Source organism: Martinezella tropici (assembly GCF_003287875.1).
GTDB lineage: Bacteria > Pseudomonadota > Alphaproteobacteria > Rhizobiales > Rhizobiaceae > Rhizobium > Rhizobium tropici_C.
The window spans coordinates 229733-287403 of the sequence record NZ_QMKK01000042.1; the positions used below are offsets into that span (position 1 = coordinate 229733).

General features: G+C 59.9%; 52 protein-coding genes and 2 pseudogenes (1 of these 54 cut by a window edge). 15 read left to right on the forward strand and 39 right to left on the reverse strand.

The genetic code is table 11. The features are described from left to right. Positions 1-145: 145 nt before the first annotated feature. The gene (locus tag DQ393_RS17470) at positions 146-922 is read right to left on the reverse strand and encodes an SDR family oxidoreductase (RefSeq protein WP_112343005.1); all 777 of its coding nucleotides are present in this window, start codon (positions 920-922) and stop codon (positions 146-148) included. A 125-nt stretch (positions 923-1047) separates the two neighbouring features. On the opposite strand from DQ393_RS17470, the gene DQ393_RS17475 reads away from it, so the two are divergent. Continuing rightward, positions 1048-1374, forward strand: coding sequence for a hypothetical protein (locus DQ393_RS17475; RefSeq protein ID WP_112343006.1), 327 nt, complete (start codon positions 1048-1050; stop codon positions 1372-1374). 56 nt (positions 1375-1430) lie between these two features. Here DQ393_RS17475 and DQ393_RS17480 read toward each other — a convergent pair whose 3' ends face one another. Both DQ393_RS17480 and DQ393_RS17485 read right to left on the reverse strand, forming a co-directional pair. Then, complete coding sequence (locus DQ393_RS17480) at positions 1431-2387, reverse strand: HD-GYP domain-containing protein (RefSeq protein WP_112343007.1); 957 nt, start codon at positions 2385-2387, stop codon at positions 1431-1433. A 68-nt stretch (positions 2388-2455) separates the two neighbouring features. Then, on the reverse strand, positions 2456-4288 hold the full coding sequence (locus DQ393_RS17485; protein ID WP_112343008.1) for a bifunctional diguanylate cyclase/phosphodiesterase: 1833 nt from the start codon (positions 4286-4288) through the stop codon (positions 2456-2458). 273 nt (positions 4289-4561) lie between these two features. Here DQ393_RS17485 and nhaA point away from each other — a divergent pair. The 4 genes and pseudogenes from nhaA to DQ393_RS17505 all read left to right on the forward strand — a co-directional run bounded on the left by nhaA (position 4562) and on the right by DQ393_RS17505 (position 8909). Then, positions 4562-5743: pseudogene (gene nhaA / locus DQ393_RS17490) on the forward strand (Na+/H+ antiporter NhaA). A 47-nt stretch (positions 5744-5790) separates the two neighbouring features. Beyond that, positions 5791-5892: a hypothetical protein gene (locus tag DQ393_RS34320; RefSeq protein ID WP_112343009.1), complete on the forward strand. Its 102-nt coding sequence runs from the start codon at positions 5791-5793 to the stop codon at positions 5890-5892. A gap of 90 nt (positions 5893-5982) precedes the next feature. After that, complete coding sequence (locus tag DQ393_RS17500) at positions 5983-8391, forward strand: membrane-bound PQQ-dependent dehydrogenase, glucose/quinate/shikimate family (RefSeq protein ID WP_112343010.1); 2409 nt, start codon at positions 5983-5985, stop codon at positions 8389-8391. Between the two features lie 332 nt (positions 8392-8723). Beyond that, complete coding sequence (locus DQ393_RS17505; RefSeq protein WP_112343011.1) at positions 8724-8909, forward strand: hypothetical protein; 186 nt, start codon at positions 8724-8726, stop codon at positions 8907-8909. A gap of 67 nt (positions 8910-8976) precedes the next feature. Here DQ393_RS17505 and DQ393_RS17510 read toward each other — a convergent pair whose 3' ends face one another. The 3 genes and pseudogenes from DQ393_RS17510 to DQ393_RS17530 all read right to left on the reverse strand — a co-directional run. After that, on the reverse strand, positions 8977-9816 hold the full coding sequence (locus DQ393_RS17510) for an SDR family NAD(P)-dependent oxidoreductase (protein ID WP_112343012.1): 840 nt from the start codon (positions 9814-9816) through the stop codon (positions 8977-8979). A gap of 629 nt (positions 9817-10445) precedes the next feature. Next, positions 10446-10898, reverse strand: coding sequence for a rubrerythrin family protein (locus DQ393_RS17525; protein ID WP_112343013.1), 453 nt, complete (start codon positions 10896-10898; stop codon positions 10446-10448). Positions 10899-11076: 178 nt separating this feature from the next. After that, positions 11077-11202: pseudogene (locus tag DQ393_RS17530) on the reverse strand (GFA family protein); the annotation flags it as partial. A gap of 178 nt (positions 11203-11380) precedes the next feature. Here DQ393_RS17530 and DQ393_RS17535 point away from each other — a divergent pair. Next, positions 11381-12544, forward strand: coding sequence for a GGDEF domain-containing protein (locus DQ393_RS17535; protein WP_181592379.1), 1164 nt, complete (start codon positions 11381-11383; stop codon positions 12542-12544). Positions 12545-12726: 182 nt separating this feature from the next. Here DQ393_RS17535 and DQ393_RS17540 read toward each other — a convergent pair whose 3' ends face one another. Next, positions 12727-12954: a tautomerase family protein gene (locus DQ393_RS17540; protein ID WP_112343015.1), complete on the reverse strand. Its 228-nt coding sequence runs from the start codon at positions 12952-12954 to the stop codon at positions 12727-12729. Between the two features lie 130 nt (positions 12955-13084). On the opposite strand from DQ393_RS17540, the gene DQ393_RS17545 reads away from it, so the two are divergent. Continuing rightward, positions 13085-13765: a winged helix-turn-helix transcriptional regulator gene (locus DQ393_RS17545; RefSeq protein ID WP_112343016.1), complete on the forward strand. Its 681-nt coding sequence runs from the start codon at positions 13085-13087 to the stop codon at positions 13763-13765. 111 nt (positions 13766-13876) lie between these two features. Here the strand turns inward: DQ393_RS17545 and DQ393_RS17550 are convergent, their stop codons facing one another. Further along, positions 13877-14764 carry a LysR family transcriptional regulator gene (locus DQ393_RS17550; protein WP_112343017.1) on the reverse strand — a complete coding sequence of 296 codons (888 nt, stop codon included), beginning with the start codon at positions 14762-14764 and terminating at the stop codon, positions 13877-13879. Positions 14765-14872: 108 nt separating this feature from the next. On the opposite strand from DQ393_RS17550, the gene DQ393_RS17555 reads away from it, so the two are divergent. The 4 genes from DQ393_RS17555 (at position 14873) to DQ393_RS17570 (ending at position 17854) form a co-directional block, all read left to right on the forward strand. Beyond that, positions 14873-15505, forward strand: a complete 633-nt coding sequence (locus DQ393_RS17555; protein WP_112343018.1) for a glutathione S-transferase family protein — start codon at positions 14873-14875, stop codon at positions 15503-15505. A 44-nt stretch (positions 15506-15549) separates the two neighbouring features. After that, a complete protein-coding gene (locus tag DQ393_RS17560; protein WP_112343019.1) occupies positions 15550-16320 on the forward strand; it encodes an enoyl-CoA hydratase/isomerase family protein in 771 nt (256 codons plus the stop codon). Between the two features lie 88 nt (positions 16321-16408). Next, a complete protein-coding gene (locus DQ393_RS17565) occupies positions 16409-17086 on the forward strand; it encodes a peroxiredoxin-like family protein (RefSeq protein WP_112343020.1) in 678 nt (225 codons plus the stop codon). Positions 17087-17140: 54 nt separating this feature from the next. Next, positions 17141-17854, forward strand: a complete 714-nt coding sequence (locus DQ393_RS17570; RefSeq protein WP_112343021.1) for an SDR family oxidoreductase — start codon at positions 17141-17143, stop codon at positions 17852-17854. A gap of 35 nt (positions 17855-17889) precedes the next feature. On the opposite strand, the gene DQ393_RS17575 is transcribed toward DQ393_RS17570, so the two are convergent. Further along, the gene (locus DQ393_RS17575; protein ID WP_112343022.1) at positions 17890-18579 is read right to left on the reverse strand and encodes an SDR family NAD(P)-dependent oxidoreductase; all 690 of its coding nucleotides are present in this window, start codon (positions 18577-18579) and stop codon (positions 17890-17892) included. A 98-nt stretch (positions 18580-18677) separates the two neighbouring features. On the opposite strand from DQ393_RS17575, the gene DQ393_RS17580 reads away from it, so the two are divergent. After that, positions 18678-19697 carry a LysR family transcriptional regulator gene (locus DQ393_RS17580; protein WP_112343023.1) on the forward strand — a complete coding sequence of 340 codons (1020 nt, stop codon included), beginning with the start codon at positions 18678-18680 and terminating at the stop codon, positions 19695-19697. 98 nt (positions 19698-19795) lie between these two features. On the opposite strand, the gene DQ393_RS17585 is transcribed toward DQ393_RS17580, so the two are convergent. The 7 genes from DQ393_RS17585 to DQ393_RS17615 all read right to left on the reverse strand — a co-directional run bounded on the left by DQ393_RS17585 (position 19796) and on the right by DQ393_RS17615 (position 28531). Continuing rightward, positions 19796-20926, reverse strand: a complete 1131-nt coding sequence (locus DQ393_RS17585; protein WP_112343024.1) for a M24 family metallopeptidase — start codon at positions 20924-20926, stop codon at positions 19796-19798. A 2-nt stretch (positions 20927-20928) separates the two neighbouring features. Further along, complete coding sequence (locus DQ393_RS17590) at positions 20929-22149, reverse strand: M20 family metallopeptidase (protein ID WP_112343025.1); 1221 nt, start codon at positions 22147-22149, stop codon at positions 20929-20931. A gap of 22 nt (positions 22150-22171) precedes the next feature. Then, a complete protein-coding gene (locus tag DQ393_RS17595; protein ID WP_112343026.1) occupies positions 22172-23806 on the reverse strand; it encodes a dipeptide ABC transporter ATP-binding protein in 1635 nt (544 codons plus the stop codon). 10 nt (positions 23807-23816) lie between these two features. Next, positions 23817-24641: an ABC transporter permease gene (locus DQ393_RS17600; protein WP_112343027.1), complete on the reverse strand. Its 825-nt coding sequence runs from the start codon at positions 24639-24641 to the stop codon at positions 23817-23819. Next, on the reverse strand, positions 24634-25581 hold the full coding sequence (locus DQ393_RS17605) for an ABC transporter permease (RefSeq protein ID WP_112343028.1): 948 nt from the start codon (positions 25579-25581) through the stop codon (positions 24634-24636). The genes DQ393_RS17600 and DQ393_RS17605 overlap by 8 nt, the downstream gene beginning before the upstream one ends. Before the next feature lie 62 nt (positions 25582-25643). Further along, entirely contained in the window at positions 25644-27197 is a 1554-nt protein-coding gene (locus DQ393_RS17610; protein ID WP_112343029.1) for an ABC transporter substrate-binding protein, read from the reverse strand. A 17-nt stretch (positions 27198-27214) separates the two neighbouring features. After that, on the reverse strand, positions 27215-28531 hold the full coding sequence (locus DQ393_RS17615; protein WP_112343030.1) for a M20 family metallopeptidase: 1317 nt from the start codon (positions 28529-28531) through the stop codon (positions 27215-27217). 104 nt (positions 28532-28635) lie between these two features. Between DQ393_RS17615 and DQ393_RS17620 the strand changes: the two genes are divergently transcribed. Next, positions 28636-29397 (forward strand): GntR family transcriptional regulator, encoded by a 762-nt coding sequence (locus tag DQ393_RS17620; RefSeq protein WP_245430392.1) that lies wholly within the window; start codon positions 28636-28638, stop codon positions 29395-29397. 49 nt (positions 29398-29446) lie between these two features. Here DQ393_RS17620 and DQ393_RS17625 read toward each other — a convergent pair whose 3' ends face one another. The 17 genes from DQ393_RS17625 to DQ393_RS17710 all read right to left on the reverse strand — a co-directional run bounded on the left by DQ393_RS17625 (position 29447) and on the right by DQ393_RS17710 (position 47782). Next, positions 29447-30388 carry an ABC transporter permease gene (locus tag DQ393_RS17625; protein ID WP_112343032.1) on the reverse strand — a complete coding sequence of 314 codons (942 nt, stop codon included), beginning with the start codon at positions 30386-30388 and terminating at the stop codon, positions 29447-29449. Between the two features lie 23 nt (positions 30389-30411). Further along, the gene (locus DQ393_RS17630) at positions 30412-31923 is read right to left on the reverse strand and encodes a sugar ABC transporter ATP-binding protein (protein WP_112343033.1); all 1512 of its coding nucleotides are present in this window, start codon (positions 31921-31923) and stop codon (positions 30412-30414) included. 89 nt (positions 31924-32012) lie between these two features. Then, positions 32013-33320, reverse strand: a complete 1308-nt coding sequence (locus DQ393_RS17635) for a sugar ABC transporter substrate-binding protein (RefSeq protein ID WP_181592380.1) — start codon at positions 33318-33320, stop codon at positions 32013-32015. A gap of 333 nt (positions 33321-33653) precedes the next feature. Further along, complete coding sequence (locus tag DQ393_RS17640) at positions 33654-34166, reverse strand: VOC family protein (RefSeq protein WP_112343035.1); 513 nt, start codon at positions 34164-34166, stop codon at positions 33654-33656. A gap of 94 nt (positions 34167-34260) precedes the next feature. Beyond that, the gene (locus DQ393_RS17645; protein ID WP_112343036.1) at positions 34261-36777 is read right to left on the reverse strand and encodes an ATP-binding cassette domain-containing protein; all 2517 of its coding nucleotides are present in this window, start codon (positions 36775-36777) and stop codon (positions 34261-34263) included. Between the two features lie 68 nt (positions 36778-36845). Next, on the reverse strand, positions 36846-37913 hold the full coding sequence (locus DQ393_RS17650; RefSeq protein WP_112343037.1) for a substrate-binding domain-containing protein: 1068 nt from the start codon (positions 37911-37913) through the stop codon (positions 36846-36848). Continuing rightward, positions 37910-38935, reverse strand: coding sequence for an ABC transporter permease (locus tag DQ393_RS17655; protein ID WP_210209427.1), 1026 nt, complete (start codon positions 38933-38935; stop codon positions 37910-37912). The genes DQ393_RS17650 and DQ393_RS17655 overlap by 4 nt, the downstream gene beginning before the upstream one ends. A gap of 342 nt (positions 38936-39277) precedes the next feature. Further along, the gene (locus tag DQ393_RS17665) at positions 39278-39562 is read right to left on the reverse strand and encodes a YciI family protein (protein WP_069613520.1); all 285 of its coding nucleotides are present in this window, start codon (positions 39560-39562) and stop codon (positions 39278-39280) included. A 158-nt stretch (positions 39563-39720) separates the two neighbouring features. After that, on the reverse strand, positions 39721-40806 hold the full coding sequence (locus DQ393_RS17670; RefSeq protein ID WP_112343039.1) for a maleylacetate reductase: 1086 nt from the start codon (positions 40804-40806) through the stop codon (positions 39721-39723). Between the two features lie 9 nt (positions 40807-40815). Continuing rightward, positions 40816-41697 (reverse strand): intradiol ring-cleavage dioxygenase, encoded by an 882-nt coding sequence (locus tag DQ393_RS17675; RefSeq protein WP_112343040.1) that lies wholly within the window; start codon positions 41695-41697, stop codon positions 40816-40818. 14 nt (positions 41698-41711) lie between these two features. Beyond that, positions 41712-42770 carry an SDR family oxidoreductase gene (locus DQ393_RS17680; RefSeq protein ID WP_112343041.1) on the reverse strand — a complete coding sequence of 353 codons (1059 nt, stop codon included), beginning with the start codon at positions 42768-42770 and terminating at the stop codon, positions 41712-41714. Between the two features lie 3 nt (positions 42771-42773). Continuing rightward, complete coding sequence (locus tag DQ393_RS17685; RefSeq protein ID WP_112343042.1) at positions 42774-43757, reverse strand: zinc-dependent alcohol dehydrogenase; 984 nt, start codon at positions 43755-43757, stop codon at positions 42774-42776. A gap of 9 nt (positions 43758-43766) precedes the next feature. Next, on the reverse strand, positions 43767-44780 hold the full coding sequence (locus DQ393_RS17690; RefSeq protein WP_112343043.1) for a Gfo/Idh/MocA family protein: 1014 nt from the start codon (positions 44778-44780) through the stop codon (positions 43767-43769). Then, positions 44777-45061, reverse strand: a complete 285-nt coding sequence (locus DQ393_RS17695) for a YciI family protein (protein ID WP_112343044.1) — start codon at positions 45059-45061, stop codon at positions 44777-44779. The genes DQ393_RS17690 and DQ393_RS17695 overlap by 4 nt, the downstream gene beginning before the upstream one ends. Positions 45062-45079: 18 nt before the next feature. After that, positions 45080-45847, reverse strand: a complete 768-nt coding sequence (locus tag DQ393_RS17700; protein ID WP_112343045.1) for an SDR family NAD(P)-dependent oxidoreductase — start codon at positions 45845-45847, stop codon at positions 45080-45082. Positions 45848-45849: 2 nt separating this feature from the next. Continuing rightward, the gene (locus DQ393_RS17705) at positions 45850-46923 is read right to left on the reverse strand and encodes a 2,3-butanediol dehydrogenase (RefSeq protein WP_112343046.1); all 1074 of its coding nucleotides are present in this window, start codon (positions 46921-46923) and stop codon (positions 45850-45852) included. A 58-nt stretch (positions 46924-46981) separates the two neighbouring features. Next, positions 46982-47782: a glucose 1-dehydrogenase gene (locus DQ393_RS17710; RefSeq protein ID WP_112343047.1), complete on the reverse strand. Its 801-nt coding sequence runs from the start codon at positions 47780-47782 to the stop codon at positions 46982-46984. A gap of 348 nt (positions 47783-48130) precedes the next feature. Between DQ393_RS17710 and DQ393_RS17715 the strand changes: the two genes are divergently transcribed. Then, positions 48131-49057, forward strand: a complete 927-nt coding sequence (locus DQ393_RS17715; protein WP_112343048.1) for an NAD(P)-dependent oxidoreductase — start codon at positions 48131-48133, stop codon at positions 49055-49057. A 69-nt stretch (positions 49058-49126) separates the two neighbouring features. Continuing rightward, entirely contained in the window at positions 49127-50848 is a 1722-nt protein-coding gene (locus DQ393_RS17720) for an extracellular solute-binding protein (protein WP_141720059.1), read from the forward strand. A 65-nt stretch (positions 50849-50913) separates the two neighbouring features. Here DQ393_RS17720 and DQ393_RS17725 read toward each other — a convergent pair whose 3' ends face one another. The 6 genes in view from DQ393_RS17725 to DQ393_RS17750 are tightly spaced (at most 57 nt apart) and all read right to left on the reverse strand, a layout consistent with a single transcriptional unit that may run on beyond the window. Further along, a complete protein-coding gene (locus tag DQ393_RS17725; RefSeq protein ID WP_146758987.1) occupies positions 50914-51894 on the reverse strand; it encodes an ABC transporter permease in 981 nt (326 codons plus the stop codon). Positions 51895-51944: 50 nt separating this feature from the next. Next, positions 51945-53462, reverse strand: coding sequence for a sugar ABC transporter ATP-binding protein (locus DQ393_RS17730; RefSeq protein ID WP_112343050.1), 1518 nt, complete (start codon positions 53460-53462; stop codon positions 51945-51947). Next, positions 53459-54484: an ABC transporter permease gene (locus DQ393_RS17735; RefSeq protein WP_112343051.1), complete on the reverse strand. Its 1026-nt coding sequence runs from the start codon at positions 54482-54484 to the stop codon at positions 53459-53461. The genes DQ393_RS17730 and DQ393_RS17735 overlap by 4 nt, the downstream gene beginning before the upstream one ends. A 15-nt stretch (positions 54485-54499) precedes the next feature. Then, the gene (locus DQ393_RS17740; RefSeq protein WP_112343052.1) at positions 54500-55606 is read right to left on the reverse strand and encodes a sugar ABC transporter substrate-binding protein; all 1107 of its coding nucleotides are present in this window, start codon (positions 55604-55606) and stop codon (positions 54500-54502) included. Between the two features lie 55 nt (positions 55607-55661). Next, positions 55662-56723 (reverse strand): ketopantoate reductase family protein, encoded by a 1062-nt coding sequence (locus DQ393_RS17745; protein ID WP_069613505.1) that lies wholly within the window; start codon positions 56721-56723, stop codon positions 55662-55664. A 57-nt stretch (positions 56724-56780) separates the two neighbouring features. Next, on the reverse strand, positions 56781-57671 hold the 3' portion of the coding sequence (locus DQ393_RS17750; protein ID WP_210209428.1) for a ketopantoate reductase family protein. Its footprint extends 198 nt past the window's final position; 891 of the gene's 1089 nt are visible here — the last part of the coding sequence; its start codon lies off the right edge, out of view — the gene reads right to left on this strand; the stop codon is at positions 56781-56783.

A 57671-nucleotide genomic window follows, 5' to 3' on the forward strand; every position in this document is an offset into this window, starting at 1 on the left:
CCGACAGCACGCCCTACCGCTGGGAATTCGGCCGCGGTTGTCATCCTGGAAAACGGGTGAGCGGTGTGCGCCGGCTTCGGAACACCCAGAGCGGAGATCTCGTCTCGGTTCGCAGGGCCTGAACCGACGCGGCGGATATCTGATACTATCGGAGTAGACCTTGGCCGCCATCGACCCAGATCGGCGAGCCAGTGATATGCCGAGACTTATCGGATGCGAGGAAGACTATGAGGTCGGCGACGTCTTCACTGCGGCCCGGGCGCCCTCCGGTAATGGGTACCTGCCCCTCGGGCCAGACGACAGGTATCGACGTTTCGTCTTCCCTTCGGAGTTTGGTGTTAGCTTCGATGTTCGTCTCGATTTCACCTGGACACACGGCGTTGACACGAATGTGAAGACGGGCAAGTTCGAGAGCGAGCTGCTGCACCATCGCGACCTGCCCTGCTTTCGTGGCCGTATAGGCTGTCGCGCCCGGTGTGGTGAACGTTCTCGTCCCGTTGATGGACGATACAACGATGATGGATCCTCCGCCCGATCGCTTCAGCTCGGGCACGGTCGCGCGGATCGTCAGGAAGGTGCCAGTCAGGTTGACCGAAATCGTGTCGTTCCATTCCGAAAGCTTCAGATCGTCGATGGGCGCCCATACGCCATTAATGCCGGCATTGGCGACTACAACATCGAGGCGGCCATACTGCTTAACGAGCTGATCCACAGCTGCATCCATCTGCCCCTCATCCGATATGTCCGCCAGCAGGGAGATAGCTTGTCCTCCGTTCGCCAAGATTTCCTCCACCGTGGTGGAGATCTCTCCGGGCGTACGCCCGAGCACTCCGATTTTGTATCCCTCTCTGGCCAGACCTAACGCAGCCGCTTTTCCAATTCCGGATCCCGCTCCAGTGACAAGGGCGACGGCTGGCTTCATGGCGAACTCCGAGCTGTTGAGTAGCAGTAGAACTTGTGGATCGGCTTGAAGTTCCGCCGAACGGAGCTTCTGTAGGGTGCGGGACGTTGTTTAGAACCATGTTGACTGAGCGCCGGCGACGTAGAATGTTCACAGGGCACACGCGGGAAGATCTCAATCGCCGCACATTGCTCGGTACGCCGCCATTGCTGACCTTCGATGAACCCCTGAAAGGCCTGGATCCACTCGCCGCTTGGGAGATGAAGTCGCTGTTGGTGGAGCTCGCCGCAAGCGGAAGACATGCGATCCTCATCTCCACGCACGACGTGGAAACCATACCTCGCCTTTGCAATCGAGCCGTGTTCCTTGCCGAGGGCAAAGTTGTACGATTATGGGAGGGTGATGATGTTACCAAACTGCGGGTGACACGCGGCGCTTTCGAGGAGTGCCCGATCAGCACGCTTAAGGCTTAACTGGAGGCGTGAAACGGGGAGTGGCCCGGCGCGCCTTTCCGTGCCAGATAACAAAGCTAGTGCAGCGTGCCGCTGATGATCATCTTCGAGACGAACGCTGACAGGAGCTTCTGATCGAAATGCCCGGGAGAATTCATCATCATATCGATGGCTTCAGGCTGTGAGAATGCCGGCTTGTAGGGGCGGATGGTTGTCAGCACCTCGTAGACGTCGCAAATGGCGGCAACGCGCGCGACATATGGGATCTTCCTGCCCGATAAGCGATCGGGATAACCTCCGCCATCGTAGCGCTCATGATGGAAACGGCAGATATCAAGGACCTCGGCCGGCGCCGACCCTGCTTTCCTCACCATCTCGTAGCCCTTTTGCGGATGGGCGCGAACAAGATCCATCTCCTCGGCGGTCAGTTTGCCTGGCTTGTTCAGAATGTCATCGGGAATGGCCATCTTTCCGAGATCGTGGACGAGGCCGCCTAGACCGAGAACACGGACATCTTCTTGCCTGTGGCCGAGACCCCGCCCGAATGCGATCATTAAAGCGCTGACGGCGAGCGAGTGAAGAAACGTGATCTCGTCCTTCTCCTTGAGCTTGGCGACAGCAATCAGCGCGCCGGTGTTGTCGAGCGTCTCCAACATGATGCGCTCCACGGCAGTGCTGGCAGCCTCGTCTGCGAAACTACCCTTCACGCGAGCATCCTCCAGCATATGGCGAAGATGCGGTGCGACATCATGGATCGACTGTCTTGCGCGGCTGATCTCGCTCTTTGAGAATGCGTTCAGCAGCTGCGCCTCGAAGCTCTCCGGTCCGTTGCGTTGCGGCATGCCTGCGACATCTGCGCCCTTCGTGATATCGATAACGACGCTTCTGACATGTTCATTGGCAAGCCTTCTCACCTCATCGCGTCTTGAGACCAGAAAAGGCTTGAAGCGCGCAGCACCGACCTCGGTCGCGAATTCCATGTCGTTGATGAACATGCCGACCCGGAGCTGGTTCAATGGGATGCGTTTGAGCATTTATGATCTTCCTGAAACTCTTGCATTATCGATTGATGAAAACCACGCGTATGAAAGTGATGAAGGAGCTATCTTAGCTGGAGCACCTTGAGTGGCTCCGAGAAGGAGCCGCTGGGCACGAGCCGTTGGCCGTGCGCGCTCAAGAACTGTCCCGCTTTCATGGCGTCCATCGCTCTGGCGAAAAGGTAGCCTTGACCAAGCTTGCAACCGAAGGCTTCTAGACGGCAGGCTTGTTCTTCGTCCTCGATACCTTCCGCCACCACGCGGATACCAAGCTTACCTGCGATCGAAAGCACGCCCTCGACGATCACCATCCCGGCGTCACCAAGCCTCGTTTGTTCGATGAAGGATTTGTCTATTTTGATGATGTCGACCGGCACCGTCAGAAGATGGGTCAAGGACGCATAGCCGGTCCCGAAGTCATCGAGCGCGACTTTCAGGCCCTCTAAGCGCAGCGCTTTGATCTCATCCGCCACAACGTGGTCTCGCTGTCCGAGGTAAACGGACTCCGTCACTTCGAGGATTAGGTGCTCAAGGGGGACGTCAGCATCTTCGAACACTCGGCAGATTTTGTCACGCAGTCCACCCTTGCGGAAGTCGGCAGCCGACAGGTTGACACCGACATGCCGCAAAGGAAGCCCACCGTCGAGCCATGTCCGCATGTCCTTAGCAACTTTGCTCAACATTCGTTCCGTCAGCGTTGAAGCAACGTGAGCGTCTTTGGTCGCCTCATGAAAATGAGCTGCTGCGACGACGTCGCCGGAATGGGTCTTCATCCGGCATAACGCCTCAAGGCCGACAGCCTCGCGTGTATCAAGTCGCACGATCGGCTGGTAGTAGGCCTCGATGCGGTTGTCGGATAGTGCAAGGCTGACGTCTCTTATCGCCCTGAAGCGGCGCGTCAACGCTGTCCCGAGACCCGAATGGTACTCGACGAATTGTCCACGGGCATGTTCCTTGGCGTGGTAGAGCGCAATGTCTGCATTTTGCCGGACTTGCTCGGGATTGATGTCGTCGGTCGCCAAGGCGCCGCCGAGTGTCGCCGCAGAAAAGATGACGTGGCCCGCGCAATCTGTTGGAAGCTCGATTTTCCTCAGGATCTGAGCCGCCTCGCTCTGCAGATCGAGCTCGCCTTCGCCGACAACGATGACTGCAAATTCATCACCACCGAGCCGATAGCTCCTTTCCCTGCCCGCGGCTGCCGCGATGCGCTCCGCAACAACGCGGATCAGGGCATCGCCAGCCGCGTGACCAAACGTATCGTTTACCATCTTCAGGTTGTCGACATCGGCGATGATAATGCCCCAACCCTGATTTACAAGCGGCGCCAGGGTTCGAAGAGCGAGATCGAAAGCAGCCCGATTCCGAAGCCCAGTGAGGCCGTCCGTGTATGTCAGACGCTGACGCTCCGCCACGCGTTCTTCACGCTCGATTGCGATCGAGCAGAGATGCACACACGCATCCACGATCGTCTGCTCAAGCTCACTTGGTCCGCGGCTCTCGCGGTAGTAGAACGCGAACGTGCCGACCACCCGGTCGCCGCTCTTGATAGGACTTGACCAGCAAGCCTTCAGGCCAAGCGGGAGAGCGAGTGCCGCGTAATCGGTCCACCTAAAGTCGGTTTCTATGTCGGTGACGACAACGGGCCATCCATGGAAGGCGGCGCTCCCGCAAGAACCCGAGTGAGGCCCCACTTTAAGATCGTCCACAGCGGCTGAATATGACGCTGGAAGTGACGGCGCCGCCAGCGTCGATAGACGGACGCCATCAGACTTTACGACGGAGGCCGCAATACCGGGAACCGCTGCTTCAACCTTTGAGCATAGTGCTGAAAGCGTGGTCGCCAGCGGTTCGCCTTTGGCAATCATTTCAAGAATGGCATTCTGCAATTCTAGGATCATGAGAGGGCGTCTCGAAAGGGAAGCCCTCTTTAACAGCCACAATTTCAGATCAAGTTACCGTATCGATTAAATATTGATCAAAGCGTTCGACCCGGCCTTTGACGATTGCGAGCCTGCTTGTTTTACGCGCCGCCAGAAGGTTTATTCTGCAAGGGGCAATCCTTCACTGGAAGTTTGGACAGAATACGGTAGTTCGCTGTCAAAAGCGTGTGCTGCGTGCTTCCCGAAATCTACGGAGACTGTGATCGACCTCTCACAAGGGAGCGCGAACCTATGTCTTCGACATTCTCAAAGGGCCGTATTCAATCCACTCTGCGCCACTTCCTCGACAACGAGGCGTCCGGCGCTCTCGTTCTCATGGCTGTTGCCCTGCTGGCGATTATCACTGCGAACTCCTCGTTGGCCGACAGCTATTTCCATGCCCTGCATGTCTACGTCGGTCCTCTCAGCCTACGGCACTGGATCAACGATGCCCGATGGCGATCTTCTTTCTGCTCGTCGGGCTGGAGATCAAGCGCGAGATGCTGGATGGCCAGCTGTCGACCTGGAGCCGGCGGATCCTGCCGAGTGCCGCCGCAGCAGGCGGCATGGCGGTCTCCGCCCTGATCTACGTGTTCCTGAATTGGTCCGATCCAGTCGCCATTCGTGGATGGGCGATCCCGACCGCCACTGATATCGCCTTTGCACCCGGGGTCATCTCCCTGCTCGGCAGCCGTGTACCCAGCTCGCTGAAGATCTTTCTGGCAGCCTTGGCAATCATCGATGATCTCGGTGCTGTCATCGTCATTGCCGTTTTCTATACTGCGGAGTTGAACTTTCTTGCTCTGGCCGGAGCGGGTATCGTGTTGGGAAACCTAATGATTTTCAAGAGGATGGTATGGCCTTGCGTTGCGCTTGAGGCCGTCCTGTGGGTCCTGGTGTTTGCGTCCGGTATTCACGCGACCCTGGCCGGCGTCATGCTGGCGCTGACCATCCCACTGCAGGCAACCCTGGCAAGCCGGAGGCTGCGCATGAGGAATCGCCGCTCCATAAACTGGAGCACGGCCTTCATAAGCCGGTAGCCTTCCTGATCGTTCCGAGCTTCGGGTTTGCCAATGCCGGTGTTTCCTTCAGCGGGATCTCGCCGGTGATCTTCGCTGAGCCACTGACCATGGGCGTGGCAGCAGGGCTTGTGCTCGGCAAGCTGATCGGCGTCCTCGGCACGGTGGCGATCCTTGTCAAGCTGGACCACGCAGACTTGCCGACCCAGGCAAGCTGGGGGTAGATGGCCGGAACCGCGCTTTTGTGTGGCATCGGGTTCACGATGTCGCTGTTCATCGGCCTTTTGGCTTTCGATGATCCGGAGGTGCAGGGCACATCAAGATCGGAATCCTAATGGGTTCAGTCGTGGCAGGCGTTCTTGGAGCGGTACTGCTGATGATCTTTGGCCGACGGCTCCCGTCGACTGTGTCGTGACAATATGCTCGGCGTCACCTCGACGATGATCTCCTCTCCGATCGTTTTTGAGCCAGGAAAGAAACGATCCGCCCGACATCGACGTCGACTTGAAGCACGACACGCGCGGACAATATTTTCCAGAGCAGAAGAAGGCACAAGTTGCGTGATGGACACTGTGTCGCATGACGACCGATGGGCGGAACAAGACAGACCGCTAGATCCTTTTGAATAAGGGTCACAAATGTCGGACTGCGAACATGAGACTGAACACGCCCCTTTCCATCCTCCTTACATCTGTTTTGGTCGTCATCATTGGCTTGGCTCTAGCAGGCATGGGCGGGTGGCTCGTCGCCCTCGGCGGTAGCCCTTATTATGTTGTAGCTGGCCTCGGCCTATTGCTTTCTGGTGTGTTGATGGGACGGCAGAAACGAGTTGGCGCCTGGGTTTACACGACCGTGCTAGCAGGCACATTAATTTGGGCGATCTGGGAAGTCGGGGCAGACGGCTGGTCGCTCATTCCCCGGCTAATCGCACCAGCCGTTCTCGGTCTCTGGATCTGGTCGCCCTGGATTGCCGGCCGCCTCGGTCCTGGCCAAGGTCGCCGCGGATGGCGTTGGGCAAACGCCGGCTTTTCCACGATCATCGTCGTCCTCGTTTTTGCGGCCGGCTATCGAATTACCGAATCCCGGTACCTTTCCTTCGCTCCGCCATCCGGCTGGGACAGCAAGGCAGTGCAAACCGAGCCGGCAGTGCCTGACGACGCCTGGAGCTATTACGGTCGCACACCGGCGGCCGACCGCTACTCCCCGCTTTCCCAGATCACGGCGGCCAATGTCTCAGAACTGAAGCAAGCCTGGTCGTTTTCCACCGGCGACCTTCCCCGTCCGGGCGAGAACAAGGGCGGCCACGAGTTCAGTTTCGAAGCGACGCCGATCAAGGTCGGTGACGCCATATACTTCTGCACGCCGCATCGCGACGTAATCGCGCTCGATGCGACCTCCGGCAAACAAAAATGGCGCTATTCTCCCGGCGGCGACATGTCCCACAATGTCTACCAGGCGTGCCGTGGTGTTTCCTACTTCGAGGCATCGGCTGAGTCTCCGTGCCCACATCGCATCGTCGCGACCGCGTCGGACCTGCCTCGGTTGTTCGAGATCGATGCCGACACCGGCAAACTCTGCGACAGCTTTGGCGACCACGGTATGGTTGATCTTCGCGAGCATATGGGAATCGTGCCTGCGGGCTTCCATTTCATCTCGTCTCCGCCAACGGTCATCAACGGGCGCGCGATCCTCGGCGGATGGGTCTACGACAATCAGGCCGTCGGCGAACCATCCGGCGTTATCCGTGCCTTCGACGCTACCAGCGGCGCGCTCTCATGGTCGTGGGACATGGGCAGGACCCCAGCCAACGCGCCACTTGGAAGAAATGATATCTACACGAGAGGCACACCCAATGGCTGGGGTGTCTATTCCGCCGATCCCAAGCTGAACCTGGTGTTCGTTCCACTTGGTAATGCCACGCCCGATTATTACGGTGCGGAACGTCGATCGTTCGATGACGCCTATTCCAGTTCACTGGTCGCACTTGACATTACGACCGGCCAGGAGCGGTGGCATTTCCAGACGGTGCATCATGATCTGTGGGACTTCGATGTGCCGGTCGGGCCGTCCCTCGTTGATTTGCCCGGCCAGGATGGAGGGGGACCAGTACCTGCTCTGGTGCAAACTACCAAGCAAGGCGAGATCTATCTGCTCGACCGGCGCGACGGCAGGCCGATCGCGCCCGTTGAAGAACGCGCCGTTCCACAGGGAGATATTCCTAACGAGCGGTACTCGAAGACGCAGCCGTTTTCGGTGGGCATGCCGGCCCTGAGAGCACCGAAGTTCCAGGAAGTCGACGCCTGGGGCGCGACACCGATCGATCAACTGATTTGCCGACTCCAGTATCGGCAGATGCGCGATGATGGGCTCTACACGCCGCCGGGATTAAAGCCGACACTCGGCTGGCCCGCCTTCGACGGTACTTCGGACTGGTACGGTTCCACGATCGATCCGGTGCGCAAGCTTATGTATATCAACACGACCTTCATGCCATTCCGTCTGCAGATGATCCCTTACGAAAAGGGCATCCAAAAGGGTCTGTACAAACCTTGGGGTGGCTGGGGACAACCTTATCCGCAATCGGAGTTCAGTAACAACCCGCAGCACGGAACGCCTTTCGCGATCACCGTCGACGCCTGGCTCAACATCTTGAACCTGCCTTGCAGTCGTCCCCCGTGGGGGCAGATGCAGGCGATCGACCTTGTAACTCACAAGGTCGTTTGGCAGCGTCCTCTCGGCACAACACGGAACATGGGACCATTTGGCGTTCGTATCCCGTTCGGCCTGCCGACCGGCATATTCAGCATGGGTGGCAGTGTGACTACAGCAAGCGGACTTGTCTTTATTGGTGCGACGACAGATCAAGATATTCGGGCTCTCGACGGTCGCACCGGAAAAACCCTATGGCAGGCTGATCTGCCGGCTGGCGGCAATGCCACCCCGCTCACGTATCTCGGAAAGGACGGCAGGCAGTACGTGGTCATCGCAGCCGGTGGACACGGTGGGCTGCAGTCGCGTAACGGAGACAAGATTGTCGCCTTTGCCCTCCCAAACATGCCCTAACCGTCGCGCAGCGCCACAACAACATATCATCGATGCGTCCGTCTGCGGCAGGCTTCGCGGAAGTGGGGCCGATTGTTGCTTGCGCAGCGATCAGGATGGGAGGCGGCATCGCCGGTGCACATATCTCTTTCTCTCGGCGGATGCCCGGTGTCATGATAATTGCCGGTGCCGGGAGGTGGATTTCGGCGGTGGCGGCATTTGTTTATTGGTGGCAATGGCGCCTGCGTCGGCGATGACGGGGGATTTCACATCTGGTTTCGGATCGTGACAAGCATTCAGGGAACCCGCCCCGATTTGTGCTCGTTTTGCTCTCGAAAGGAGCGGAGACGCAAATGTCAGACACAGTAGATAAAGAATATACGCCCTCTACCCTCCATGACCGCTACCAGATAGGCCTTGGCGAGGCCAAAAGGCTGATCAACAGTTTCGGCAGCGATCGTCTCGAGCTAGACCGGCTTCTTGGCTCGCGGGACAGGCCACTGCCTCAGGCCGGCGAACAGAATTTGACCGCGGCTTGAGGCGGATCGGTGCCTTGGAAGATCGATATCATCGGCCCGCATCGTGGAAGGCGAATCTCCAACCGCTTTATAGCTTGGCTTGTTCGACCGCGCTGAAACGCAGTGCTCTGCCATCTGCCGCGACTATGGCATCCATCTCCTCTGCGAGCGCATCGCGATCATCGACACCACGCAAGAGACGGCCGGCCAGAGGATCGAAACGACCGGTGGCGATGTCCGCAATCAGGAGTGCAGCCCGTGACGGGTCGATGTTGACACCATCCTCAAAAAGCTTCTGGATCCCTGGCAGGTACGTTTTCCCTGCCTCCGACGATAGCTGCAACTCGGTCATCGCAGTCCGAACAAGACCAGGATCGACGGCAAAGGCGCGCGCCCCGTGGCCGATGGTTGTGTCGTTGAGACACTCCGTGAGACGCATGATGGCGGCTTTGCTGGACGCGTAGCCAGAGCCATGAGGAAAGCTGTTGCCCGTTCCGCCACCGACGAGATTTACGATCCGGCCGCTGCCCCGCGCCAACATCATAGGGGACACCGTACGGCAAGTGTTGAATGTACCACGTAGGTTGATCTCAACATCCCGCCACCACACAAGGGGATCACACTCCCAAATAGGACCGAAGCCCTGGAACGAGCCATGGTTGTTGATGAGAATGTCGACCGGACCCAATTCGGTCGCAACGCGCGCAAAGGCGCTCTCAACGGCGGTAAGGTCAATCAGGTCCGTCGAAACAGCGATCGCTTCCCCGCCCTCTCCCTTGATGAGAGAGACTGTTTCCTCAATCTCGGTCGCCGTTCGTGCCAACACGGCGACCTTCGCCCCTTCCCTAGCCTGCTGTAGAGCGATCTCTCGACCTATTCCTCTGCCGCCGCCAGTGACGACGGCGACTGTGTTCAAAAGGCGGGCCATTGCTAACTCCTAGGGCATTGCAGACTGGTCTGGATAACAAACTATGTGTGCCGCCCCGGCGCATGGCAATGACCCGTCGCAATTTTCTGGATCTCGTGGCAAACATTTGACCGTCCCCACCGGTACTCGGAGTGGTCGCTCTCGACTATCGATTTGTAGGCAATTTTCCCTCAGGTCGCCTGGGAGCGCGAAAGCACGAAGCTTTCCCAAGTTCGTCGACGGCAGCCTCTATGAACGACTATGTCGCTCTTGAACCAATTCGAGATGACGTCCTCTGGTGCCCGCATTGGCAACGATGGCCCCTGGGAGACGCCGACGAACGCAACCCGGTCTCGAGCACCATCGAAGCCTTCGCGCCGCACGACGCCGCCGCGAAGCGTGCTGCGGCTAGCCGTGACCGCCATGATGACGGCAGCGGCATCAACTGCGCCCGGGACACGCCTATGCCGTGCAGGAAGATAACGAGCGACTTTTCTGCCATTGGAATTCTGAGTCGGAACACACAGAGGGCGCTCGACGTCGTCATGACGGGGCGCCCTCCCAACGGCCGCCACCTACGACGATTATGTCGTGGTCATCGGCCGGTACTTTCGGTGGTGGACCTTATATGCGATCGCAGGCTCGCCGTTTCAAAGCGGGGAGTCGGCGGTCGTGCTCATCCACGCCCGATGACGCTCCTCGTCCGGGTGTGCCTTCATGAAGAACGTCTTCGACTGCGGGATCGCATCTTTATGACGGAAAGGACGCTCATAAGGCGTCACTGTATCGTCCTCGTTCGTCTTCATCGCCCTCAGGATGGTCGCGCCGCCCATGAGATCCGCAAGCGCGATTTTGCCCGTTGTCAGCATCTGCGGCATGTCGCCTTCGGCCGGAGCGTCGAGGTCGAGCTCGCAGGCCATCTCGTTCAGCACGACAACATGCTGCAGATCGTCCTGCTTGAACTCGGCGATCCTCGCGCTCACCGTCTTGTCGTCGAGCCGTTCGATGCAGGAGTCGCATGCGGCGATGGCATCGTGCTCGAGATACAGGAGACCCTCGACGAGCTTCTCGATGCTGCCTTCGTTGCCGACCATGGCTACCAAGCTGTCCGCCTCTTCCTCAGTTGGGTGTAGTGGCAATGGACCGAGGCACTGCGATGCTCCGAACAAAGGCAGGTTCGTACGTTACCGGACCGATTCCGGTTCGAATTCTGGTAAGCCCAACAATACTCCGGTCAATTTTCACGGACACCGCTCGGGCGGCTGCTCAGCGTAGGAAGATGCTGACGGCCTTGATGACGTCGGTCAATCTCTGGCAGTCGGTGCAGTGACAGATAGCGACGTCCTGCGGATCGACCTTGGCCTCATAACCGATCTTTCCGCATCGGCATGCGCCGTCGATATGCATGTCGGCCCTCCATCGTTGCGGCTTCGTGACATAGAGGATTGCTCTCGAAAGTGGACATCTAACTCTGCCTCTCCTGCAGCCCGTCGACACTTCTCAATTCCTTCGCTTGGCCTTTCTTAACGGTAGATCGATATCATCGCGCCGCGACACATAAGACGGGATGTTCTGGCGACGGCGAATGGCAGACAATTTTGCTTTTCTATTGCCTGTTATGATGGGCACATTCTCCTTCGTGTTTTTCGCGCTGGCGCGCGTAAAGCCGATAATGCCTTCGGCCGTGGCTTGGGGCGTTGGCTTCGGCGCCGGCGCTGCGGCATTCTCAATTGAACTTCTGCCGATGTCGCCAAAATGGGCAGCGATCACGACTGACCTAATGTTCTTCATATCCTTCAACGGTTATGGTGAAGGCCTTCTCATCCGATTTCAGAACCCAAGACTGATCGGCCCCCGCGCGGCGTTTACGGCCCTATGTCTGCTGATCAACGTTTATGTCGTGTTCGGCATGGAAAGCCTCAATGCCGAACTGCTCCTTGTCGACCTGGCGCTTTCCGTCACACTGCTGGTGCCGGTTGTGTTCGTCTTGACCAAGCCGCGTAACGTGGTGGATAGGGCACTTGTGATCATTGCAGCGTTGGTCGTCGTTGACACTGTCGTGCGTGTTGTTGTCTTCGACATCATATTCAAAACCTCTGACGCGCTTGCGGCCTACAGTACATCCGAATACGCCTACTTCGAACAGATCAGCGCCAGCGCATTGGGCCTTTGTTTCGCGCTGGCAGCACTGGGTTCCATCTTGATGGATCTATTCACCCGCTATCGCCACGCCGCCGAACTTGATCCGCTTACCGGGCTCTTAAACAGGCGTGGCTTTGAAGAAGCGGTGGCTCGCATTCCGGATGATGGTCGAACCGGCGTGGTCATGAGCTGCGATATCGACCACTTCAAGCAGATCAATGACCGTTTCGGGCATGCTGTTGGTGATCGGGTGATTAGCGGGCTTGCCAAGAAAATTGCAGAGGCGGTTGGCCCAACCGCGATTTCCGCGCGATTTGGAGGTGAAGAATTCGTGGCGTTTTTGCCGAGCCTCGATCTGAAACAGGCAGCCATCCGAGCGCAGAACGTCTGCGATGGGTTCGGAGGGCGGGACTGGAACGAGCTCGGAATCGATGCACGCGTTACTGTCAGTATTGGCGTCGCGGTGATGACGTCGGGCGACAGAAATATCCATGACGCAATCGCCCGCTCAGATCGGGCGCTTTACATCGCGAAAACAACCGGCCGCAATCAAGTCGCTCTTTACTGTGAAGACCCGATTTTGACCAGTCTGACGTCCGCCGCATGAGTACGGCAAATATATCATCGACGTCGCCGCGATTTGGAACATGGCTCGCCTCACGCCAGGCGGCCCGTTCTTAACTGCCGCCGTTTCAAACAGGCCGACCGCAGGCGCCACCGCTGTCGCTGATGATCAATCGTCTCGTCGGCGACGCCCTCCCCAGCAGATGAACTGATAGTGCCGCACATTCAGGCGGGAATGGGCGTTGTCGCCAGCTTTTGGACGTCCTGCGTTGTCAGGGGCTGGCCGCCGATCGCCCAATCGCCTGAGGCGATCTCGTTGATCTTGACCCAGGTGACACCCCGCATGGCTTCGCCTTCGACGCGGATCATGGCGGCAGTGACTTCGCGGATCAGTTCGGCCTTTTGCGCCGGGCTGAAGACGTCCTTGATGACGTCGATGGTGACGAGGGGCATATGGCGATCTCCTTTGGTTGTGGTCGCGGGCCAAGCATGGAGCGATGGGCGTGCGGCGGCCACTGTAGAAAGTGTAGCAGTCATGCCGGGCGATCCGTGTTAGCATCTCGCGCACAACGGAGATGCGGCCATGGTCGAGGGCGATTACAACCAGTTTTGTCCCGTGGCGAAAGCCTGCGAGCTGTTGCAACCGCGCTGGACCCTGCTGATCCTCGGCGAGATGTGGTCGGGCTCGACGCGCTTTAACGATATTCACCGCGGCGTGCCGGGCATGTCGCCAACCCTTTTGTCGCGTCGCCTGAAAGAGATGGAGGCGGGCGGCCTGATCCGTCGCGATACCGATGGCTATCATTCGACGGCGATGGGGCGCAAACTGGAACCAATCGTCCATGCCCTAGGCCAATGGGCGCACGAGAATATCGATTGCGAGGTCAGCCTGCGTGATCTCGACAGCCGGCTTTTGATGTGGAACGTGCGGCGCAAGATCGACCGCAGCCAGTTTCCCGACCGGCGCTCTGTCGTGCAGTTCATCTTTCCCGACCAGCCGGCAGCCGAACGTCACTATTGGCTGATTGTGCGGCCGGGCTGCGACACCGACTTATGCATCAGCGATCCGGGCTTTGCTGTCGACTTGTTCGTCGAAAGCCCGCTGAAAACGCTGACCAGCGTGTGGATGGGCTGGTCGCCGATCCAGCCTGCGCTCGAAGGTGGCGAAATCTATGTTTCCGGCGACGCCGCATTGAAGGCCTCGATCGAGCGCTGGCTGGTGTTGAGCAGCTTCGCCGCCCCGGCACGCGATGCGGCGGAGTAACTGTCTGTTGCGTGCTGGGACACTTAGGGTCGATCGGTCGGAGCTTGCTCTCCAAGCTTGAGCCAGATCGAACTTCCTGCCCGGCGTTTCCAGAAGGAATTCAGCTGTTCGCTACATGCTTTGCGCAGCTACAATTAATTCCGCGAATTCCGCAAAGGCACGCGCCTTTGCACTTGCCAGCTTGCCGGTCGGGAAGACGGCCCAAAGATCGATCGGCGGAAGTTGCCAGTCCTCCAGGACGCGCTTCACCGTGCCATCAGCCAGTTCCGGCGCGAACATCCAGTCGGACGCGACCGCGAGGCCCATGTGCGACAAAACGGCGGCGCGGATGCCTTCCGCCGCGCTGAACCGCGCCTTGCCGGAAACACTGACCGAAGCCTGCGTTCCCTCACGGCTGAAAGTCCAGCTGTTGCCGAGTTGGGTGTAAACGATAGCCTGATGGGCCGAGAGATCAGCCGGAACGACCGGGATACCGTGACGCTCGAGATAGGCTGGTGTTACGATCACTGAGCGGCGTCCGGTCGCCAGCTTGCGCGCCACCGCCGACGAATCTGCCAGCTCGCCCATCCGAAGAGCCACGTCTATGCCCTCCGACACGAGGTCGATAACGCGATCGTCGAGAATGACATCAACGTCGAGATCCGGATGGGTGTCCATGAAGTGCTGCAGATGCGGCAGGACCATGATCCGTGCAAAGGTGGTTGCGGCGCAGATCCGGAGGCGACCTGACAAGCCGGCTCCGGCGCCCTTTGCATCCAGCTCCGCCTCGTCCGCTTCCTGGATCGCATTCCTTGCCCGCTCGAAGAAGCGTAGGCCGGCATCGGTGGGGGAAAGCCCATGGGTCGATCGGATCAGAAGCCGGACCTGCAGACGATCCTCCAGTTGCGCGATCGTTTTCGAGATCGCCGGCTGGCCGACGCCGATCTGCCGGGCAGCCTGCGAGAACGACCCCGTCTCCACCACCCGTACGAACGCGGTCATCGCCTGCAATCTATCCATTGCCTATTCTCCTTCGGAATAAGCGTTATCGCTTCAAGCCGCCTGCCGCAAGATCATAGGAATGGTCATAACTCCCTCCAACGGAACACGATCCGATGGAGACGAAAGATGATCGAAGTCCACGCCTTTGCCACCCCGAACAGCGTCAAGGTCCTGATCGCGCTTGAAGAGCTGGGGCTGCCATACGCGCTGAAGCCGGTGAACGTGCGCAAGGGCGAGCAGAAGACCGAAGCTTTCCTCGCTCTCAACCCGAACGGCAAGGTGCCGGTTTTGGTTGATGACGGCTTTGTCCTGACCGAGAGCGCCGCCATTCTGGTCCATCTCGCCGAAAAGACCGGCAAGCTGCTGCCTCAAGATGCTATCCGCCGCGCCCGCGTCTTCGAACAGCTTTTCTTCCACGCCTCCGGCTTGAGCCCTGCTTTCGGCAATGCCGGTTTCTTCAAGCGCTCGCCGCCCGAGCCACAGCCGATCGCCGAGGCCCGTTTTGCTACCGAGGCCGAACGGATCCTCGGCCTGCTCGATGCCAAGCTCGCCTCGCAGTCCTTCGTTGCCGGTGACGAGTTCACGATCGCCGACATTGCCCACTTCGGCTGGATGTGGCGGATACAGTTCCCCGGCCTGACTCTCGATGGTCGTCCCAACCTTTCGCGCTGGTACGAAGCCGTGGCTGCCCGCCCCGCCGTCCAGCAGGCCATCGCTCGCGTCGAAGCACTGGTCGAAACCCAGCGACCCGCCGCCTGATCCTTCCAACCATCAATTCTACTTAGACACATAGGAGAACCATCGTGTCCAAATTTGAATCCTACAAGAACAGCTTCCCGAATGCCCTCCTGACCCGCTCCCCGAGCGGCGTCCTCGAAGTCGCGTTGCATAGTGATGGCGGCAAGCTTGTCTTCAACGGCCACACGCACGAGCAGTTCGTCGACCTCTTCCATCAGATCGGCGCCGACGGCGACAACCGCGTCGTGATCCTGACCGGCTCGGGCGACGCCTTTATGGATGCGATCAGCCCTGATGGCTTCGATTTCTTCTCGCCGCGCGGCTACGACAAGATCTTTCGCGAGGGCCGCAAGGTACTCATGAACATCCTCGACATCGAAGTGCCAATGATCACAGCGCTCAACGGTCCGGTCCTGCTTCATTCCGAATATGCGTTGCTGACCGACATCATCCTTGCGACGCCGGAAACAGTCTTCCAGGACAAGCCGCATTTCGAGTTCGGCATCGTGCCCGGTGATGGCGTCAACCTGCTCTGGCCGGAAGTAATCGGCAGCATCCGCGGCCGCTATTTCATCCTCACCCGACAGGTGCTGGATGCGGCAACGGCCAAGGACTGGGGCGTCGTCAATGAGATCGTCCCGGCCGACAGGCTGCTTGCCCGTGCCCATGAGATTGCCGAGGGCATTGCAGCACTTCCGCCACTGACCTCCAGCTACACCCGCATCGCGCTGACCCAGAAGCTGAGGCGGATCATCGATCAGGACACAGGCTATGGCCTCGCCCTCGAAGGCATCAGTGCCGCCGAAGTCGCCCGCTCCATGGCCGCCAACGGCTGAGCAATCCCCCCTTCATCTCCGGACTTCAGGGCGGATCCTGAAGTCCGACATGCCAAACCCAAACTCACCTCAATCAAGGGCAAACATCATGACACTTCAATCCAAGCTCGATGCTTTCAAGGCTGATTTCGAAGCCGGCAAGCCGCCGTACAACGTACCCTACTCGGTGATCGAGACGATGCACCGCGCTACCGCCCAGCTGATCGCCTCGGGCGCCGCACAGAAGGCGCTGAACGCCGGCGACAAGCTGCCGGTATTTACGCTCTCCGACCCCGATGGCAACCCGGTCTCGTCCGCCGATCTTCTTGCACATGGTCCGCTGGTCATCAGCTTCTATCGCGGTGTCTGGTGCCCCTATTGCAACATGGAGCTCCAGGCCCTGCAGGAGACACTGCCGCAGTTCGAGGCACTTGGCGCAAAGCTCGTTGCCATCTCGCCACAAAACCCGGTCAACAGCCGCAAGTCGGTGCGGCAGAACAACCTGACCTTCCCGATCCTGTCGGACCCGCATAACGATGTCGCAGCCTCGTTCGGCCTGCGCTTCGAGATGCAGGATTATCTGGTCGACCTGTACAAGTCGCTGAAGAACGATCTTCCGGCCTTCAATGGCGATCCGAGCTGGACGCTTCCGATGCCTGCCCGCTACGTCGTCGGCCAGGATGGCGTCATCCTCTATGCGGAGGTGAACCCGGACTATACCCGCCGTCCCGAGCCGGAAGACATGCTGCCGGCACTACGTCGCGCAGCAACCCGCACTGCCGCCTGATCCAATCCACGCCAGAGGGCCCCGCCTCTTCAGAGGTGGGGTCGAGGATTTTTCATGAAGAGAACATTTCTGATCACGGGTGCCAGCAAAGGTATTGGCCTTGCTCTAGCAAACCGTCTCGCCCAACAGGGACACGAGGTTGTCGGCGTCGCCCGTAACGCGACCGATGGCTTTCCAGGCCGTCTCCATTCGCTCGATCTGTCCAACCCAGGCTCCGGCGACGAACTTGCGGCGATCGTTCGCGAGAGCGAGATCGACGGCATCGTCAATAATGTTGGGCTCGTCCGGGCGGAGCCGCTGGGCGACATCGCCGTCGAGACGCTGGAGGAAGTCATGCGCGTCAATCTGCATCCGGCGCTGGTAGCTACCCAGACGGCACTTCCCGGCATGCGCTCGCGCGGCTGGGGACGGATCGTCAACATCTCCAGCCTCACCGTGCTCGGTAGCGTGCAGCGCACCAGCTATGCCGCCGCCAAAGCTGCACTTGTCAGCTTCACAAGGAGCTGGGCCCTTGAGCTTGCCGCAACAGGGATCACGGTGAACGCCGTGTCCCCGGGCCCAACGGAGACGGAACTGTTCAGGGCGAACAATGCACCAGGCAGCGAGGGGGAGGCACGCTATCTGTCAGGCGTCCCCATGCGCCGCTTCGGAAAGCCGGAAGAGATCGCTGCGGCGATTGAATTCTTGCTGTCGGACGAAGCCGCCTTCATCACCGGGCAGACGCTGCATGTCGATGGCGGTGCCTCGATCGGAAAGGCGTTGGCGTGAAGTCCGTCGCACGCGTCTCGTTCAGTCGAGCCGCGCTACCAAGGAAGAGACCTGTTGAAGCGATCGACGTAGCGTAGGCCGGGCTTGCCGCGGTTTGCTTCGACCATATCGACGATGAGTGGAATACTCTCTTCAATCGATAGTAAGGCATCGGAGCCGCCCATCTCGGTTCGGACCCAACCCGGCGCAACCAGAAGCAGCGTGTGGCGGTCCTCCTTATGCTGCGCGGCATAGCCCTTCATCAACATGTTGAGGGCCGCCTTGCTGGAAGAATAGAGTTGCCAGGATCCGTTGGCGTTTTGGATGCTGCCGAGCTCCGACGTCATGATGGCGATCGTTCCTCCGGCGAGGACCAAATCCCCCAGAAGCTCGGCTGCCCGAACGGGCGAGAGCGCGTTCACAAGCATCATGTCGAGGAAGTCGCGCTCGTCAGCACCTGCAGGGCTTTTCTCGATGGAGCGAGCGATACCGGCGTTGATGTAGAGGACGTCGAGCTGACGCCCATCGAGACGATCCCTCAACGCTTTAACGCTGTCCGCATTCGCGACGTCGACCGTTTCAATCTCCAGGCTTCCTGGAAATCGAGCACCAAGATCTTTGAGTTCGCTGGAGGGCGCTCGCACGGTGGCGATCACCCGCCAACCACGTTCAAGCCATTCTTTGGCAAGCGCGAAGCCCAGGCCGCGCGAGGCGCCAAGCACCAGTACTGTCGATTGCTGTGTCATGCTGTGTTCCTTCTGCTTTCCCTCGCAAAATAGGGTCCTTGACCTTCGAACTACAGCGCATATCTGTCATATGATTTCGGACATGGAGTCATGGAACAATGACCTATGATGGTCGGCTGCTTTCGGGATTGACCGTCCTCATGGCGGTGGTGGAAGCCGGGACGATGACGCGCGCCGCCCAAGCATTGGGCATGACTCAGTCGGGTGTCGGGAGATCGATACAGCGATTGGAAACGCGGATCGGCATACGCCTGCTCGACAGGACGACGCGGACCTTGAGGCTGACAGATGAGGGGCGCCGATTCTGGGAGCGTGTGGGGCCTCATCTCGACGGCATCGAGGAAGCCGCCTTGGATGCTGCAGGTGCGACAGAGAAAGTTCGCGGACGGTTGCGTGTAAACGTCGATCCCTTTTTCTCCCGTCTGGTTCTTGCGCGCGAACTTGCCGGTTTCCTGGAACAGCATCCAGACCTGCGGCTTGAGTTGATCATGCGCGATCATATCGGCGATCTGGTTGCGGACGCTTTCGACATGGCGCTGCGGTTCGGGGAACCTCCCGTGGCGGGTTTCACCAATCGAAAGATGTTGGAGACCCGGATCTTGACCGTCGCGTCACCGGGCTACCTGGAAAGACATGGCAAGCCCGAGCACCCACGCGACCTCATCAATCACACCTGCATCGATTATCAGGACCCAGCGACCGGGCGCGCCTTCGAATGGGAGTTTCGTCGAGGAAGCGAGATCTTGCCAATCCGTCAGTCAGCGCGATTGATGGTCTCGGACGTCGAAACTATGATCGGCGCATGTTGCGAGGGAGCCGGTATCGCGCAGATAATGGAACTCGGGTCGCAGCACATCATAGATACTGGAAAGCTCGTCGAGATCTTTCCTGACTGGCCCGACGAGACCTTTCCTCTTTATGCCATCTACCCGTCACGACGTCATCGCGCTGCGAAGGTTAGTGTCTTCACCGATTTTTGTTCAAGGCTACTGGGGCGCGCCGATGAGCGCAGCTATTATAGCATCGATCTGCAAAAGCTAACCAGCAAGGCACCGGTGCAGATCCACTCCAACAGCTACCGCGTTGCCGACCGAGACGGGCTGAACGAGGAACGCTGACCCGCGACGTTTTTTGGACAGACCCGTTTCTAAGGCCGAAGAGGCAGTGGCTGATGAGTGCCGAGGGATTTGGTAGCCGCGCATTGGCTGCCTTGCTATCAGGAATCCGATATGGCCCCGAGGATACTGCGAGCTGCCTTCGTCAACCGCTTTCCCCCGTCTCTTTCGACGACAACGGTCTCGCTGAAGCCTAATCCCTCTGCCGTCGTATAAACGTGGAACACTATGCCCTCCTGCAGCGCCCAGTCTGAAGTCGGCAGAAACACGCGCGAAAAATCGCTGGTGCGCGGCGTGCGGGTGTAGAGGCCGAGCGTATAGGCAGTGACATTCTCATAATCAGGCCTCAGGCCCGCATCGAGCGCGCCCTGGCGCATGATCGCGTCCACGTCGCGCGCCAGAGCGCCGGGTTTCATCGCGGCGATCTGCCGGTCCTGCAGCGCGACCAGCGCCGCGGCCGTTACGGAAAGCTCCGCCGACGGCGTCCCGACCATGACCGGCCGCATCATCCGTGCGCCATAATTGCCGACGCGCGGGATGAGCTCGACATGCACGATATCGCCCTCGCCGATCGCCTCCGTCTTGAAGACGCCGTGCAGGAATTCGTGGCTGCCGGACGCCTTGACGACTGGACCGACCTCGCCGGTATCGGCTCCTTCGCGTAGGAAGATGCCCGACGCGATTGCCGCTGCATCACGCGTCGTCATGCCCGGCTTGGTCTGCTGCGCGATCGCCAGCATCGCCTTGTCGGCAATCTTGGAAGCCTGTCGCAGCACAGCGATCTCGGCTTCCGACTTCACCCAGCGAAGACTGTCGCTGAGACCGGGCATCGGCACGACATGCGCCTCCGGCAACATCGCCGTTAGGCGCATGAACGTGTCGGCATTCATGCTGTAGGAGCGAGTATCGAGACCAATCCGCGCCCTCGCGAAACCGTGCGCGACGATGCTTGCTGCAACAGCCGCCACGGCATCTTCCGTATCCTTGAAACCGACGACGTCGGAAATCCAGCTCTTTTCGCGGCAGGGCGCCTCATCGAGGGCCCGCAGCGTGAACCAGGCTTCGCCTTCGCGTGGCAGGAAGGCGGCGCGATACATGGTTTCCGATACTGTATAACCGGTCGCCCAGGCGAGCAATTCGCCGCTGTCGATCAGCAGGAGATCGACGGAGGCGGCATCCATCGCCGCCCGCGCTAGCGCCGTTCGACGCTGGTATTCCGCCCCCGCAAACATGATCAGGCCACTTCGCAGATGTCGAGAATCGTGAGCATATAGACGCGGATCATGTCGAGGAAATCGACGATATCGACGCGTTCATCGGGCATGGTGTTGTACCGGCCGCCCGGACCGCAGACGATGCCTTCCATGCCAAGCTCATGATAGAGATGGCCGGCATCGGTGCCGTAGAAACGGGTCGGCGTGATTGCACCAGTCGGCTGCTTTTCGCCGCGCACGGCTTCATAGGCGGCATTGATCGACTTGACGATACGGCTATCCGGCGAGACTTCGAAAGGCGGCATCAACGGACGGCCTTCGATCATCTCAGGGACCAGCTTGGCTTTCAGCCCGGGAAAGCGCTTTTCGAGCTCGACCAATTCCGCAGCGAGATCGGCAAGCACGCCTTCCTGCGTCTGGCCCGGGGCATAACGGCAGGAGCCCTTGAGGCGGACGAAGTCGGCCACCTGCGGCGGGCGCCATTCTTCGAGATCACGACCAAGCGCGCCGCGCACGACGCCGACATGGCCACGGTTGATCGAGCGGTGCACTTCGCTACTCGCGCCTCTAAAGGTCATCGCATTGATGCGCGGAATGATATCGCAGGCAGCCGCGATGGCATCGACGGATTCCTCACGCTTCGACAGATGGCGGGTATCTCCGGTCAGCTCGATGACATAGCTCAGCGCCGCCGCATGCATGGTGACGGCAACGAGATCGCTCGGCTCGCTGTTGATGAAATAATCGGCCTTCACACCGCTGCGGATGGCAGCCAGCGTGCCGACGCCGCCCTGCAACTCGCCCACGACGAAGGTCAGGATCACATCACCCTTTAGTTTGACGCCAGCATCGAGCAGCGTCTTGACGGCGCAGAAATAGGCCGCATCGCCGGCCTTCATATTGGAAACCCCAATGCCGTAGATGAACTTGTCATCGACGAGACCGGCATAGGGATCAACCGTCCAGCCTTCGGTGACCGGATTGGTGTCAAGATGGCCGTTGAACAGCAGACTTTTACCGCCGCCCTCCCCCTTGAGGCGACCGATCGTGTTGAAGCGGCGGCCTTCGTCAAAGGCCTGAAGCTCGGCTTCGACGCCGATCTTTTCGAGCTCCTTGGCCATCCAGCGGGCAAGATCCTTCTCACCTTCGGTTTCCGAGTGGCTTTTGTGCTGGACCATCTTCGACAGGAAATCGATGCAGGCCTTTTCGTCGATCCGATCCACCAGGGACTTCGGGTCCATTGTCATACTCCTTGTTCAGACATTACGCTTGCGAGCCGGCCGGCAAGGGCACAGCTGCAATAAGGCGGCGGGTATAGTCGGCGCGTTCCGGACCATCGATCTCGGTGGCCGGCGCGATCTCGATCAGATCGCCGCGATACATGACGGCAATGCGGTGGGCGATCTGACGGATCAGGTTGAGATCGTGGGTGATGAACAGATAGGCCGTATTGCCGGCCTTCTGCAGATCGAGCAGCAGTTCGACGATCGAGGCCTGAACGGACACGTCGAGCGCCGAGGTGATCTCGTCGCAGATGACGAGACGCGGCTTGGAGGCGAAGGCGCGGGCAATCGCCACGCGTTGCTTCTCGCCACCGGAAAGTTGATGCGGATAACGGTCCGCATGGGTGCGCGGCAGGCGCACCTTTTCCAGCATGTCGCCGACCTGTTGGCCGATATTGCTGCCATCGCCATAAAGCTTTAGCGGCCGCGAGAGAATCTCGCCGATCTTGTGACGCGGATTGAGCGAGGCATCCGGATGCTGAAAGATGATCTGCACATCCTTGCGATAGGCCGTATCCATGTCTGAAAGACCGGTGATCGGGCGACCGTCAAACCAGATCTTTCCTTCGAACGGGCTGAGACCGGTCATCGCCTTGGCCAGCGTCGATTTTCCCGAGCCGGATTCGCCGACAATCCCGAGGATTTCGCCCTCGTTGACGCTGAGCGTCACGGCATTGTTGCCCTTCACGGGCGTGAAGGCCTTGCCGGTTAGCGAAGCGATAAGCGGCTTGCGGCCATAATGGACGCTGACATTCTCGACCCTGACCAGCGGCTCGCCTGAAGTCTTTTCAACGCCATCGGCAACCAATCGGCGGGACGGGTTCGGAACCGCCGCGCAAAGCTCGCGCGTATAGGCTTCGCGCGGATTGGCGAAGATTTCGCGTACCGGCCCTTGCTCAACGATCTCGCCACGACGGATGACGGCCACACGGCTTGCTGTGCGCGAAACAAGCGCCAGATCGTGCGAGATATAGAGCGAGGCAACGCCCGTTTCGGCTTGTAACTCGACGAAAAGGTCGAGAATCTGGCGCGAGGTGATCACGTCCAGCGCCGTCGTCGGCTCGTCGAAGATGATGCATTCGGGATTGCAGGCGAAAGCCGATGCGATGACGACGCGCTGCTTTTCACCGCCGGATGCCTCATGGGGCATGCGCCGCATCATGTCCGCCGGGGTCTTGAGGCCGACATGGGCAAGCATCGCCTCACCTTCGGCCCAGGCCTGCTTGCGCGTCAAGCCGCGATGACGCACCAGCACTTCAGATAGCTGGCGCCCAAGCGACAACGTCGGGTTGAGCGAGGTGCTCGGATCCTGGAACACCATGCTGATCCGCTGGCCGCGCATCGCCTCTACCTCGGCATCCGACATGGTCAGAAGGTTCTTGGCGCCGAGCAGAATCTCGCCACTCGTCTCGTGGGCGTTCTTCGACAGATACCGCATGATCGACCAGGCAAGCGAGGTCTTGCCCGAGCCGGATTCGCCGACGAGGCCCAAAAATTCGCCGCGCGAGATCGACAGGTTGATCCCTTTTAGCGCATGAAACGTGCCGTTCGCCGTCTCGTATTCGAGGCTGTAGTTCCTGATGTCGAGGACTGGCATTTCAGGGGTGTTTATCATCGTGCCTGCCTCATGTGCGTGGGTTGAGCGCATCACGCAGCCCGTCGCCGAGCAGGCTGAAACCAATCGAGGCAATCGCGATCGCAACACTCGGCCAGATCAGGATGCCGGCGGAGAGGTGCATGAAGCGGCGGGCTTCAGAGACCATGAGACCCCATTCGGCCGCCGGCGGTTGAGCGCCGAGACCCAGGAATGAGAGCGTCGCGAACAGCATGATTGCGAAGGAAATACGGATCGTCATCTCGACGATGATTGGCGCCACAACATTCGGCAGCATTTCGCGGCGAATGATGAAGGCCGAGCTTTCGCCACGCGCGATGGCGGCATTGATGTAGTCCTGCTTGCGCACTGAAAGCGCCACGCTTCGCGTGATACGGGCCATGCCCGGTGCAAAGGCAATCGCCACGGCGACAAGGGCGTTGACGGTGCTGGAACCGAGCAGGTTGACGACGAGCAGCGCGAACAGCAAGCTCGGGATGGACATGACGGCATCGATCGTGCGCATGATGAATTCGTCGGCGCGGCCACCAAGGAAGGCGGAGGTCGTACCGATCAGCGCGCCGACCAGTGTCCCGATGATAGTCGCCGCTACAGCCATGACGACGGTGGCGCGGGCACCGATCAGCAGGCGGCTGAAAATGTCACGACCATACTGGTCGGTGCCAAGCAGATAGGTGAGGCTCGACGGCTTGTAGCGGGCGAGCGGGGACATCTTTTCCGGATCGTTTGGGGCGAGCATCGGTCCGAAGATGACGATCAGCACGACCAGCAGGACCACGAAAAGGCCGATGGCGCCCTGCGGTGTGCGCAGGAGACGTTTCAAGAACTCAATCATACTGGATTCTCTTGTCGAGCACCGCGTAGAGCATGTCAGCGATGAAATTGACGATGGAATAGGTGGCCGCCATGATCAGCACGCCGGCCTGGATGACCGGCAAATCGCGGGCCTGGATCGCGACGATCAGCTCTCGGCCGATTCCCGGAATGGCGAAGATTTCCTCGACGACGATGACGCCACCGAGCAGATAACCGACATCCAAAGCGACAATGGTGATCGTTGGCAGGAGCGCGTTACGCAGCGCGTGCCGGCGCAAGACCGTGCCGCGAGACATGCCCTTTAGCCGGGCGGCGCGGATGTAGTCGGTGTGCAGGACATCGACCAGTTCCGAGCGCACCATGCGCGAAACGTGGGCGATCAAAATGACGGAGATGACGCAGACCGGCAGGATGAGATGGGCGATACCGGCGAAAAAGTCTTCAGTCAGTGGCACGTAGCCCGTTGGAGGCAGCCATTTCAGCCAGTCTGCGATAAGCAAGACAGCGACCGTCGCTGTAACGAATTCCGGCAGGGCGACACCGAGATAGGAGACAAGGCTGACGACAATATCAGCGATCTTGCCGCGGCGGATTGCGGCGATGATGCCGAGCGGGATTGCCAGCACCAGCATCAGGCCGATTGAAAGGATCGCGAGTAGGAGGGAACGCCCTAGCGCCGTGAACATGGCAGGTCCGATCGGCTGGCCGGTCCGCAGCGAGGTTCCGAAATCACCCTGCAGGAGAGCCCCGAGCCAATGGCCATATTGCACCCAGACAGGCGCGTTGAGACCCATCGTCTGGCGCAACGCATCAAGTGCTTCTGGCGTGGCATGTTCGCCGAGCATCATAACGGCGGCGTCGGCTGGCAGGACTTGGGTGATCGCAAAGACGATCAGCGACACGACAAACAGCGTGTAGACGATCATCAGCAATCGCTTGAGCAGGTAATTCGGGGACAAGGGGTCTTCCTCGACTTGGGAGAAAGCCGGGCACGGTAGACACAGCACCCAGCAGTCAGGTGTCAGCCGCGCTTGGGGGCCTTGTCGGTCAGCGAGACGTAATCAAGACGGAAGACCGAAGCACGCGGATGGGCTTCAAAACCCTGGACCCAGCTACGCTTGGCAGCGAGTACGTCGAAGAAGACCGGGATGATGGATGGCACTTCCTCGTTCATCAGGGCCTGAGCCTTGGTGTAGAGCTCGGTTCGCTTGTCCTTATCAGTCGTGCCGCGCGCCTCGGCGATGAGAGCATCGAAAGCCTTGTTGTTCCAGCGCGTCTCGTTCCACGAGGCATCGGACGTGTAGAGCAGCTTGAAGATGCCGTCCGGGGTCGGCTGCATGTTGTAGAAGCCGACATAGAACGAACCCTTCTTCCAGATCTGATCGAGATAGGTCGCATGCGGCATCGTCTGCACATTGATCGTGATGCCGGCTTCCTTGGCCATTTCGCGGATGGCAATGGCCAACTGGCCGCGCACCGATGGGCGGTCGGACGCGATCAGCGTTGCTTCGAGACCGTTCGGATGACCGGCCGCAGCCAGCAGCTTCTTGGCTTCCGCGATGTTCTGCTCACGCGTCGTGACTGCCTTGAAATACTGATAGGAGGGGTTGAGCGGGGTATCGTTGCCCGGCGTGCCGAAACCTTCCGTCACGAAATCGACCATGGCCTGGCGATCAACCGTCAGCGCAATGGCACGGCGAACCCGTGCGTCGTTGAACGGGGCGGTATCACAGCCGAAGTTGATGTTGCAGAACTGGCCGGATGGGACGCGCAGCACGTCTACGCCGTCGCTGTCCTTGAGACGCAGGAACTCGGTCGGCTGGACCGTCGACATGATATCGGTATCGCCGGAGATCAATGAAGAGCCTTCAGCCGAAAGATCGGGAAAGACGCGGATTTCGATCCGGTCGAGATAAGGGCGTGCCGGGTCGTAATAGGCAGGGTTGCGCTCGACGACGATCAAGCGATCCGGCTCGTAGGATTTCAGCGTGAACGGACCGGTACCGACAGCCTTTGTTGCAAGGCTCTTGAAATCGCCGGTGGCGATCGAAGCCGGGATGATGCGGGCATTGGTATAGGCGAGCGCGACCGGAAGGTCGGCATAGGGACCGGACAGCTTGAAGCTGACGGTCTGCGGATCGACCGCCGAAACCGAAGCGATCGGGCCGATATTGTTGCGGCCGGGCGAAGCGTTCGCCGGATCAAGAATGGCCTTGACGGTCGCGACGACGTCATCGGCCGAGAAGGTTGAACCGTCGTGGAATTTAACGCCGGAACGGAGCTTGAAGGTCCATTCGGTCAGATCGGCATTGGCGCTCCAGCTTTCGGCCAGATCCGGCTCGACCGACATATCGACCTTGAGGCGGGTCAGATTGCTATAAAGCAATTCGCTGATGAGATACTCCGGGTTGACGCGGGTCAGCAGCGGATGGATGACGCTAGCCGCTTGATCGATCGACACACGCAGTGTGCCGCCTCTGGCCGGGGGCGCAGCGGCGAAAACGGGACCGATGGCGGGAGCCGCGAGGATCGCAGCCGTGCCAGCGAGAAAAAGACGTCTTTTCATTTCAAGCATGCGTGTTCCCCTTCAGGTTATGGACGCGTTTCTGGAACGAGGTCGGCGGCGAAATCCGCTGCCAGATAAGAGAGGATGCTCTTGGCGAGCGCGACGATGTCCTGTTTCGTCGTGTGTTCTTCCGGACTGTGGATGCAGCTTTCCGGACGGCCGAGGCCACCGAGCAGAACCTCACGCGTAAAGCCTGCCCTTTGGACATAACCGAAGTCGGAACAGCTCGAAGCGCCCCATTTGCGAAAGTCCTCCGGCTTGTAGCCGAAGCCCTCCGACAGTGCCTTCTGCCAGCGCGGCCAGTGCGGGCCATTCGGGTCGGAGGTCGGGATCAGATGGCCGACGAGATCAATGCCGAGCCCAAGGCCTGGCATTTGGGCGACGGCCTTGTTGATGACGGCCTCGATCTCGGCGCGAGCCTCGTCGTAGCTTTCTTCCGGCGCATAACGGCGGCTCACGAGAATCTTGACCTCGGCCGGAACCTGGCCGCCGGCCGTACCGCCCTCGACAGCAGCGATCGTCAACTGCGGGCGCAGCGGCCCGGTCGCATGCGGGGGCGGAGCAAGCGCCGAGGCGCGGGCAGCAACAATCGGTTTCAGCCCCATCAGCGCGTTCATGACCGGCAGCGCGCCTTCGATCGCGTTGATGCCGGCGCCGGTGCGATTGCCTTCTCCTGCGTGCACGGCATGGCCACGGATCGTCAGCTGCAGGTTGAAGATGCCGAAACAGCCGGCCCAGACACGCGGCGCGGCCGAGCCGTTGAAATTGAGGATGTGGCCCTTCAGCATGCCCTGTTCGGCAAGATACCGGATGCCAGGATAAAGTCCGCCCTCTTCATCGGTGCATAGGAGCAGCATCGGGTCGTAAGCGAGTTCGATCCCGGCCTTCTGCGCGGACCGGAGCGCCAGAAGCGTCGCAGCAATCGTGCCCTTCATATCGGCGGCACCGAGGCCGTAGAGCTCATCGCCCTCAACGGTGAGTTTCAGCGGATCGCGCTGCCAGCCAGGTGCCACCGGCACGGTATCGACATGATAGTAGAGGCCGAGAACCGGCTTGCCGGTTTCACGAGAGGCGACAAGATTGGTGCGCGCACCGGAAGCCGGACCGCCCTCGACCTTCCAGAGCTCCTCCGGCACGGTCACACGGGCAAGATCGAAGCTCATCGGCGTGAGCAAATCCTCCATCAGGTCCGCGAAGGCGTCGTAACCCCCGCCCGGAGGAAAGGAGGTATCGATTTCGATCATGCGCGCGAGATCAGCCACGGCGACCTCGACATCCCGCTCGATCGCTGTCATGCCAGCTCTGAACGCGGAATGCCGTGGAACAGCCTGCTGATCGGACATCAACATCCTCCGGCGCAGCTCCTCGGCTTGCGCATTAATATAAACTATATAGTAATACTGCGCAGCTCTCCGAGATGTGTCAACTCCAAAGAAGAGGCAACTCATTGGCCGACGCGCCCAATTTTATAACAGGCTCGAAGATGTCCGAGCTCTCCGTCCCGCTGTACGAGGTCGTGAAGCGGCAGTTCACCGAAGCGATCATGCTGGGTCAGTGGGAAGCGGGCATGGTCCTGCCGAGTGAGATCGCCTTGTCGCAACAGTATGGTGTGGCTGTCGGCACCATCCGCCGCGCCCTGACTGATCTGACAAACGAAGGTTTGCTCAGCCGGCGACGTAAAACTGGAACCGTGGTCACAGGCCGAACGCCGGCCCACAGCCTGCGGTTCTTCTTTCAGTATTTTCGCCTGCATGGGCTGGACGGATCGCTTCAGCACTCCGTGACGAAGGTGACGTCGCTAGAGCGCGGGGCCGCTGGCGCACAGGACGCAGCGAAGCTGCAGATTCGTCCCGATGATAACGTGATCCGGTTTCATCGTGTCCGAAACGTCGATGGCAAACCGGTCATGCACGAAACGTTGGTGCTAGCCGAAGCAAGGCTGCCGGACTTCACTCATGACAAGGACGAGATACCACCGCTCTTCTATCTTCACCTTCTGGACCGCTACGGCATCAGGATCTCCGCTGTTCGGGAACAGATTTCGGCCGATCTTGCGGGGGACGACGATGCGAAGTGGTTGGAACTCAGCCTCCCCGCGCCGATCCTCATGATCGACGAGATCGCATATGATCAGTCAGCCACGCCCGTCTTGGCGTCAACCCATCGATCAACGACAGCGAACCACCGTTACGTTCACGAGATCAAATGAATCAACAAGGAATTGGAAGGCGTTACCAGTGCAAGAGTTTTAAGTTGCGCTATTTGACAATTTCGTCGAGCCGCCCGCGTCGCGTCGTGACAAGCACCGCAAGGATGACGACAGCACCGCGGATACCGACCTGATAGAAGGGGTCGACCTGCAGCAGGGTCATGCCGTTTGCAAGGATTACGATCGTCAGGACGCCGAGAACAGTCTGCAACGGGCCGCCGACGCCGCCAGTCAGAAGGGTCCCGCCGAGGACGACCGCCGCGATCGTATCGAGCAGGAACGGATCGCCCATGCCGGGCGAAGCCGAGAAGGTCCTGATACCGAGGAGGATGCCGGCCAGCCCGGAAATAAGGCCCGCCACGACAAAGACAAGGATCTTCATCCTGGTCGTGTTAATCCCAGACATCCTGGTCGTGCGCTCGTTGTCGCCGATGGCATACATGTATTGGCCGAAGCGGGTAAAGCGGGCGACCAGCGTACAGATCACCAGCACGCCCACTGCCCAAAGACCGATCTTCGGAAACGAGCCGAAAGCCACGCCGCCGGCCAGCATGCTGGAGACCGGTGTATTCCAGGGCAACGGGCGGCCGCCCGATATGATGAGCCCGAGGCTCTGGAATATGAACAGCGTGCCGAGGGTGACGAGAAAGCTGGGAAGTTTGAGAACGGCGTTCAGGGCACCATTGATTGCGCCGCAAAGGGCACCGACGAGAAGCCCGACGACAATGCCTGCCTCGCCCATCGTCGGGACCAGTGTGACGGCACAGATCGCCGACAGCGTCATGATGGAGCCCACGGAAAGGTCGATCGACCCGATCAGGATGACGAACGTGATGCCCATCGCGGCAACCAGAAGGACCGATGACTGCCGGACGATATTCCAGATGTTCGGCCACGTCAGAAACGCGTCGTGCATGAACGAAAAGAAGATGATGAGCGCAAACGCGGCCAGGAATGGCGTCAATTTGCCGACGGCACCGAATTTAGACATCGTATTTCCTTAGTTGCATCCCGTCAGAACATCATCGAGATGACGTCTTGTTCCTTTGGCTTGCTGTGAGGATCGGCAGCGACTGGTTCCGATAGCTTGCCATTCGCCATGAAGTAGATCGTGTTGGACAGCTCGATCAGCTCGACGAGATCATCCGAGATCAGAAGCACCGCGCATCCGGTGTGCGTGATGTCGCGCAGCAGCCGGTAGATCTCCTCCTTCGCACCGGCATCGACGCCGCGGGTGGGGTTGTCGATGACCATCAGCGCCGGATTTCGCGCAAGCCATTTTGCAAGCACCACTTTCTGCTGGTTCCCACCGCTGAGCGAGCCGACGAGCGTATCGCTATCCGGGGCCTTGACCTTGAGTTCGGCCATGCGCTCATCCGCGAAGGCTCTGGCTTGAGAGACGGAAAAGAAGCCGGACCTGGTAAATCGCCGCAGCGACGGCAAGACGATATTGTCGCGAATGGAGCGGCCGAGCATCACGCCGTCGCGATGCCTGTGAAGCGGGACATAGCCGATGCCCAGGTCGATCCGGCCCGACGCCGGGAGTGCCGAGACATCCTTGCCGAGGATCCTGATGTCGCCTCGTCCGGCTTCGACCCCGAGTATCGCCCGGCCCAGCTCTGTCTTGCCGGATTGCACCAAGCCGCCGATACCGACGATCTCGCCTTCGCGCACGGAGAGCGCAACATCCGAAAATGCGCCTGAGCCAAGCCCCGTTACCTCGAGCACCGGCGGCCCGAAGGCGGTCCGCTGCCTGTTGGTGGCATAGAAATCGGTAGGTCGTTCGCGGCCGACCATCAAGCTGTGCAGCCGAGTCTCGGTCGGCTCGGTGACATCGGCATCGATGACCTGGCCATCCTTGAGCACGAGGATCTGATCGCAGAGGTGGAGCACCTCATCGAGCCTGTGAGAGATGAAGATGATCGAGGCGTTGAACCGTGTCTTGAGAAGCGAAACGATACGGTAGAAAAGCTGCAGCTCCGGGCCGGACAAGGAGGCTGTCGGTTCGTCGAGAAGGATGAGCGGGCGCTCGATCTTGAGGATCTCGGACTGCGCGACGACGCGGGCGATTTCCACCAGCTGCCGCGTGCCAAAATTCAGCGTGCCGGTGATGAGGCGCGGATCGAGTGAAATGCCCAGCTCATCGAAAATCCGCCCCGCATGGGCCCGCATCCGGGAAAAGCCGATGACGCCATTGCGGGTGAAATGTTTTTCCAGCCCCAGAAAGAGGTTCTGATAGATCGGATAGACGAGGATCAGCGCCTGTTCCTGGTGCACACGGAATATGCCGGCTCTCGTAGCAGCCGCCGGACCATGGAACGCCCACGGCATGTCATGCAGGAGGAGATCCCCGTCATCTGGGCTTTGAACACCGCTGATGATGTCGAGCAATGTGCTCTTGCCTGCACCATTCTCGCCGACGAGACCGAGGGTGCGACCGTGCTCGACCATGAAGCTGACGCCCTGCAGGGCATTGACGCCGGGATAGCGCTTGGTGATCGACCGAAGTTCGAGATGTACAGTCATAAATGCTTTGCCGTCCGCTTGACCGCGATGATACGTAGCCGCATTCCGGCCTCGTCGGCCGGAATGCGCTATCGTGTTGTCGGCGGTTGTTAGAAGCCGAGAACTGTCTTGCCGGCTTTTGTGTTCTGAGCGACTTCCGAGAGCGGACCTGCTGCAGCATGGTCCTTGAACATCTTGTTCAGCTTCTCGATATTGCCCGCCTTCAGCGAGGTGGCGACGTCTTCCGGTAGCGCCCAGTTCGCTGGCTTCAAGGATTGCATCGAATCGATGCCGCTCCAGAACTGCGACGGATCGATCACTTCCATGCCCCACTGGATCTTCCAGTTGTCGCCGTTCAGATGGCGCGACATCGATTTGAAATCGAACGCAAAACCGCCACTGCTGTCCATCAGTGAAAGATACTTCGCGGCAGCATCCGGGGAATCGAGGAAGAGGGAATCGAAGTAGCGCATCCGTTCCAGCGGATCGTATGTGACGCCATTGAGCGCATCGAACAGGGTGACAACAGAATATCCCGTCATGAATGGCGCGTTGATCGAGACCGTGCCGAGCGCGCTCGGATCGTCTTTCATCCGCGTCAGCATCTCCCGAGTGGCATCGTTGCCCGCGGTCAGGATCTGACCGCTCAATCCGCGCTCTCGCAAAACATCCAGGACCGCGATCGCCGTATCGTCATTGTAGGAAATGATCGCCGCCACATCCGGATGCGCCGTCAGAAGATTTTCGACCACCGGGCGTGCGGCCACGCGATTTTCGCCGGCAGGCTGTTCGGCAACGAGATCGATATTAGGGTTGTTTTTCAGGGCGAGCTTGACGCCCGCCGCACGCGTATCGGCCGAAAAATTACCGGGCATGCCGGCAGCATAGAGCACCTTGCCCTTGTTGCCGATCTTGTCGAACAGCGCCTGCGCCATCGCCGCAATGCCGCGGATGTTGTCCGGCTGGCTGTAGAGCATGTAGGCGTCCTTGAACGTCGGATCGCTTGGCGCAAGCCATGCTGCCGTGGAATGCGCATTGGCGATTTTCACGCCGACCTGGGATGCAGTGGCGCAAAGCGCCTTTATCACCTCGGCATTTTGAGCAAAGGTGACGACGGCATTCACACCGAGAGACGGCGCCTGCTCAATCTGGGCGATCTGCTTGTCGACGGAATCGTCGAAGGTCTGCGACATGTATTTGATGCCGAGCTGTTCGGCCGCACGCTTGGCCCCGGCATCCCATCCCTGCCAGTATTCGTTGGCCAGTGTCGGGAACGTGTTGAGAACCGTGATCTGCTGATCGGACGCGCGAGCGGTCTTGCGAAGCACCAGCGGGCTTGCAAGAGAAACGGCAGCGGCCGCACCCGCGAGCTGCAGCAGTTTGCGGCGGTTGATTTCGAGATTTCCGATGTCACGCAAATTCAGATCCTCCTCGATAGCCCCCTCCAGGGCTGTTGACGACGATCAGTGTAGAGAATGTCAGCGACTCGAAAACAACAGAATTATCCAGATCGGACAACTTAAAATATTGAAGTCATTGCGCTATTACGAAATTTTTGGCAGCCGGAATGCACCAGACGGGCGGCGTCGACGACACCGTTTATCTGCCGCATTCGGGCTGTCGCAGCCTTGCCACTACATGTCCGATCCACCGATCGGATCACGACGCGGGACGACCATCGGAAGAAATGGAAGACAGGCTGAAGTCGCCTTCCGTGGTCGCGCAGTCCGTGTCGGACCGGCGCCTTTCGCTCAAGCCGTCTTCGCCCGCCAGAGTTTCGTCGGCGAGCCGTCCTCGTAGCCCAGCTTGTCAAAGCTCGCGACCTCGAGCAGGAGTCCCCATGGGGCACGCAGGTAGATCCAGTCGAAACCGGCCAGCGGCCCCGCGGTGATCAGGTTCGGACCGTCGAGGAGATCGACGCCCTGGGCGCGCAGCCGTTCGACCGATGCATGGACATCCTCGACTTCGAAGCAGATATGTGCGCCTCCGACCTCAGACGGCCGCTTCGGCGGGGACATCTCTTCACCGCTATATTCGAACAGCTCAACACTCGTGCCCTCGCCGCAGCGGAGAAACACGAGGTCGCGTATCGTGGAGTGCGGAGCAGCACCGATCTTCTTCGACATGAAGTCCTGATCAACGTTGAAAGGGCCAGTCCGGAAAACCTCGACCGCACCGAAAACGGCTTTGAAAAAGGCAATCCCCTCTTCGATATCAGGCACCGTCAGACCGATATGGTGCATGCCATGGACCTTGTTTGTCATGTTCTCTCCTCCTGTTTGGAAAGTCGTCGCCACACCCACACCGCAATCAGCAGGACGCCGAGCGCGTGGAAGCGGAGATTGCGTTTTGTGTCTCTCAATGGCGGGCGGCACGGCGGCCGCGAACCGCAGCGTAAATCAGTGCTGCAATGACGATCAGGATGCCCTGAAAGAAATACTGATAGGTCTGCGACAGGCTCAGGAAGGTGACGGCGCTCAGCACTTCGGTCAGCAGAATGGCGCCGAGAACGGTGCCGATGAAAGTCCCGCGCCCGCCTGCCAGGCTGGTTCCGCCGAGGACCACGGCGGTGATGCTGGATAGCGTGTAATTGATGCCCTGGCGGGGATCGCCGACGCCGATCTGGGCCATCAGCATGACTGCACCGAGGCAGGTCAACACCGAGCACGCCACGTACCCTGAGATGAATGTCAGATCGACGCGAATGCCCACGCGGCGGGCCGATTCCTCGTTCGATCCGACGGCGCGCAACCGCCACCCCGATCTCGATCTGCGCAGAACATACTCGCCCGCGAGCGTCACAGCCAGGAGCACGAGGAATGCGACGGGGAACGGCCCCCATTGCCAGTTGATCCAGTCGGTAATCGCATAGCTGATGTATCCGTCCGGATTTTCGCGCAGCAGAAAGCTGAACCCCTGGATGGCGATATACATGGCCAGCGTCGCCGCGATCGGCGTGAAATTCGCAAAGCGTATTAGCAGCCCGTTGACACCGCCCACCGCGACCGCCCCGGCCAGCATCAGGAGGAACCCGAGAGCCATCATGGAAGCCGACATGTCGTCTGTCAGGAAGAATGATGCGACAACCACCAGGAAGCCGGCCAGCGGCCCGACCGAGAGATCGATACCGCCCATCAGCAGCGCGATCGTCTGCCCGAGCGCGATGAACCCGAGCGCCGCCGCCAGCAGGAATATGTTGTAGATGTTGTAGACCGACAGGAAGTTGTCGTTCTGTCCGTTGACGTAAAGCCCGAGGACGATCGCCACCAGCGCCAGTGGAATGACCGGCACGTTGTCTGATTGCAGGAAATGCCTGAACCCTTTGGTATGGCCGGAAGCCTTGGCAGCGCCGGGCTGGACATCGTGCGTTTCGGCGTTGACCGCGGCGGCGACGATCTTCTCCTCGGTGACGTCCTCGCCTTCGAGCGTCGCGACCACGTGGCCGCGCGACATGACAATGACCTTGTCGCAGAGCCCTTCGAGCTCGACGGCATCGGAGGAATTGACGACGACCGGCGTGCCCGCCTCGCACAGGTCCCGCAGGATGCGGTAGATCTCGAAGCGGGCCCCGACATCGACCCCCTGTGTCGGCTCGTCCGCGATAACCAGGCCCGGATCCGACAGCATCGCCCGCGACATGACGATCTTCTGCTGATTGCCGCCCGACAGCGACAGGATCGGAGCCTCCATGCTGGGCGCCTTGACGGCGAGTTCGGCGAAGATCGCGCTGACTTTCTCCTGCTCGCGCTTCCGGCTCATGATCCCGCCGGTCGCAAATTTCTCGAGCGTCGAGAAGGTGGCGTTCTCCCGCACGGTAAGGCCTTTCGCCACGCCTTCCCGGAGCCGGTCCGATGGCATGAAGGCAGCCTCGTCGAGAAGCTCCGTATGGCCGAGGTTGCGTCCGCGCAGGTTGATCGATCCGCGCGAGATATCCAGTCCCGCCAGGGCTCGCATCAGAACGGCCTGGCCGTTGCCGGCAACGCCTGCCACCCCGATGATCTGCCCCCGTGGCACCTGGAACGAGACACCATCGACGCCTTCACAGCTGAGACCGGTGACCGAAAGCGCAATCTCCCCGCTCTTGCCCGACGCTTTCGGCGGGAAAGCCGCCGCAAGCGTACGCCCGACGATCATGCCGACAAGCTCGGCGTCGCTGATCTCGCCGACCAGCGCACTGCCGCGAATTTTTCCGTCGCGCAGCACGGTTACCCGCTGTGCAATCTGCCTGAGTTCGGCAAGGCGGTGGGTGATGTAGACGACGGCTGTTCCCTCCGCCGCTGCCTGGCGCACGAGATCGAACAACAGTTCGCTGGCCTCCTGGTCGAGGGAAGCCGTGGGCTCGTCCAGGATCAGCAAGCGCGGCTTAACGGCGAAGGCCTTGCCGATCTCCAGCAGATGTTTCTCGGCAACAGTCATTTCACCTGCGCGCATACGCAGCGGCAGATCGAGGCCGACCGTTTGAAGCATCTGCTGCAGCGCATCGGGCGATCGCCGACCTGACGCGTCCGAAGCGGTGAGTGCCACGAGCAGATTTTCCTCGATCGAAAGATCGTCGAGAATGGCGGGATGCTGGAAACAGATACCGATCCCGAGCGACGCAGCGACCTCCGGGGTCATCTGCTTGACAGCAACGCCCTCGAAGGTGATCTCACCCACGCTCGGCTGCAGCGTGCCGGAGATGATGTTCATCAGGGTCGATTTGCCGGCACCGTTTTCGCCGAGAATGGCATGCACTTCGCCGGGCCGGAATTCGACACTGACATCGCGAAGCGCCGGAATGCCGGCAAAATACTTGGAGATACCATCGAGCCGGACGGTGACGTCGTCTTCGGCCGACAGGAAGGGCGTATGGGAGTGGATGTCTGCTGCGGCCATGACGTGAATTCCGACTGAGGTTTCTCTGCCCGGGTGCAAGGCCCGGGCAGATCGATGAAAAATTGCGGTTACTTCGTAACGGCCTTGGCCTGGTCTTCAGGCGGCAGCTCGGACGAGAGATAGATCGCGCCGGGCAGATCCTGGCGGCACTTCACGGCGCTGGCACCACCGGCGACGGAATCTTCGAAGGCCGGGGCCTTGAATGTTGCGTCCGCCGGCGGCTTGCCATCGGTTGCCAATGCCACCGCCCACTGGACAGCAAGACGAACGTTGTCGTTGCCGGTGGCAACGGTGAACAGCTTGAAATCAGGGTTGCCGGCCTTGTTGGCCTCGTAGAAGCAGCCAAGCGAATTGCCATCGGAGGTCGCGATCGCCGGGATTGATTTCCCCTGTTTCGTGAACAGCGGCAACGCCCCGACCATCGACGGACCAAAATCGGAAATGATCACGTCGATCTTCGGGTTCTTGGCGATTTCGGCGGTCAGCACCTTCTGGGTCAGGGCCGGATCCCAATTGGTGACGGCGAAGGGAGCCTGGTTGACGAAGACGTACTCGTCGCCCAGCTCCTTTTTGAGGCCCTTCAGCTCGTCGAGGCCCTGGCTGTTGCCGGCCGGTCCGCTGAGAAACAGCAGGTTTCCACCCTTGGGCAGGATCGACTTGATCCACTTGCCCCAGGTCTCGCCATCGCTTTCGAACGAGGCGCCGACGAACTTCGAATAATTCTGGCCGTCCTTGCCGCCGACGGCGACGCGATAGGGAACGACGACCTTGCCCGACTTGTAGACGCTAGTCAGCGCCGGCAGAACGGCCGGTCCGGCATCGCCGAAGACGACCAGCGCATCGACGCCCTTGGCGGCCATACTCTTGATGTCCGAGATCGATTTCTGCGTATCGCCCTGACCGTCCGCATATTCGTACTTGGTTATGCTTGGGCACAGCTCGACGGTCTGCTTGCCTGAAGCGGTTGTCACCTGACGCCAGCTGTTGCCACCGTAACCGTCGAGCAGTGCCAGCGTCGCCTTCTTCGGCCCGCACCAGGATGGTGTTTCCGCCCTGGCGAAATCCGCGCTGGCGAAAGCCGTCACGCCAAAAGCCGCGGCCAGTGCCAATTGCTTGACTGTAGAATGGTATTTCATTGTTTCTCCTCCACTTTTTTTGCCCCAGTCGATGGTCTTGCGTTCATCGTCCAATGGAACGAGTAAACACCGATACCAAAACCCAAGGCGAGCGCCTGGATAATGGTTTGAGCCGAAAACGGCACACCGACTGTGAGTGCGAATTGGCTCAGTTGGTTCAGGAAAAAGGCCGCTATGACGGTCGAGATCGGGAAGCCCCTGCCGCCGAGCAGCGATGTGCCGCCAAGAACAACGACGGCTACGGACGGCAACAGCAGGCTGTCGCCCTGGAAGGCCGTCGGCTCTCGCGTAATGCCGGCGATCAGCGTTCCGGCCAGACAGTAGAGCACTTGCGCCCACACATAGGCCATCATCTGGTGAGCGCGCACCCGCAGGCCGGCCGCCTGGCATGCCAGCGGATTGGCGCCGATCGCTTCGAACCTGCGGCCTGCGACCGTCTTCTTGAGTGTGAACGAGACGACTACCATGGCGACAACCGCGAAGCCGACGGAGTTGGGGAGCCCGAACATCTGGCCTCCGGCGATCGTGGCCAGCAGGTTCGTCGTGATGGACGGAACGCCACCGGATACGGCAAATACGGCACCGTAAAGCAGTGCGTTCGTTCCGATCGTAGCGATGATGGCATTCAGCCGCAAAAGGCTGACAAGAATGCCATTAAGCAGGCCGGCAACGAGCGCAATGCTAAGCGAGAGCAGCACGGCTTGGTAAAGCAACGCGTCGTCTTGCTGCGGGTAGTGCGTGGCGATCACCACAGCAAGAGACACGGCCCCTGGGAGGGAAAGATCGAAGCCACCCTGCTGCACCACAAGCAACTGCCCAAGACCGACGATCGCGATGATCGCGGCGAAAGGTAGGCTTCCAGAGAGGGCGCCGGATGACAGACTGGACGGCGCGAAAACACCGCAAAGCACAAGAAGAAGCAAAGTCGAGAGCGTGACTGTCAGGAAGCTTCGCGCCAGCGGTATCGCCATGAAAGGCTCCTTGATCCGCCGATTAGGAGCGATGGAAGTGATGTTCGTCATCGAAGCGTCTTTCCGCATTGTTCACGGCAGAACTCCCCGTTCCGCGACGGCACGCACCGCGGGTAGAAAGTCAACAAAGATGAATTCCGGCGTAACGCTAGAGCTCGCGCCCCTTGATCGTCCGGACGACCTGTAACGAAGAGTGGCTCAAATTTTTGTCGGGGAGGAAGTGCGGATGTGGTTTCGGACGCAAAGCCTCATACTCGGCATAATAACCGCTGCAGGCGCATCCAGCCTGCGCGAGCCAGTCTCGGACCTTATCCCAATTGATTAAGCGTACCGCTCTCATTTTCTCTCCTCCTTCGAAAACTGGCCGGGCATCGAAACTCAGTCGCCGCCGCGTCAGGCGTTGCCGCCTATCGTCGGGCGCCACTCGTAAATACTGACGGTCGAATAGACGCCATGGCGCACGAACGGATCTTCCGAACTGAACCGGCGCATATCGTCCAGCGAGGCAACCTCGGCAATGACGACACCGCCGCTTCCCTTCCCGGCGCCGTCCAAAATCGGTCCTGATTGAACCACGCGGATACCTCCTGAGCGAAGATGACGTTTGTGATCTTCGAGATGAAGTTCGCGCGCATCCGCCTTGTCGGGGTTGGATATTGCAACACGAACTGCAAGCATCGTCTCAGACTCCTCACCAAACTCTCTATTCGCTCCCCTCGAGCGGCCGGCGACTTGTAAATATCGCAGCGATGATGGTACGCGGACTGAGAACAAAGGAAACAGAGGATTTATCCATTTTGGACGTCCGCTATTCCACCCTTCCACGCTCCCGTCCTTCAGCGCCAGGGTAGCTCAGATCGCGCTCCCAAGGGTGCCTCTCCGTGGAATGCACGATCAAGCAATGCGATCAACGCGGGCTTCTCAAGCTCGCGTGGATTCCAGTAAGCGCTGGCCAGTGCCTGTTCGACAGCGCTCTCGACATTGCCATCGAGCATTCCGAGACCCTTCAGCGACATCGTCGCCCCAAGCCGCTTCGCAAGATCAAAAAGACCTGTAGCCGGATCATCAACGGCCATGGCCCGCGACAGACGTTTCATGGCCGCTGGCGCAGCCGGCGCGTTGTAGGCGACAGCATGCGGAAGAACTGCGGTGTGCAACGAGGCATGGGGCAGATTGAACATTCCGCCCAGCGTATGGCAAAGCTTGTGATGCAGCGCCATGCCGACCGAGCCAAGGCAGACGCCGCAGAGCCATGCCCCGTAGAGTGCATCGGAGCGCGCGCTGCGGTTACCAGGATCGGCGTGAATAAGCGGCAGCGAACGAGTGACCGCCGATATTCCCTGTTCGGCCATCAACGAGATGATCGGGTTCGCTTCCCTGGCATAGAGCGCTTCCACGGCGTGCGCGACAGCGTTTATGCCGCTGGTCACCGACAGCGCGACCGGCAGGGTCAGGGTCAGATCCACGTCATATATGACGACTTCGGGAAGAATGCGCGGATCAGACTTGGTGACCTTGCGACCACCTTCAGTTTCCCCCAGGATCGGCGTTGCTTCCGATCCCGCATAGGTCGTCGGCACGACGATCTGAGGCAGGTCGGTGCGAAATGCGATCGCTTTTCCAAGTCCGGTGGTTGAGCCGCCTCCGACCGAAAGCACGGCATCGGCCGAGCAATCCTCGATCCACCGCATAGCATCGGCAGTCACTTCCACGGGAGTGTGCATCTGCGCTTTCGAATAGGTTCCGACGACGCGCGAGCCCAGATGTCCGGCAATGTTGGTAGCCTGCCCGGCCTGCTCGGGCGTCGAGAGCACGAGAATTCGCTTTGCCTTCAGCCGGTCTGCTTCCTCGGGGAGGCGCACAACCGTACCGCTGCCAAAGACGACGCGGCCGGGATTTCCACTATAGACGAAATCTTCCAATGCGGGCTCCTAACGCGTCTGATCTGGTCTTGCGAGAACGAAATCATAATCGGATCGCCAGAGCGTTTCATCGCCTTCGACCCGCGTGAATGGCGCGACAAGTGTCTTCTTGACGCCGAATACCGTGTCCGATTCCAGATAGGGATCACCGCCGACGAAGGTGTGCGTCACTAACTTCTGGAAGCCCTCTGCACGCACCATGTAATGCATATGCGCCGGGCGAAACGGATGGCGGCCGAGGCTTGCCAGCATCTTTCCGACCGGCCCGTCGTCGGGGATGGGATAGGACACCGGCTTGATGCCGATGAAGCTGTAGCGTCCGTCTTCAGCAGTCACGAACACGCCGCGATTGTTCCATTTCGGCTGGATATCGGGCTGCTGAACGTCGTAGTAGCCCTCGGCATTGTCGGACCAGACATCGATCCTCGCCCCGGCGACAGGATTGCCGTCGAGGTCGAGCACGCGCCCGATGAAGAGACAGCTCTCGCCCTTGCCATCCAGGCAGATCCGATCGCCCATCTGGCGAACGGGGCAACCCTCGACATGGAAAGGACCGAAGACGGTGTTTTCGGTCGCCCCTTGCGGCCGCCTGTTGTTGATGGCGTCGACCAGCATGGAAAGACCGAGCGTGTCCGAGAGCAGGATGAACTCCTGCCGCTCCTGCGTGCAGATCTGCCCGGTTCGCGTCAGGAAATCGATGCCGATTTCCCATTCCTCCTGCGTGAGTTCGGTCTCGCGCGCGAAATTATGGAGATGCTTGACGAGAGACGCCATGATCTCGGCAAGCCGCGGATCGACGGTCTTGGCCATGCGGGCGTTGACGGTGTCGATCGAGTTTTCTTCGGTGAAATATGCGGCCCGCGCAGCCGGTGTGGTGAGGTCGGCACCCATGCGATCCTCCTTAATCAAGGTATGATGCGATCCGCGCGCAGGCGGTCGAAAGCGTCGGTGAAGGACTGGGTCGTGTCCTGGTAATCCAGAAAGCCGAGTTTGCGGCTACGGCCCATGTCGTTGAAAGTTTCGACCTGACGTCCGAGATCTGCGTCCGAGTGCCAGAAGGACGCGACGCGTGACAGCGCGTTGGGCTGCAATTTGTATTTTCTTACCATCCCGTTCCAGAGCTCGTCCGCGCCTGCCATTTGGATTTCCAGCGGATCTGGCGCACCTGAATAGGGTGCCGCCTCAATGCCGAAATAGGCGGCGATCCGAGGCCAGAGCCATTTCCACCGGAAAACCTCGCCGTTGACGACATTGAAGGCGAGATTGGCGGCATCCTTCGTGGTTGCGGCCCATCGAAGATGCCGGGCAAGCAGGCGTGCATCGGTGACATCCGTCGCCGCCTGCCATTGCTGCGGCGATCCCGGGAAGATAAAGGGTCTATCCGTCTCCTTGCAGATCGATGCGTAGACGGCGAGTGTTGCCGCCATATTCATCGCGTTTCCGATGGCATAGCCGATTAGCGTATGCGGCCGGTGGATGGACCACGTAAACCCATCGCGGGCGGCGGCGGCGAAAACCTCGTCTTCCTGGACGTAGTAGAAGTTGTCGCCCGGCAGACGGGCCTGCTCTTCGCGAAACGGTGTTTCCGGTTGCGTCTTCGCGTAGGTTTCGAACGGACCGAGATAGTGCTTGGTCCCGGTCGTCAGCGCGACATGTTTGACGCTCCCGCCTTGCAATCCGTCGAGCACATTGCGGACGATTGCTCCGTTCACCTTGCAGTTTTCCGCTTCCGTCTCCTGGCGCGACCAAGCGGTGATGAAGACGTGGGTCGGCCGCAAGCCAATCAGCGCGCCGCGGACGGAAACCGGATCGACGAGATCGCACTGAAGCGTTTGTACGCCGGCAACAGGGCTGACGGATCGGGACAGGCCCGACACGCTCCAGTCATCCGAGGCCAACAGGAGTTCAGCGAGGTTGCTTCCGGTAATGCCGGTCGCGCCAACAATCAGGGCATGCTTGCTCATGTTTCAACCGTTCAACAGGGTGATCTTGATACTCTTGGTCGGATCCTGCCCGAAGGCGAAGGCCTGGACTGCCTCCGTCAGGGCAAAGTCATGCGTCTGGATCGGCGACAGATTGATGCCCGTGCGTTCCAGGAAGCGAATGGCGGCGGGCCAGACGCCCGGCGAACCAATACAGCCGCGCACGGTTAGGTTCTTCATCTGAATCTGGCCGATCGTGACTGGCACCTTGCGGCCGATATTGATGCCCACCATTGACATGCGACCTTCCTCACGGGCGTAGTCGAAGGCCGCAGCAAGCGACGCATCGTGGCCAGAGGCCTCGATGACAAGATCGGCACCGTGCCCGTTCGTCAGTTCGCGGATCTTTTCGGCAGCGCCACCATCGGTCGGATTGATCGCCTCGTCGGCACCGAGGCGCTTTGCCACCTCACGGCGCGAGGCCAGCGGATCGACAACGATGACGCGGGCACCCATACCGATCGCCGCCGCGGCCGAGACCAGGCCAATGGTGCCGCCGCCCGAGACTACGACGGTATCGCTGGCATTGGTGCCGCCGGAACGCAGCACCGCATAGAAGCCGCAGGTAAAAGGCTCGATCAGCGCCGCCTTCTTGTCATCCACGGCATCGGGCAGTTTGTGCAGCCATTCCGGATTGACGGCGAAGAACTCGCGGTCGGCGCCGCTCATGGAGAAGCCGAAATGGTGCAGCCGCTCCGGCGTCCTCACGACGCATTCGCCCACAACCCGGTCCCCCCTCTTGAAGCCCTTGACGTTGCGTCCGACCTCGACGATCTCCCCGCTCCATTCGTGACCCGGGGTCACGGGATAGGAAATCGGAATGATGTAGCGCCCGGCCAGGAGCTCATAGTCGGAGTGGCAGATGCCGACGGCCTTGGTGCGAACCAGAACCTCGTTCGGCGAAAGGTCGGGCATGCCGACATCGGCGATAACAGGCTTTTCGGGTGCCTCGAAAACCAGAGCTTTCACGTCATCCTCCTAGACCTCAACAAGCGCGCCGCTCTTCGACGAGCGCACGATGGCTTCGAGCAATGCAATATTGTTGATCATCTCCTCGCCGGTGATCGGATAATCCGCCTCGCCGCGAACAGCCTTAGCAAAAGCCCTGAGATTGTCGCGGACCGGCTCGGCCGGCGACACCTCACGCACCGTGATCGGCTTATTCTTCCAACCCTCTGTGATGATCCAGCCGTCGGGTGCTTCGACATGCGCCTTGTCGCGCACTTCGATCCAGCCGTCCGTACCGAAGATGGCGAAACGCGAGATGAAGGGTGTGACAAGTGTCGCCGAGATATAAGCTGAACCACCATCGGCAAAGCGGATATGGGCGCTCATCGTATCGCCCTGCGGAATATTTGAAGCGAGGTTTTCGCAAACGACGCGGACGTCCTTTGCGGGGCCCATCAGTTTGACGGCAAGGTCGGTCAGATGGATGCCAGTTGCGGTCATGCCGCCGGCAGGTGCCTGATCAGCCTTCAGCCGCCAGTTCGACGCGTCGAGACCGAGGAACTTGTCGTGGCTGAAATTCGCCTCGATCTGTAGTAGCCGGCCGAGCTTTCCCGATTTGGCTGCCTCCAGGATCTCGGCGATCGGCGGCTCGAAACGACGCTCATGGCCCATGCCAAGAACAAGCCCAGCCTTGCGGCAAAGCGCAACGGAGGTTTCGGCACCAACTCGGGTCAGATCGAGAGGTTTTTCGCAAAAGACATGCTTGCCAGCGGCAACAACACGGGCGATCTGCTCCCGATGCAGCGAATGTGGTGTCGCGAGCACGACCGCTTCGATGGTCGGATCGGCCAGAGCCTCATCCATGACGGGCGAATATTGCAGACCCATCTGGGCGGCAAAGGCGGCCGCGTCAGGGCTGGGATCGACCGCGCGCACGAAGTGCATCTTCGCGCCGCCAGCATTGACGAGGCTCGCCATCTTGCGACCCCACCAGCCGAGGCCAACGAGCGCCGCCACGACCGGCTTTTTCTCGATCTCCGTCATCGATTGTCGACCCGCTTGCTGAAGGGATGGATGTTGACGGACTTCCAGACACCGGCCTTGGTAAAGGGATCGGCCTTATTGAAGGCGACGATCTCTTCCTTGGTGTCGGCTTCGAAGACGAAGAGAGAGCCGATCATGGTTTCGTTATCATCGGCGAGCAGTGGGCCGGAAATGACGGTCTTGGTCTTGCCGGCCGAAAGATAAGCCTTGTGGGCATCGTAATTGGCAAGCCGCTTTTCGACAGCGCCTTCGTGATCGAGGCAATGAACTGCATAAAACATCGATTATTCCTTTCGAATTCAAGCGATAGAGTAGCCGCCATCGACCATCAGCAGCTGGCCAGTGATGCCGCTCGCCGCATCGGAGAGCAGGAAGGCCACGGTTGCAGCAATCTCTTCGGGTTTGATCAGACGATTGACCGGCGTGTCATCAAGCCACTTCTGCATGACGGCAGGCTGCGTGCGGCCAACCTCGGCCAACATCACGGTATCGGTGTATCCTGGGCCGACCGAGTTGACACGTACGCCTGAGCGCGCCCATTCAGCCGCCAGAACCCGGCACATGTGAGCGACGCCAGCCTTCGAAACATCGTAGCCGACATGTAGCTCCGGCCGCACGGCTTTGACGCCGGCAATCGACGCCGTCATCACCACCGAACCACGTCCGGCCGACACCATCGAGCGCGCGAAAGCCTGTACCGTCCAAAAGACGCCGTCGAGATTGACGGACATGACCGTGCGCCAGTCCGCCTCACTGTGCTCCAGCGCCGGGCGTTCATACGACATGCCGGCATTGGCGAAGATACCGTCGAGAGGGCCGAAACGCTCACCGACCTTCGCCGCCACAGCCTCAACCGAACTCTTGTCGGCAACGTTGAACGTGACGGCCTCGGCCTTTCCTCCCGCCGCCCGAACGGCGTCGCGCGTGTTTTCGACCGCACCATCGCGATCGGCGGCCACGATGGTTGCGCCGAGCGAGGCGAGATAAAGGGAAGTCGCGCTGCCGATGCCGCGGGCGGCACCCGTGATCAGAAACGTCCGACTGCTGAGATCCATCGGGTTCATCATGATCAGGCCTTCATATTGACGAGGATTTTCATGTGGGTGGCCTTAGGGTCGAGCAGCGCCTCGAAGCCCTTTTCCACCACGTCTTCGGGCGCGATCTCGGCCGTGACTACCTTTTCGACCGGGAAAATGCCGGCGCCGATCATCGAGGCGATACGAGGCCAGATCGTGACGGGATAGCACCAGGTAGCTTCGACCGTGATGTCCTTCAGCGCCCAGAGCATCGCATCGATCGCAGCCGGCTTCACATGTAGGCCGACCTGCACGACGGTGCCACGACGACGCACGGCCTTGGCGCAAAGGTTCAGCGATGCTTCGGCGCCGACGCATTCCAGCGCGACATCGACACCAACGCCTTCTTCGGTCTGGTCGCGGAACAGCTTCTCTGCATCCGTTTCGCGCGGATCGAAGACGATCGCCTCGGGCACCAGCTGTTGTGCCAGCGCGCGGCGGTTCGGATTGAGCTCGGAGACGAAGATCTTAGTCGCGCCGGCAGCCTTGGCCGCGAGCAGAACCAGCGTGCCGATCGGCCCGACACCTGACACGAGCACACTGCTGCCGCTCGTCACGCCACCGCGATCGACACCATAAACGGCTACGGCCGCCGGCTCGATCATCGCGGCTTGAACGTCCGAGACCGTATCCGGCACCGGAATGGCGTTGTAGCCGTTGACGACGGCGCGTTCGCCCATACCGCCCCAGTCCCAGGAGAGCCCGACAACAGCCATGTTTTCGCTGAGATGGAAGAGGCCGCGACGACCGTAATAATCATCGCGCGGCGAAATCAGCGGCTGGATGGAAACGCGCGAGCCCGGCGAGACATGCGTGACGTTCTTGCCCACCTCCAGAACGCGCGCGGAAAACTCGTGGCCCAGGATCTGCGGAAGGATAGCGCCGGAATAGGAGTTGGGGGTTGCCGGCGTGACGATAGGGCCTGCGATATATTCGTGTATGTCCGTGCCGCAGATGCCACAGACCAAGGGCTCGATCAGCACCATGTCGTCGCCGAGTGGGCCGCTGGGCGCCGGCACGTCTTCGACCCGGATGTCTCTCTTCGCGTAATATCGTACAGCCTTCATCGCAATGCCTTTCGTGATTGCAGTTGGTGGCCGCAGTCGCGGACCAGTCGCATGTGTTTCAGATCAGGACCATGCCGCCGTCGACCATCACCGTTTGTCCGGTGACGTAATCCGATGCATCGGAGGCGAGGAATGTCGTTACGCCTGTGATATCTTTGGGAAGCGAGACGCGCCCGAGCAGGATGGACTGGGAGAACTCGTTGAGCGCCTGTTCCGGCTTCTCGGTCAGCCCATGCTCGATGAATTCGCGGTCTAGCTGCTCCCAAAGCTCCGTCTTAACAACGCCAGGGCCGAAGCAGTTCACAGTGATCTTATGCTCAGCCAATGCGCGGGCCGCAGCCTGTGTAATGGCCACGACGGCAAATTTCGACGCACAGTAATGCGCAAAGAGCGGATAGCCCTGCTTGCCGGCGATCGACGCTGTATTGATGATCTTTCCGCCGCCGCCCTGGGCGATCATCTGCTTTGCCGCTTCCTGCGTCCCGATCAGCACACCTCGGCCGTTGATCGCCATGATGCGGTCGAAGTCCTCGTCGGTGACTTCAAGGAATGGGCAGGTCTGGCTGATGCCGGCGTTGTTGAACATCACATCGAGCCGGCCGAAATGCGAGACCGTGGTTTCGATCAACGTCCGAACGTCCTTACGGCTCGATACGTCCACCCCGACGGCAATGGCGCTGCCGCCCTGCGAAGAAATCTTTGAGGCGGTCCTCTGCGCAGCCTCCGCGTTCAGATCGGCGATGACGACATGGGCGCCCTTGTCGGCAAGGTCCGAAGCTATGCCAGCACCGATACCCCGTGCTGAGCCGGTTACGATAACCACCTTGCCGGCAACGGCTGCAACGACGCTCGATCCCATTTCATACTCCTCCGACATGCCGGCAAACCGACAAAAAGATATCGTCCGCGGCAGCGCTGAGCTTCCGCGTTTTCCTTTTTTTTCTGACGGCTTATTCCTCCCGAGGAACCGCCGTGCGATCCGGGATTGAAGCTACGGGTGAATACGCGCTTCGACAAATCTTTAATTATCCGAAACGGATATTTTCAATACAGCAAACGATCTGCCTGCGGCGTTAGTATTTCAGCAGGAGGAGAGTGCATGCACCGAGCGGTCCGACGGCCCAATTGGCTTGTTCGCGCTCCTTCGTGAAATGACGGCATCGAATATTTCTGGATCGCACCTGCTTCCAGGCAAGAAAGGTTATGCATGAGCGACACGTTGAGAGTGGGTTGGGCGGGCATCGGAAAGATGGGGGCCCCCATGAGCAGGCGCGTTCTGGAGCGCGGATATCCCCTGTCCGTCTATGAACCGCTGCCGGAAAACCGCGCGTCGGTCGTCGCCCAGGGCGCGAACGTCGCGTATAGCCTCGAGGATCTCGTCGAGGCCTCGGACGTGATCATACTCACGATTCCGAACGATGCCATTTTGCGCCAGCTGACGCTCGGGCCATCGGCACTCGTCGATCTCCTCAAGCCCGGCCAGATCCTGGTAGAGATGAGCACCGTCTCGCCCGAACTCTCGGCCGAAGTCGCCGAGGCACTCGTCCGCAAGAGGGTCGCCTATCTTCGCGCGCCGGTTTCAGGCAGCACCGTCACGGCATCGTCAGGGATGTTGTCGGTGATGGTTTCGGGACCCGAAGCGGACTACCGCAAGGTCGAGCCGATTCTTGCAAGCTTTGCGGCGAAGCAGTTCTATCTCGGCGAGGGTGAAGAGGCTCGTTATCTGAAACTCGTCCTGAACGCCCTGGTCGGTGCGACCGCGGCCCTGCTTGGAGAGGCCCTGACGCTCGGGCTCAAGGGAAATCTCTCAGTCGAGACGATGCTGAATGTCATCTGTGAAAGCGCCGTTGCCTCGCCGCTGATCGCCTACAAGCGGAACCTGCTGGTGAAACGGAATTTCGATCCGGCATTTTCGGTTTCACAGATGATGAAGGACTTCGATCTCATTCTCGGCGCTGCGAAGTCTGACCACGTACCGATGTATCTCGCCTCTATGATCCGCCAGCAATATGAGGCCGCCTTCGCCGATGGTCTCGCCGAAAAGGACTTCTTCGTTCTCTTCGAACAATACGAGCGCCTTGCCGGTTTGAAGCGAGATCAATCCGGATCATCGCACGTACTCAAGGCCATATAGGCAGACTGGTGAAAGGACGACTTGCCAGCTAGTGTGATCGTCGGAAACGCGACGGTTTGGGAGGCCGACGTGAACGAATATGAGATGTTGCGCGTCATCGATTTCATCGAGAAGACGCGCCGGCCCTTTCGAGAGGTTGTGGCGGAGGCCGACGATGATGCCATCTGGCTTATCGTCACCTTCCTGATCAAATCGCATATTCTCAGCCAGACGGTTTCGATTTCGACCCTTGGGCAGGAATCCGGCCTGCCTTACGCGACGTCGATGCGGCTGATCAACAGGCTGATCGACAGCGGTTACATCGCCAAGGTTGCGAAAGGTTCTTCGGGCAAGAGCTTTGCGCTGCAGCCCAGCGAGCAGCTTCTCCGCTCCTTCGAAGTCTACGCGCGAAAGACGAAATCCCTTCTTGCGCAGACCCTGGGCCTGCGTGCCGGCGAAGAGGAAGACGAGTATTATTTCGGCGGGACTCCTCTGGGGTCGCAGATCATTCCGCCAATGCGTCTCGTCCAGAAGCGTGCTGAATCGCAGATCGAACTGCGCTTCCTGCTGAACGACGACAATTACTTCTCGGCCATGCGCAACATGTGGGCCGACTTTCGCAATAACCTCGCCTCGCGCAAGAATTTCGATCTGCTGCCGCTTCCCGAGCTCTATCGCCGGGCGCGTGAGAATGGCGCCAAGCCCCGCTCCGATTACGACGTTATCGCGATCAACATGCCCTGGCTTGGCGAGTTCGCAGAAAGCGGCGTCATCCGGCCGATTGACCAATATGTCCAGAAGACCGGCATCAATCCGCTCGACTTCCACCCGTCGATCTGGTCGGCCGCGACCTGGGAAGGCAAAGACTACGGCGTCCCGGGCTATTGCACGGTCGAGTTCCTGGCTGCCCGCAAGGACCTATTTGCCGACGCAGGCCTGTCCTTCCCCAAGACCTTTGACGACGTCATCAGCGCCGGACGCAAATTCCATGCACCTGATGACGGGATGTACGGCGCCGTCTGGGATGGCGCACGTGGCATGCCGATCGCGTCGAGCTTCCTGTTCTTCATGGGCGCCTGCGGCCATCCCGCCATTTCGCTTCGCAAGACGCGTTCTGGTTTCACTCTCGATGGAACTAATCTCGAGGAACTGAGCTGCACCATCCTGTCCGATGCCGGATTTGCGGCACTCGATTACATGCGCCGGCTGGTGGAGATATCACCGCCGACGATCCTCGAGATGGCGTGGGACCAGACACTCGAAGTGTTTTTGAAGGGCAAGGCAAGCCTTGGTTACTTCTGGACCATGCGCGCGGCTCGCTTCGAATATGACGTCCAGTCAGTGGTCAAGCGCCGGGTCGAGTATCTGCCGCAGCCGTTCGGACCTGGAGGCACCCGCGCCTCTCCGATCGGCGGCTTTCTCTTCTGCATCCCGACCAATCTGCCCGAAGAGCGCGTCGAACTGGCCGCCGACGCGATCGCTTGGATGGCGTCGCGGGAAGCTATGAAGGCGCATGTGAAGAACGGCTTCCCGGTCGCGCCGCGCTTTTCTGTCAGCGCCGATCCGGAAGCGGCTGCGAGCTCACCGATCGTGCGCTTCGTCGACCAATTGGCAAAGAAGAACCTTCTTCATACCTGGCAGCGCCCCAATATTCCGCAATACACGACAATTGAGAAGGTTCTGGGCGTAGAGATCCATGACGCCCTGCTCGGCAACAAACCGACAAGACTTGCTCTCGAGGACGCGTCGGCCCAGATCGAAGCCAGCCTCAAATCCACGCAAAGAGACTGGGTCAGGCGAAGCGCGGTCTAGCGCAACGCAAAGGGGCGGTCCGAACGAACCGCCCCTTGATCTCTCATAACCGGCCGCAAGCGGGACTATTTGATGATGCCGAGCTTGCTGCGGTCGGTCGTCAGCGCCACTGCAATCAGCGCAGTGAGACCGAACACGATGTTTTGCGCCGTCGGCTGCACGCCGATGATGACTGTCACGATGCGCAGCCAGGACGTGATCAGGCCGCCGACGACCGCCGGAAGCAGCCCGCCGACACCGCCCGAGATCGCAGTGCCGCCGAGCACGACACCGACGATGGACAGAAGCAGCAGGTTGCCGGCAAGAGTTGGCGAACTGAATGTGGTGATGGAAATCAGGAACAGACCCGCGACCGCCGCACAACCGGCCGAAATTGCAAAGATGACGGTACGGACGGCGACGACATTGACGGCAGACATGATCGCGGCCCGCTCACCGGTGCCGAGCGCGTAAATGTCCCGTCCAAAGCGCAGATATCGCATCAAAAAGCCGAGCACCGCGACAATGACGATCAGCGCAATTATCGTGTTCGGGATCTCTGCGGTGTTGTTCGAGAGATAGGCAACGAAAAAATCATTTTCGGGGATCGGCTCCGCCGTCGCGTTTGAAAGAAGCAAAGCAAGCCCTGACAACATGCTTAGCGTACCGAGCGTGACGATGAAAGATGGCAGTTGGAGCCAGGAATGCAGAAAGCCCTGGGTCGCACCGAATGCTATGGCGAGCAGGATGACGACGAGCGACGTCCATGGGCCAAAGATCGGATTGAGGACGACGACAAGGACGCCGGTGAGTGAAGCGACGCCGGCGACTGACAAGTCGATACTGCCCGCCAGGATCGGCAGCGTTCCGCCAATTACCAGCGCAATGATCGGCGCCGCATCGGACAGGAAGCTCAGGAGCGAGTCCAGCTCGATCACGCCGGGGGCAATCACCGCGCTGATCGCCACAAGCGCAATCAGAACGGCCAGCGGTCCAAGCGATCTCATCAAGCCCGGCCTTTGGCTGCGGAGCGCCGAGATCAGCGCGCTGTCCAATGTATTTTCCATGATCGTCAATCCCTTATCCGAAGTCCAACTTGGGCGCCGTCACGTCCGGCTCAGACCATGGCCGCGACGACTTCCTCTTCTTTCGGCAATGCGCCATTGGCGAGGTCGAAATGCGCGGTGATCTCACCATCCCGCATGACCAGGATGCGGTCCGAGAGCTCAACCAGCTCCGAGATCGTGTCGCCGACGAAGACGATCGACAGACCTTTCTCCGCCTGCTGCCGGATAACGGCAAACAGATCGTCGCGGGCGCCGGGATCGAGTCCACGGCTGGGGTGGTCGAGGAAGAGAACCTTTAACCGTTTCGCCAAAAGCCACTTTGCCAGGACAGTCTTCTGCTGGTTGCCGCCGCTCAGGCTCGATATCGGCGCATATGGCGTGTGCATCTTGACCTTGAGGCGCTTCATCCACTCAAGAGCCGCCGGCCGTTCGCTGCTTCGCCTCAGGATGACCGAGCGCCAGCCATAGTCGAGGCCGAACGTGAGAACTGCGTTCTCGAAAAGAGACCGGCTCGGCAGCATGCCCTCCGCCCGGCGATCAGCCGGCAGATATCCAATACCCTCGCGTACCGCGTTTCGCGGACTGCCCGGGGTCATCGCCCTGCCCTCGATCGCAATCCTTCCGGAATCGATCCGCTCTGCGCCAAAGACGGCTCGGCACAATTCCTCGGCGCCTGAACCCAGCACTCCGGCGATGCCCAGAATCTCGCCGCGACGAAGTTCGAAACCGACATTGCGGAAATGCTGTGCGCTGCCAAGCTGCTCGATCTTCAGCACCGGCTTGTCATCGGATGCCGCAGGCCTCCGGATAGATCGCGCGTTGCTCAACCGCTGACGTCCAACCATCAGCTCGTAGAGCTCATTTCGGTCGACTGAACGGCTTTCACGTTCGGCGACCTTGCGGCCGTCGGTCATCACGACGATCCGGTCGCTGATCTCCAGGACCTCCTCAAGCCGATGCGAGACGAAGATAATCGTCGCATTCCCACGCAACCGGTTTATCTGCTTGAAGAGCAGTTTGATTTCTTCAGGTGTGAGAACGGAGGTGGGCTCATCGAAGAGAATGACCGGAGGGCGATCGACGAGTTCCTCGATCGCGAGAACCTTGGCGAGCTCCACCTGCTGGCGTTCGGCGAAGCGCAATTCCTCGACGAGAGCCTTCACCGGCAATTCGACCGAGATTTTCCGCAGTTGCTCCTCAGCCGCCTTGTTCAGCGCTCCCCACCGGTAGAGACCGTTCTTCATGGCCGGGTGTGGCTTGTCGAGGAAGATATTTTCCGCAACTGTCAGATTCGGAATGAGAGACTGCTCCTGATGAACCATGCCGATGCCGAAGCTGCCGGCGGTGGACGCCGAATCCAGTACAATCGGTTCGCCATCGAGAATGATCTGCCCGTCATCGGGCATTGCCAATCCCGCCAGGATCTTGAGAAGCGTCGACTTGCCCGAGCCATTCTGGCCAATCAATCCGAGAACCTGGCCAGCCGGGATTTCGAGATCAATCCCTTCGAGCGCAACGACGCTGCCATAGGTCTTGCGGACACCTTTGAGAACGAGCGAGCCTGTCATTTTACGACCCTCAGTTTGCGACGGCGATGCCAGCCGCCTGCAGCAACGGCGACTACGATGACCGCGCCGCTGATGATATGACGCGTATAGGGCCCTGCGCCGATCTGGATCAGGCCGTTGTTCAGCACCTCAAGCAGCAGGGCGCCCAGTGCCGATTGAACCGCGCCGCCACGTCCACCCGTCAGAACGGTGCCGCCGAGAACAGCAGCACTGATCGCGGGAAACAGAAGTCCGTTGCCGATATTCGCGTTACCGGTGCTGAGCTGAGCGGAAAGCAGCACGCCGCACATGCCCGCGAGCAGACCGCAAATCGAAAAGGCCGCGATCTTTACCCACCGAATGTGCAGACCGGATGCGACCAGCAGGCCTTCGTCTCCACCGATCGCGTAGATCATGCGGCCTAGCCGCGTGAAATTCAGGACCAGCTGGCTGACGATGATGACGGCGAGCGCGATGTAGACGATAAGGCTCAGATCGAAGATTCGAACACGGGCTAGATTGAGAATGAGCGGATCGTTGATCTGCGGCACGCGCGACGGAAAGAGAACGGCGGCAATACCGAGCCCGACAAACCAGGTTCCGAGCGTCACGATCAGCGACGGCATCTGCAACGCCGCATTGAGCACAGCGTTGAAGAAACCGAAGCCGAGGCCGACCGCCAGCGCCGCCAGCAGGCCGACCAGGCCGTAGTCGTTGCCGTTGACGCCGTTTGCGACAAGCAGGGCAACGATCATGCTCGTCGTCGCCATGGTGCCTTCGACCGACAGGTCGATGGAACCCATGATGACGACGAAGCTGATGGCAGCGGCGAGAATGGCTGGAACCGCCGCTGCCTCAATCACGGATTTGAGGTTGTCGATCGTAAAGAAGCTACCGCTGACCAGCTGGAAGCCTACGGACAGCACGATGAGCGCCACGATCGGGCCTGCAAACTGCGTCCATGACAACTTGCTTCTGATTTCGCCAAAAAGCGCCAGCGAGCGAGCGCCGGTTTTGGAGTTCATACTGGTAGCGGCGTCCATCGACCCCTCCTCCGATTACTTGTTCTCGTTTGCGCCTTCCGGAATCTGGCCCGCAGAGTCCTTCCAGAAATCTTTCTTGATTTCATCGTAGGTGTATTTCGGCGCGTTCTTCTTGAGATCGAGATACTTGTCGACGTTATCTTTCGTCACGACGTCCTGCTTGATGTAGAAGTCGCGCTGGGCATGCGTCAGCTTTTCCGGGTCGATATCGCCGACAGCAGCGGCATAGGCTAGAGACATCGAAACGGCGCCCTGAAGAACGGGATCGTTCCAGACGGTGGCGAGCATATCGCCGCTCTTGACCATTTCGAGGCCAATGTTCGACCCATCGGAACCAGTGACCAAAACCCTGCCGTTCAAGCCCTTTTCCTTGAGCGCGGCAACAGCGCCGCGACCCATCGCATCGTTCGATGCAAAAATGCCCTGCAGCTGGTCGCCGTAGCGAGCAAGCCACGTTCGCGTGATGTTCTGAGCCTTGGTTTCCTGCCAGTCACCGACCTGCGTGTCGACGAGCTCAAGCCCCGGGCATTCCTTCAGGCCCTTCTTCAGGCCTGCAATGCGCTGGAATGCCGGCGGCGTCGACGGGACGCCCTCGATGGCTGCGATCTTGCCCTTGCCGTTTAGCGCCTTGCACAACGCCATGACCTGATAATAGCCGGACATCACGCCGTCGAAAGACGTGTGAGCGACCCAGTACTTGGAATCCGTATCCCAGGGGTGGATGTCCTCGGGCCGGTTCCAGATCGTTACGACATGAACCTTCGACTTGGCTGACCGGTTCACGACGGCCTTTACGAAGGCGTTAGACGACGGATCGGTGGCAAGCGCGCACTGGTTGCACCCGGCAGAATAAGTCGCGCCGAGCTGCGCCAGCAGCTGATCACCCTGGTAGTTGCTCGTCAGCACGACGGGCTCCTTGCCGAGCGATGTACCGATATCCTTTACACCTTGCAGATACTCGGACCAATATTCGGAGGCGGTCTCGTCGATGCCGACAATCAGCTTTCCTCCCTTGGCCTCATCGGCATTCGCCGGCGCGGCCGAAAGAGTCACGCTGGCGCAGAGTGCCGCTGATGTTAATAGCCACCGCGCGACGGCTCCGAATTTCAAACGCGATTTCATGCCATTCTCCTCCTCAGGTTAGATGATATCTCGCCTTTCCGTTCGCGCCGGGAGTTCATCCGCGATCGCTGACGGCCCGGTATGTTTCGATCAGTAGAGCAGCGTTCTCCGGACGCGCTTCGAGGCGGCCGGCCTCAATGTCGTAGGCGACTTCCATCACCCGCTTGTTGACCGGTGCCTCTTGCCCGTGGGCGCGCAGGATGTCGACGACAACACCGTTGACCTCCTGCACTTCCGCCCGGCGCCCCTTGCGCCAGTCCTGCAACGACGTCGTCAGCGTGTCTTCGCGCGAGAAGGTCTTCAGCACCTCCTCGAAGATCTGGTCGACATATCGTTCCGGATGGTTGGTGGTGACCGGCGGCATACCGATGATCGGAATGATCTTGGCACCATCTGCCAGTGCCGCCTGCATCGCCTCGTAGCCGGCCGCACGCATGACTTCGAGCATGCCGGGGGCACGCGCCGCGTCGTTGAGCGGCAGGTTGATGATGGCCGATGGAATGAGCTCGGCAGCATTGACGACCAGCTTCATCCACTTGGCGGACCGGATATCCTCCATCACCTCGACGGTGCCGGAGTTCCTGAGCAGGTTGGCGACGTCTTCGACGCGCTCCTGCGTCTTCGGATCGAGCGCGCCGAGCGCAAACCAGGACTCATCATGGTCGTTCTGCCGGTTCGTAATGCCGGGAATGAACATGTTAGAGGCAATCTCAATGACCGCACCGATGGTGCGCTCGCGCCCCACTACCGCAGCGATATCCTCATGCGTCATGCCGTTCTGCAGGCCAACGATAAGCCCATCGGGGGCGAGGCAGGGCTCGATCAGTTGACAGGCCCATTTCGTGTCGTAGGCCTTGACGACGAGGAAGACGACATCGAACGGTTCCTTGATCTCGGCGACCTGGCAGAGATGAAGCGCGGGCACCTTCGCATTGATGGTGCGCGTCGGCAGATTGACGGTGATGCCATTCTGGCGAATCGCATTGACGTGGTCCGGCCACTGTTCGATGAAGGTGACATCCAGTCCGGCGAGCGCAAAGTCCGCGCCGATGGACGCACCCTGCGCTCCGGTGCCAACAAACGCGATTCTGGGGCCGCGCGCGTTATCCCAACTCATAGACTTCTCCTTTTCCGTGACGCAGCTTGCGCGCCTTGCTTTAAATTCCGTCGCCGCTCACGCGCCGAAAAGCGCGCTGTTCGACGGCTGCGGGACAAGCCTGCCGCGCTCGATCGATCGAGCGAGTTCGACAACCCGCTGGTTGACAGGGGCGCTCTGCCCCGCCTTTTCCAGCATCGCGACAACATGCCCGTTGATATCGAGGACCTCGCTCCGCCGCCCCTTTCGCCAGTCCTGCAGCACCGTCGTGAGGGTGTCCGGCATCATGAAGGTCCTCAACACCTCGTCGAAGATTGCATCGACATAGCGCTCGGGGTCATTCGCCGTGGTCGGCGCCATGCCGAGGATCGGAACGATGGTGGCGCCATCGGCCTGAGCTGCGCGCATCGCCTCGTAGCCGGCGCTTCTCATAACGGCTTCCATTCCGGGGACCTTAACAGCCTCGCTAAAGGGCAGATCCAAGATCGCAGAGGTAACCAACTGCGCGGCATTGACGATCAGCTTCATCCACTTGGCAGAGCTGATATCGTCGGACACCTCGACCCGGCCGCTCGCGCGGAGCAGTTCGGCGATCATCTCGACGCGGTGTCGGTTGGCCGGATCGAGCGCACCGAGCGCGAACCATGACGTGTCGTGATCGTTCTGCCGGTTCGTGACGCCCGGGACAAACATGTTCGACGCCATATCGAAGACCGCGCCAACGGTTCGCTCGGCGCCGACTACCGTGGCAATCGCATGTTGCGTCATACCGTTCTGGATACCGACGACGAGCCCATCAGTGGCGAGAACCGGTTCGATCAGCTGGCAGGTCCAGGAGGTGTCGTAGGCCTTGACAATGACAAAGATCAGATCGAAGCGCTCCCGAATTTCAGCGACTTGGCAAAGATGTTTAGCGCAAACGTTTGCATGAATTGAGCGAGTCGGGAGGTTCACCGTGATACCGCGAGC

Bases quoted from the DNA above. Each gene is read 5' to 3' on its own strand.
- DQ393_RS17470 (WP_112343005.1), bottom strand. From the start codon at position 922: ATGAAGCCAGCCGTCGCCCTTGTCACTGGAGCGGGATCCGGAATTGGA.
- DQ393_RS17475 (WP_112343006.1), top strand. From the start codon at position 1,048: ATGTTCACAGGGCACACGCGGGAAGATCTCAATCGCCGCACATTGCTC.
- DQ393_RS17480 (WP_112343007.1), bottom strand. From the start codon at position 2,387: ATGCTCAAACGCATCCCATTGAACCAGCTCCGGGTCGGCATGTTCATC.
- DQ393_RS17485 (WP_112343008.1), bottom strand. From the start codon at position 4,288: ATGATCCTAGAATTGCAGAATGCCATTCTTGAAATGATTGCCAAAGGC.
- DQ393_RS17500 (WP_112343010.1), top strand. From the start codon at position 5,983: ATGAGACTGAACACGCCCCTTTCCATCCTCCTTACATCTGTTTTGGTC.
- DQ393_RS17505 (WP_112343011.1), top strand. From the start codon at position 8,724: ATGTCAGACACAGTAGATAAAGAATATACGCCCTCTACCCTCCATGAC.
- DQ393_RS17510 (WP_112343012.1), bottom strand. From the start codon at position 9,816: ATGGCCCGCCTTTTGAACACAGTCGCCGTCGTCACTGGCGGCGGCAGA.
- DQ393_RS17535 (WP_181592379.1), top strand. From the start codon at position 11,381: ATGGCAGACAATTTTGCTTTTCTATTGCCTGTTATGATGGGCACATTC.
- DQ393_RS17540 (WP_112343015.1), bottom strand. From the start codon at position 12,954: ATGCCCCTCGTCACCATCGACGTCATCAAGGACGTCTTCAGCCCGGCG.
- DQ393_RS17545 (WP_112343016.1), top strand. From the start codon at position 13,085: ATGGTCGAGGGCGATTACAACCAGTTTTGTCCCGTGGCGAAAGCCTGC.
- DQ393_RS17550 (WP_112343017.1), bottom strand. From the start codon at position 14,764: ATGGATAGATTGCAGGCGATGACCGCGTTCGTACGGGTGGTGGAGACG.
- DQ393_RS17555 (WP_112343018.1), top strand. From the start codon at position 14,873: ATGATCGAAGTCCACGCCTTTGCCACCCCGAACAGCGTCAAGGTCCTG.
- DQ393_RS17565 (WP_112343020.1), top strand. From the start codon at position 16,409: ATGACACTTCAATCCAAGCTCGATGCTTTCAAGGCTGATTTCGAAGCC.
- DQ393_RS17570 (WP_112343021.1), top strand. From the start codon at position 17,141: ATGAAGAGAACATTTCTGATCACGGGTGCCAGCAAAGGTATTGGCCTT.
- DQ393_RS17575 (WP_112343022.1), bottom strand. From the start codon at position 18,579: ATGACACAGCAATCGACAGTACTGGTGCTTGGCGCCTCGCGCGGCCTG.
- DQ393_RS17580 (WP_112343023.1), top strand. From the start codon at position 18,678: ATGACCTATGATGGTCGGCTGCTTTCGGGATTGACCGTCCTCATGGCG.
- DQ393_RS17585 (WP_112343024.1), bottom strand. From the start codon at position 20,926: ATGTTTGCGGGGGCGGAATACCAGCGTCGAACGGCGCTAGCGCGGGCG.
- DQ393_RS17590 (WP_112343025.1), bottom strand. From the start codon at position 22,149: ATGGACCCGAAGTCCCTGGTGGATCGGATCGACGAAAAGGCCTGCATC.
- DQ393_RS17595 (WP_112343026.1), bottom strand. From the start codon at position 23,806: ATGATAAACACCCCTGAAATGCCAGTCCTCGACATCAGGAACTACAGC.
- DQ393_RS17600 (WP_112343027.1), bottom strand. From the start codon at position 24,641: ATGATTGAGTTCTTGAAACGTCTCCTGCGCACACCGCAGGGCGCCATC.
- DQ393_RS17610 (WP_112343029.1), bottom strand. From the start codon at position 27,197: ATGCTTGAAATGAAAAGACGTCTTTTTCTCGCTGGCACGGCTGCGATC.
- DQ393_RS17615 (WP_112343030.1), bottom strand. From the start codon at position 28,531: ATGTCCGATCAGCAGGCTGTTCCACGGCATTCCGCGTTCAGAGCTGGC.
- DQ393_RS17625 (WP_112343032.1), bottom strand. From the start codon at position 30,388: ATGTCTAAATTCGGTGCCGTCGGCAAATTGACGCCATTCCTGGCCGCG.
- DQ393_RS17630 (WP_112343033.1), bottom strand. From the start codon at position 31,923: ATGACTGTACATCTCGAACTTCGGTCGATCACCAAGCGCTATCCCGGC.
- DQ393_RS17640 (WP_112343035.1), bottom strand. From the start codon at position 34,166: ATGACAAACAAGGTCCATGGCATGCACCATATCGGTCTGACGGTGCCT.
- DQ393_RS17645 (WP_112343036.1), bottom strand. From the start codon at position 36,777: ATGGCCGCAGCAGACATCCACTCCCATACGCCCTTCCTGTCGGCCGAA.
- DQ393_RS17650 (WP_112343037.1), bottom strand. From the start codon at position 37,913: ATGAAATACCATTCTACAGTCAAGCAATTGGCACTGGCCGCGGCTTTT.
- DQ393_RS17655 (WP_210209427.1), bottom strand. From the start codon at position 38,935: ATGACGAACATCACTTCCATCGCTCCTAATCGGCGGATCAAGGAGCCT.
- DQ393_RS17665 (WP_069613520.1), bottom strand. From the start codon at position 39,562: ATGCTTGCAGTTCGTGTTGCAATATCCAACCCCGACAAGGCGGATGCG.
- DQ393_RS17675 (WP_112343040.1), bottom strand. From the start codon at position 41,697: ATGGGTGCCGACCTCACCACACCGGCTGCGCGGGCCGCATATTTCACC.
- DQ393_RS17680 (WP_112343041.1), bottom strand. From the start codon at position 42,770: ATGAGCAAGCATGCCCTGATTGTTGGCGCGACCGGCATTACCGGAAGC.
- DQ393_RS17690 (WP_112343043.1), bottom strand. From the start codon at position 44,780: ATGACGGAGATCGAGAAAAAGCCGGTCGTGGCGGCGCTCGTTGGCCTC.
- DQ393_RS17695 (WP_112343044.1), bottom strand. From the start codon at position 45,061: ATGTTTTATGCAGTTCATTGCCTCGATCACGAAGGCGCTGTCGAAAAG.
- DQ393_RS17700 (WP_112343045.1), bottom strand. From the start codon at position 45,847: ATGATGAACCCGATGGATCTCAGCAGTCGGACGTTTCTGATCACGGGT.
- DQ393_RS17705 (WP_112343046.1), bottom strand. From the start codon at position 46,923: ATGAAGGCTGTACGATATTACGCGAAGAGAGACATCCGGGTCGAAGAC.
- DQ393_RS17710 (WP_112343047.1), bottom strand. From the start codon at position 47,782: ATGGGATCGAGCGTCGTTGCAGCCGTTGCCGGCAAGGTGGTTATCGTA.
- DQ393_RS17715 (WP_112343048.1), top strand. From the start codon at position 48,131: ATGAGCGACACGTTGAGAGTGGGTTGGGCGGGCATCGGAAAGATGGGG.
- DQ393_RS17725 (WP_146758987.1), bottom strand. From the start codon at position 51,894: ATGGAAAATACATTGGACAGCGCGCTGATCTCGGCGCTCCGCAGCCAA.
- DQ393_RS17730 (WP_112343050.1), bottom strand. From the start codon at position 53,462: ATGACAGGCTCGCTCGTTCTCAAAGGTGTCCGCAAGACCTATGGCAGC.
- DQ393_RS17735 (WP_112343051.1), bottom strand. From the start codon at position 54,484: ATGGACGCCGCTACCAGTATGAACTCCAAAACCGGCGCTCGCTCGCTG.
- DQ393_RS17740 (WP_112343052.1), bottom strand. From the start codon at position 55,606: ATGAAATCGCGTTTGAAATTCGGAGCCGTCGCGCGGTGGCTATTAACA.
- DQ393_RS17745 (WP_069613505.1), bottom strand. From the start codon at position 56,723: ATGAGTTGGGATAACGCGCGCGGCCCCAGAATCGCGTTTGTTGGCACC.